General features: G+C 57.0%; 34 protein-coding genes and 4 pseudogenes. 18 read left to right on the top strand and 20 right to left on the bottom strand.

All coding sequences use genetic code 11. The features are described from left to right. Positions 1–178 precede the first annotated feature (178 nt). Entirely contained in the window at positions 179–520 is a 342-nt protein-coding gene (tnpA, locus tag DGA31_RS28205; protein ID WP_109514749.1) for an IS66-like element accessory protein TnpA, read from the top strand. A 142-nt stretch (positions 521–662) separates the two neighbouring features. On the opposite strand, the gene DGA31_RS28200 is transcribed toward tnpA, so the two are convergent. The 6 genes from DGA31_RS28200 to DGA31_RS28175 form a co-directional block, all read right to left on the bottom strand. Beyond that, positions 663–1,988: an alginate export family protein gene (locus DGA31_RS28200; protein ID WP_109514748.1), complete on the bottom strand. Its 1,326-nt coding sequence runs from the start codon at positions 1,986–1,988 to the stop codon at positions 663–665. A gap of 388 nt (positions 1,989–2,376) precedes the next feature. Continuing rightward, entirely contained in the window at positions 2,377–2,853 is a 477-nt protein-coding gene (locus DGA31_RS28195; protein WP_109514747.1) for an aromatic-ring-hydroxylating dioxygenase subunit beta, read from the bottom strand. Continuing rightward, on the bottom strand, positions 2,854–4,137 hold the full coding sequence (locus tag DGA31_RS28190; RefSeq protein WP_109514746.1) for an aromatic ring-hydroxylating oxygenase subunit alpha: 1,284 nt from the start codon (positions 4,135–4,137) through the stop codon (positions 2,854–2,856). A gap of 164 nt (positions 4,138–4,301) precedes the next feature. Next, positions 4,302–5,726, bottom strand: a complete 1,425-nt coding sequence (locus DGA31_RS28185) for an APC family permease (RefSeq protein WP_109514745.1) — start codon at positions 5,724–5,726, stop codon at positions 4,302–4,304. Positions 5,727–6,317: 591 nt separating this feature from the next. Continuing rightward, positions 6,318–7,418, bottom strand: a complete 1,101-nt coding sequence (locus DGA31_RS28180) for an amidase (protein WP_109514744.1) — start codon at positions 7,416–7,418, stop codon at positions 6,318–6,320. Then, a complete protein-coding gene (locus tag DGA31_RS28175) occupies positions 7,415–7,921 on the bottom strand; it encodes a nuclear transport factor 2 family protein (protein WP_109514743.1) in 507 nt (168 codons plus the stop codon). Before DGA31_RS28175 ends, DGA31_RS28180 begins: the two co-directional genes overlap by 4 nt. A 485-nt stretch (positions 7,922–8,406) precedes the next feature. Here DGA31_RS28175 and DGA31_RS28170 point away from each other — a divergent pair, with 485 nt between their 5' ends. The 4 genes from DGA31_RS28170 (at position 8,407) to DGA31_RS28155 (ending at position 12,816) form a co-directional block, all read left to right on the top strand. After that, on the top strand, positions 8,407–9,546 hold the full coding sequence (locus DGA31_RS28170) for an ornithine cyclodeaminase family protein (protein ID WP_109514742.1): 1,140 nt from the start codon (positions 8,407–8,409) through the stop codon (positions 9,544–9,546). Positions 9,547–9,599: 53 nt separating this feature from the next. Then, positions 9,600–10,031 (top strand): Rid family hydrolase, encoded by a 432-nt coding sequence (locus tag DGA31_RS28165; protein WP_109514741.1) that lies wholly within the window; start codon positions 9,600–9,602, stop codon positions 10,029–10,031. Positions 10,032–10,102: 71 nt separating this feature from the next. After that, the gene (locus tag DGA31_RS28160; RefSeq protein ID WP_109514740.1) at positions 10,103–11,407 is read left to right on the top strand and encodes an NAD(P)/FAD-dependent oxidoreductase; all 1,305 of its coding nucleotides are present in this window, start codon (positions 10,103–10,105) and stop codon (positions 11,405–11,407) included. A 431-nt stretch (positions 11,408–11,838) separates the two neighbouring features. Beyond that, positions 11,839–12,816: a LysR family transcriptional regulator gene (locus tag DGA31_RS28155; protein ID WP_193551532.1), complete on the top strand. Its 978-nt coding sequence runs from the start codon at positions 11,839–11,841 to the stop codon at positions 12,814–12,816. On the opposite strand, the gene DGA31_RS28150 is transcribed toward DGA31_RS28155, so the two are convergent. Continuing rightward, positions 12,817–13,449, bottom strand: a complete 633-nt coding sequence (locus DGA31_RS28150) for a TetR/AcrR family transcriptional regulator (protein ID WP_109514739.1) — start codon at positions 13,447–13,449, stop codon at positions 12,817–12,819. Between the two features lie 319 nt (positions 13,450–13,768). Between DGA31_RS28150 and DGA31_RS28145 the strand changes: the two genes are divergently transcribed. From DGA31_RS28145 to DGA31_RS28125, 5 genes are all read left to right on the top strand, one after another. After that, the gene (locus tag DGA31_RS28145) at positions 13,769–15,289 is read left to right on the top strand and encodes an aldehyde dehydrogenase family protein (RefSeq protein WP_109514738.1); all 1,521 of its coding nucleotides are present in this window, start codon (positions 13,769–13,771) and stop codon (positions 15,287–15,289) included. Between the two features lie 65 nt (positions 15,290–15,354). Continuing rightward, positions 15,355–16,308, top strand: coding sequence for a PDR/VanB family oxidoreductase (locus DGA31_RS28140; RefSeq protein WP_109514737.1), 954 nt, complete (start codon positions 15,355–15,357; stop codon positions 16,306–16,308). Between the two features lie 259 nt (positions 16,309–16,567). Further along, entirely contained in the window at positions 16,568–17,644 is a 1,077-nt protein-coding gene (locus DGA31_RS28135; RefSeq protein ID WP_109514736.1) for a catalase family peroxidase, read from the top strand. After that, positions 17,644–18,201, top strand: a complete 558-nt coding sequence (locus tag DGA31_RS28130) for a cytochrome b (RefSeq protein WP_109514735.1) — start codon at positions 17,644–17,646, stop codon at positions 18,199–18,201. The genes DGA31_RS28135 and DGA31_RS28130 overlap by 1 nt, the downstream gene beginning before the upstream one ends. A 244-nt stretch (positions 18,202–18,445) precedes the next feature. Further along, positions 18,446–19,387, top strand: coding sequence for a LysR family transcriptional regulator (locus tag DGA31_RS28125; RefSeq protein ID WP_109514734.1), 942 nt, complete (start codon positions 18,446–18,448; stop codon positions 19,385–19,387). Between the two features lie 159 nt (positions 19,388–19,546). On the opposite strand, the gene DGA31_RS28120 is transcribed toward DGA31_RS28125, so the two are convergent. Then, the gene (locus tag DGA31_RS28120; RefSeq protein WP_109514733.1) at positions 19,547–20,068 is read right to left on the bottom strand and encodes a flavin reductase; all 522 of its coding nucleotides are present in this window, start codon (positions 20,066–20,068) and stop codon (positions 19,547–19,549) included. 256 nt (positions 20,069–20,324) lie between these two features. Between DGA31_RS28120 and DGA31_RS28115 the strand changes: the two genes are divergently transcribed. The 4 genes and pseudogenes from DGA31_RS28115 to DGA31_RS28100 all read left to right on the top strand — a co-directional run bounded on the left by DGA31_RS28115 (position 20,325) and on the right by DGA31_RS28100 (position 25,120). Next, positions 20,325–21,515 carry an acyl-CoA dehydrogenase family protein gene (locus DGA31_RS28115; RefSeq protein ID WP_109514732.1) on the top strand — a complete coding sequence of 397 codons (1,191 nt, stop codon included), beginning with the start codon at positions 20,325–20,327 and terminating at the stop codon, positions 21,513–21,515. A 296-nt stretch (positions 21,516–21,811) separates the two neighbouring features. Beyond that, positions 21,812–22,582: pseudogene (locus tag DGA31_RS31005) on the top strand (MCP four helix bundle domain-containing protein); the annotation flags it as partial. Further along, positions 22,565–23,437, top strand: a complete 873-nt coding sequence (locus DGA31_RS31000; protein WP_421958018.1) for a methyl-accepting chemotaxis protein — start codon at positions 22,565–22,567, stop codon at positions 23,435–23,437. The pseudogene DGA31_RS31005 and the gene DGA31_RS31000, both read left to right, overlap by 18 nt. A 462-nt stretch (positions 23,438–23,899) precedes the next feature. Next, entirely contained in the window at positions 23,900–25,120 is a 1,221-nt protein-coding gene (locus DGA31_RS28100; protein WP_109514729.1) for a multidrug effflux MFS transporter, read from the top strand. Positions 25,121–25,196: 76 nt separating this feature from the next. Here the strand turns inward: DGA31_RS28100 and DGA31_RS28095 are convergent. Beyond that, positions 25,197–25,437, bottom strand: a pseudogene (locus tag DGA31_RS28095) (Arm DNA-binding domain-containing protein); the annotation flags it as partial. Between the two features lie 196 nt (positions 25,438–25,633). Next, on the bottom strand, positions 25,634–26,401 hold the full coding sequence (locus DGA31_RS28090; protein WP_109514728.1) for an SDR family NAD(P)-dependent oxidoreductase: 768 nt from the start codon (positions 26,399–26,401) through the stop codon (positions 25,634–25,636). 136 nt (positions 26,402–26,537) lie between these two features. On the opposite strand from DGA31_RS28090, the gene DGA31_RS28085 reads away from it, so the two are divergent. Beyond that, positions 26,538–27,686 (top strand): aldose epimerase family protein, encoded by a 1,149-nt coding sequence (locus DGA31_RS28085; RefSeq protein WP_109514727.1) that lies wholly within the window; start codon positions 26,538–26,540, stop codon positions 27,684–27,686. 107 nt (positions 27,687–27,793) lie between these two features. On the opposite strand, the gene araH is transcribed toward DGA31_RS28085, so the two are convergent. The 5 genes from araH to DGA31_RS28060 are packed head-to-tail and all read right to left on the bottom strand — an operon-like array spanning position 27,794 to position 33,795. Then, positions 27,794–28,762, bottom strand: a complete 969-nt coding sequence (araH, locus tag DGA31_RS28080; protein WP_056839123.1) for an L-arabinose ABC transporter permease AraH — start codon at positions 28,760–28,762, stop codon at positions 27,794–27,796. A gap of 9 nt (positions 28,763–28,771) precedes the next feature. Further along, positions 28,772–30,274, bottom strand: a complete 1,503-nt coding sequence (araG, locus tag DGA31_RS28075) for an L-arabinose ABC transporter ATP-binding protein AraG (RefSeq protein WP_109514750.1) — start codon at positions 30,272–30,274, stop codon at positions 28,772–28,774. Continuing rightward, a complete protein-coding gene (locus DGA31_RS28070) occupies positions 30,271–31,275 on the bottom strand; it encodes a substrate-binding domain-containing protein (protein ID WP_109514726.1) in 1,005 nt (334 codons plus the stop codon). The genes araG and DGA31_RS28070 overlap by 4 nt, the downstream gene beginning before the upstream one ends. 39 nt (positions 31,276–31,314) lie before the next feature. After that, a complete protein-coding gene (locus DGA31_RS28065; RefSeq protein WP_109514725.1) occupies positions 31,315–32,178 on the bottom strand; it encodes an SMP-30/gluconolactonase/LRE family protein in 864 nt (287 codons plus the stop codon). Between the two features lie 36 nt (positions 32,179–32,214). Continuing rightward, entirely contained in the window at positions 32,215–33,795 is a 1,581-nt protein-coding gene (locus DGA31_RS28060; protein WP_109514724.1) for an aldehyde dehydrogenase (NADP(+)), read from the bottom strand. A gap of 357 nt (positions 33,796–34,152) precedes the next feature. Between DGA31_RS28060 and DGA31_RS28055 the strand changes: the two genes are divergently transcribed. Further along, complete coding sequence (locus DGA31_RS28055; RefSeq protein WP_056839113.1) at positions 34,153–34,875, top strand: FadR/GntR family transcriptional regulator; 723 nt, start codon at positions 34,153–34,155, stop codon at positions 34,873–34,875. Between the two features lie 152 nt (positions 34,876–35,027). On the opposite strand, the gene DGA31_RS28050 is transcribed toward DGA31_RS28055, so the two are convergent. Further along, on the bottom strand, positions 35,028–36,008 hold the full coding sequence (locus DGA31_RS28050) for an AraC family transcriptional regulator (protein WP_109514723.1): 981 nt from the start codon (positions 36,006–36,008) through the stop codon (positions 35,028–35,030). 188 nt (positions 36,009–36,196) lie between these two features. Between DGA31_RS28050 and DGA31_RS28045 the strand changes: the two genes are divergently transcribed. Then, positions 36,197–37,381, top strand: a complete 1,185-nt coding sequence (locus DGA31_RS28045; RefSeq protein ID WP_109514722.1) for an aldo/keto reductase — start codon at positions 36,197–36,199, stop codon at positions 37,379–37,381. Between the two features lie 57 nt (positions 37,382–37,438). Further along, on the top strand, positions 37,439–38,149 hold the full coding sequence (locus DGA31_RS28040) for a hypothetical protein (RefSeq protein WP_193551530.1): 711 nt from the start codon (positions 37,439–37,441) through the stop codon (positions 38,147–38,149). A gap of 331 nt (positions 38,150–38,480) precedes the next feature. Here DGA31_RS28040 and DGA31_RS30995 read toward each other — a convergent pair. From DGA31_RS30995 to DGA31_RS29905, 4 genes and pseudogenes are all read right to left on the bottom strand, one after another. Continuing rightward, positions 38,481–39,065 (bottom strand): annotated as a pseudogene (locus DGA31_RS30995) (methyl-accepting chemotaxis protein); the annotation flags it as partial. Between the two features lie 531 nt (positions 39,066–39,596). Beyond that, positions 39,597–40,265, bottom strand: a pseudogene (locus DGA31_RS30990) (PDC sensor domain-containing protein); the annotation flags it as partial. 729 nt (positions 40,266–40,994) lie between these two features. Then, positions 40,995–42,470 (bottom strand): TolC family protein, encoded by a 1,476-nt coding sequence (locus DGA31_RS28025; protein ID WP_109514719.1) that lies wholly within the window; start codon positions 42,468–42,470, stop codon positions 40,995–40,997. Positions 42,471–42,520: 50 nt separating this feature from the next. Then, positions 42,521–49,528: hypothetical protein (locus DGA31_RS29905; RefSeq protein WP_109514718.1), on the bottom strand; the 7,008-nt coding region annotated here is incomplete at its 5' end.

The raw sequence follows: 49,528 nt of genomic DNA, 5'->3' as shown, positions 1-49,528 counted from the left end.
GGCGCTCCTGGCCGAGCAGCTCGCCACCCTTATCATTGCTGTTAGTCATAAACATACCCGTTTGCCTATCCCTTATCTTAAGGGGGGAACGGTGTCCTGTCTTTCATGGGGCTCGTTCAACACTGAACGAGCCAGGCCGATAAGGACGATTGTGTCCGCGTATTTTTAAGCGGACGCAATTACCCTTAACGTCAGGATCGCCATACGCCACCGTAATTCCTACACGAAATCCTTCAAAACCCAAGTCGTCCAAGCGTGCGAACAGCCCGGTGTTTCCGTGGCGGCTATTGCGATAAGGCATGGTATCAACGCCCATGTTGTTCGCCGGTGGATACCGCTTTACCGGGATCAGCAGACAGTCGCTCGGCCAGCTTTCATTCCTTTGAAAGTCGAACCAAAGCAAAAGACCGAAGCGTTGGCGATCATTGAGTTACCGCTCGGCCAGCAAACGCTCACGGTGACGTGGCCAATTTCCGATCCTGAAGGATGCGCCCGATTTATCCGTAGACTCGTCCACTGATCCGCATCGATTACATCTGGCTCGCCACCGACCCCATGGACATGCGTGCCGGCACCGAGACTGCGTTGGACAAGGTGATCGCGGTGTTCAGTACGGCGAAGCCGCACTGTGCTTATCTGTTCACCACTGCTGCGCCACTAGATCAAAATGTCGTAGCAAACACTAACTGGGTGTAGACATTTGTATCGTTATTCCCCAACTGCGTCCCCCTCTGCTCTGCACTCTTGTCTGGCGTGTAGAGGCCCAACAACGGCAAAACAGTCAAGTGCTGATTAACGCGCCATTCGGCATATAAATCAATTTCATGACCATCAGTGTTAGGCATGTTACGGTCGAGGGTGTCGTAATTGAAGTACATGGCTCCCAGGGTCAGGCTTTCCAAAGGAAAGATTTTGAGCGTGACGTTCTGGATACGAGCATTATTATTGAAGGGGCCGGCATAGTTACTTGCCACTTCACCCTGGAACCACGTACCGTAGCCACGGCCCGTTCCATAAAACAAGGTGTCATAACCCTCTGAAAAGCGGCTGTAGCGATAGCTGGCGCTCGGCTTCCACAGAGCATCCGCAAAAGTCCACCCGGCTTCCAGATACCAAGCGTCCTCATTCGCCGCATTCGGTTTGTTTTGCCTGGCGTACTCACCCGACAAAAAAAGGTTTTCCACGCCTGCATTACCCACTGCGCGCACGCTATAGGTCTTCATGCCGTCACGCTCAAGCTGCAGGGGGGACGCGTACTGTTCCGCGATTTTCGTGGTATTGATGTACGTCAGGCCAACGGTACCCGCTGCAGCCACGTGCTCCAGCGTACCGACGTACATCTCGGTATTGGCCTGAGAGGGGTTATCGGATTTAAGCCACATCAGATCGCCACGCCAGCCCTCTTTACCACCCATGCGCAACACGGCTGTCTGATCGAAGGCTTTACGGGCAGCGACGTAGAAAGCACCTCCACGATTGTACTGTCCGTCGCCGAGGCCGCGCCCCGCACTGAAGGCGTCGCCCTGAATAAGGAAGCCGTCGCCGACTGCAATATTTTGTCGACCAAATGAAAAGTCTATGCCGTCTTTACCAAGGACCTCAAACAGGTTGCCCGAACGCCATCCCAGATAAGCATCTTCAATCTTGGTGGTGCGTTCAGAGCCATCAGTGTAGCCTGCAGCGTCCCCGCTCCCCCAGGTAGCCGAACTGACCAGTGAGAAGGCACCATAGGCCGTCCCAGCGCCTTGCAATCCCTGATCGCCGCTCACGCCATACTTGATGTAGCCCTCTCTCCATGAGGACGATCCCTGTGTTAACCGGCCAGAGGCTGGATAACTTTCACGGCTGTGGAAAACGCCAAAAACCGCATCCAGGTTTGCATTAAGATGGGTGTCATCTCGGGAAAAAAACTCGTAAGCGCCCGCGGGAGTTGTTGCATTGAATAGTGCAGCGAGGGTAAAAAAGTGAAGCAGGGAATATCGACGCATGGTTGCATTTCCATTTTTTTTATTGAATTAAGCGATACATTAAATGCGCCACCATGAGCCTGCATTTAAATTCCGCCAGGATTCTGCAGCTGTAGAACCAGTCAATGCGAGCTAATTATTATCGATCGCGAAACGTGTAGCGTTATTCTTCTTTTTCGTGATGTATGATTTCCACCTCCCAAGGAAAGATTATTGTATTTTCAGCAGTGGCAATGGTGAAATTGGGTTTGCTTTAGCGTGCACGCCCAGCACGAAGAAGTGACCTAATCCCAAAGAGAAGTAATGGCACCCTCTGATCAACGCTTGGGCGTGTGTCAGAAGGTACCGCTTTTATATTCGGCGGACCCTGTGCTGGTACTCCCCGTCTCGGGCATCCGCCAACATCAACTCAAAGGATATACCCTATCCCTGCGAGCGCGTCGTCAGCATTAATCAACCGGATCAACTTTCGCTGGATCATGAACGTGTCACTGACGCGCTCAAGCTCGTAGACGATGTCCGCACTGTAATGTTTGAGCGAGTCCTTGCGGAACTCGCGCAGGTTCTGCGCACAACGTACTGTCACTTTTTCATCGCTTTCGAACAGCACCCGAAAGCGTGACAAGGTGCGCACGGTCCGCGGCTGCGGGCTGGTGGAAATCGATTCACCTCCGGTCAGGCGCTGGATTCGCAACTGACGCATGTGATGGTCGTCATAGGCGTAGTTGAGGGTGTTTTCGAAGTCTTCTTCCTTGGGGTCGATCGGGATAATGTAGGTACCCTGTTCGCTCCACAGGCTCAACCAGATATCGAACTCACCGTGGTCGAGCATGTCGCCTTCAGCCCAGATATAAGCGGTGACTTGATTCAGTAATTGCAGGTTCATTTACTGGTTCTCCACCGACATCATCTTTTTCCACTGCTGATAGGCAGCACGCATTCCGGTTTCGGCGCTTACGTCGCTGACCAGCCCGTCTTCGGTCGGTTTCTCACCCGGCAGGCCACGATTGAGCATGATCCACAGGTCTTGGCCAGCACTGGCGCCTTTCTGCACACGCTCCCAAGCCTCGGAATCGTCCGGAGTGCCAAAGCCCATGGGCCCCTGAAAGTGCTCATGCAGACGCAGGCGGTAGCGGTTGGCTATAGCAGGGCCGCCGTCCATGGTGATTACCGAGTGATGAATTTCTGTCTCTGTCACCGATATCGGTTGAAGCGCGCGGAAAAACGCCATGGAACAGGCAACGTTGGGGAACAGGTTAAGATTGAAACCCGAGCCACCGACAGCACGAACAATACGGCGCACTTGCTGCTCTTCGATACCGTCTTCGCGCAATTGCACAGCAAGCTCCTCGAAGCGCTCCGGAATCGGTTTGTCGAGATCGGCTTCAAGATCCACCAGATCGGGGATCATCACCATTACGCTGTGCCCGTTACCAAGGTCTTCGACGTAACCCGGACCTTCAACGAAGTCGAACAGTTTGAGGGTTTGCTCATCAACCGATGCCAGGAATGACTTGTGCACCAGTGGGAAGTGGTAGGCGTCGGTGGTATTTTCCAACTGGATTTTCCAGTTACCCGGAAAACGGAAACGGTGCTCTCCGGGAACCTTGATCGGGTAACCGGCGCCCTGTTTCATAAACAGGTCGATCCATTTCCTGGCAGGCCCGAGGAAATCGACCAGTGGTTCGATATCGTCCTTGAGCGTGGCAAACAGCATGCCCGCGTATTCTTCAACACGGAGGCTGACCAGAGGCAGCTCGCTCTTGTCCAGGCAATCACCATAGCTTTCAGGGCTTGGCACGCCACGCAGTGAGCCATCCAGCGCGTAACTCCAGCCGTGATAAGGGCAGACAAAACTGTTGGTCTTACCCTTCTTGTGTTCGCACACTGTGGCGCCGCGATGGCGGCAGCGGTTGAGATGCACATGGACCTGTTTCTTGCGGTCGCGCACCACGATCACCGGCTGCTTGCCGATGTAGGTGCTTTTGTAGCTACCCGACTCAGGGATTTCGCTGATATGCGCGACCCAGACCCAGGTACTGTAGAAAATCTTTTCCAGTTCCATGTCAAACAGCTTGGCGTCGGTGTACAACGACGTGTGCACGCGGTCGTGCTTGATCAAGCTGGCGGGCTCCATATCAAGCCGGACAACGTTAATTAAATCGCTCACAGTTAATTACCTTTTTATCGCAATGTGACGAGAGTTATTTGAAATAACCTTAAGCCCGCACCCACAGCTCATCAACCGCCGACCGCGAGAGGTTTATTGTTTTAAAGACAACAAGCGTCAGCCCACCTGAATCAAGCTTAACGGCGGTGTAGGCAAGGCCTACATCATTTGACCCTGGACGAGTCAACGTTCCTGAAGCGCCCCTTGATTATCCCGTAGAGAAACAAGACAACCAGAAGTAATGGAGTGCCATTGACCCAGGCAGATTCACTGCCCGTTAACATGCCGTAATTATCGTAGATCAGATAAACGGCAGTACTAAGACCCGCCAGTGCGATGAGTGGGCAGAGTAACGTTTTAAAATACCGTTTATCGTTGGCTTTTTTGAAGTGAACGACGACCCCCAATGTGACAAATGTCTGAAGCCCTATCAATCCAAGCGTCGACAATGCCACCGTTACGGGAAACAAAAATACAAAGGCGTCATAGCCCAGGGAGGAAGAGACGATAATGGTCAGCGCCACGAGCACGGTTACAAGAAGACTGGCATTGGCTGGAGATTTTTTCGTTTCATGAACATGTGAAAGAACACTCGGCAAGTGCCTGTCTTTGGCCAAAACTTGAACATACCGCGTCGCAGCATTATGCAGTGACAATAAACAGCAAAAGTTGCTGGTGCACAACATGAGGGAAACAATTGTCGCCATCGTGCTACCCAAACGAGTCGTGAACAAATTGATGACCAACCCGCCCTTCGCTATTGCTGCCTCGTCCTTGATGGAGTCAAACCCAACCTCACCGATGATCAGCCAGATAATGATCAAGTAGGCGACGCCTACCAAAATGACCGCCAAACGAGTGGCATGCGGAATGGTTTTTGCTGGCTTCCTGGCTTCCATCGCATAAAGCGCGGCGGACTCGACACCGAGGAATGATGCCAGCGCCACCATGAGCCCAACCCCAAGCCCCGGCAACATGATTGCCTCTACCGAGATGGCTTGAACCGGAAAAGCGTTAAAACCTTTATCCAGGAATATGGAAATACCCAGTAGAAAAAGCACAAAGAACTCTGCAAGCACCAAAGGCACCAGGATCTTTGCGGCAAAATCAATATTCGCCCGCCCCAGGTAACAGATCGCCCCCACGTATAACACGGTCCATGCTGCCCAGCCGATATCAATCCCAAACCCTTGCATGGTCATATTCGTGTAATACCCGGACGCCACAGCAATCGCCGTGGTGATCGCCAGATAAGAGGCTAAGGCAACCCAGGCCGCCCCCGCGCCTACGCCCCGTCCAAAGATCACCGTAAGGTACTTGTAAAATGCGCCAGCCCCCGGGATCGCCCGGATCAATTCGCCATAGCCGATCGAGAAAAAAATCATCAGGATTCCCGCCAGCAGGAATGCTCCGGCAAGCCCAGCGCCATTACCATGCTCAAAAGCAATGGGGGCCGCTGTGAGAACGGCTCCTAATGGTCCTGCGGCTGCAATCACCAATAACGCAATTTTATAAGCACTTAGATTACCTTCTAATTGCTGGTCGCCTGCAGGCACCTCTGCAGACAGGGGCTCGGTTAGCTCTGTCATTCCAATTCTCCACTCTAATTATTTTATGAATAACGGAAATAAATCGATGCAGCAGCATCCTTGCGGACCAACGCGAGCGTTTCTCAAGCGCAAGCGATACCCGCCCGCTGCCCCTGAAAATCGAAGCCTGGTTATTCTTTACATCGGTCTTCACGGGTTGCCAAGTTACTGACACTCTTTATCTGTTTGCTGGCCAAACGGTGACCTTCAGAAAATCAATCAAATCGCCAGTCTTCGAGGGTACGACGCATGACGTCAATTTAACGAGGCGTCCGGACGAAGTGTGTATTCGTGGTTTCGATAATCGGACTGACGCTGGCTCAAGCGTATCGTTGTAATGTTCGACACGATGTAGATTGCGTGTCATCGGTCGTCAGGCTTCCCATGGGTTGAGGTCTAACGATATCCTTGCAGCATTGCCCGCCGAAAACGATGACACCGTAAGCGACATTCGTTGTACAAATTGCAACGCTGCAACCTTTGGATGACATCCCTGATCAGTGACTCCGTGGCCCGAGAAAGAACGGCGTCATTTTTAACGCACCGCCAGACCATGGTGTTTGCTGCGCTCGATGCCGAGCGTTGATGTATTCAAAGAAAGGCCCCAGCAATGGCACACAGCCGTGCATCCTCGCCCTTTGCTCCGATGAGTTGCAGGCTGGTTTTCATGGAGGAACCTGGATATGGAATTGGCACACTCAATGCCGGGTGCCCGCTCAAGTTGAACGGCCTGAGGAAGCGGGTCAGATCGATCACCGATTCACCTTCGCGTACATCCACCAATAGCGGCGGCAGACGAGGCAAACTCGGCAGGACAAGCGTATCGAAGCGTTCCAGCAAACGGTCAACGTGTTCGCTAAATGCCACGCGCATCGCTTGCGCTGCTTGCACAGCCAAGGTATCGGTGTTGGCTGCGCGCAGTAACCTCGCCTCAATATCGGCACCCAGTAAATCCTGGCCGGTGTAATGACCATAAGCAGCCCAGGTTTCAGCATTGATGACGGTCAATGCCGCTTCGAATGCCTGATCAAGAAGCGGCAGCGTGACGACTTCCCAGGTCCAGCCGCGGCGAACCATCTCGTCCCTTATCGCTTCCTCAATAGCTGGATCGCAAGAGACATCGACCAGACCTACCCGGAATTGCCCGAGAGGCTCATGTGCCGAGAACGTTGAGTCCATTGAAGTCATCGCAGCTACGATCGTCTCGAGATCACGAGCCATTGGCCCCACGACATCCAAAGAACTGGAAGCCGGATACACCCCGCGACGGCTCAAGCGTCCGAACGATGGTTTGAGACCGAAAACCCCACAGCAGGCGGCCGGCATGCGCACAGAGCCTCCTGTATCAGTACCCAATGCCACATCCACATTTCCCTGAGCAACGATGACCGCTGAGCCACTGGAAGACCCACCCGGTATCCGATCCGGTGCCTGTGGATTAACGGGAGTTCCAGCCCACTCGTTGATACCGGTTACACCGAAAGCCAGCTCATGCAGCACAGTCTTGCCAATGATTTGCCAACCATCGTCGAGAAGCGCCTTCACAACAGTTGCATGGTCTTGGGCTGGCGGGGCGTGTTCGAAAGCACGACTCCCACACCGTGTTGGCCAACCTGCCACATCCAAAGAATCCTTGATGGCGACAGTCCGGCCCGGCCCCCCGATGCAACCTTCAATGACCAGCGGGCTCACAGTGACGCCCCTTGGACATTATCGAGAGGAAAGGCATCAACACGCTCAGTTGAAAAAGAGGAGATGCGCCAGGCATCTGCCTCCCAGAGAAATTCCACGCTGAGGGCGGCGACAATTGATTGTGATTGGCCAGATTCGTAGCGACTGAGTTGCTGCATGACCCATCGGCCTTTGGCCTGAAAACCATCGACGGATAGTTGCTCCCCGGCAAGAAAGTGCATATTTGACAGAAAGTGGGGAGCCGGCGGCAGGTAACTCATGAGCATCGCCACTATCGCTTTGCGTCCTTCTACACGGCCAAATTTAACGGCATACCGAGATCCGACCCCCTGCCAGACTGCATCTTGGCAGAACAATTGGCCCAGCTCGCTATGACGTGCTTCAGGCCCGGGAACGTCGCACAAAAACATATACCGATTCAGCAAATGGCGAACCGCAGACTCTGCCTCAAGTACACGCAAACGTTTTTCCAGCAGGGAAATGTCAGAAAGGGGGGAAATCATTAAAAGGCTCCTGTCTAATTTGCAAAAAACAAGACAAGGAAATTAGTGACATACAAATTAGGCCACAATCACAGGAACCAGGGATCATGTTGCCTTTTAGGCAATGACGTTGATCCGTGCTTGACTGCAATAGCCTCTGTCGCCTGCTAGAGCCAGCGTTGTCATTACCACAACAAGTGTCGCCTCCCATGTCATCGAGTTCAAAAAATCGAACTGTACGATAAGCGTTGTCTGTAACCCCGTTTAGCCTGATCGCCAGCACTCATGACCCGAATGCTTCAAGGCTGATTGGGAGCAGTTAAGCGCCAAAAAAGCCCAGGACCATCATGGGTCAACCGATTAGTCGAAGGCCCTGCGATTTGGACCGTTCGATTCAGAATGACAACGGCGTCGAAGGTTAGAGAGCAACCGGTCAAATCACGTCCCCGCTGAGAAGGGTTCGCATCAGCGGTAAGAGCAGTACTTAAAAATGAGCATCAACGACTATGCACAACTTACCCACTATTGATTTCATTTACCTCTCCGAACCGGACATGATTCAGGCAGGCGTTACCGATATGGCAGCCTGCGTGGACACGATGGAAGAAATGTTTTCACTGATGTACCACGGCGACTACCGCATGGCGGGTCCCAATAACAATTCCCACGGATCTGTGGTGGTATTTCCTGAAAACTCACCTTTTCCGGGCATGCCCAAACCTACCCCCGACCGACGCTTCATGGCGATGCCTGCCTACCTGGGCGGTCAATTTCGGACGGCCGGGATGAAATGGTACGGATCCAATATCGCAAATAGAGAAAAGGGTCTGCCCCGCTCGATCCTTTTATTCGTACTCAACGATGCCGATACGGGCGCCCCTCTGGCAATCATGTCAGCGAATCTTCTTTCTGCTTATCGAACAGGCGCTGTGCCTGGCGTAGGCGCTCGCCATTTGGCCAGAAAGAATTCGAAGGTGGTTGGCATTCTGGGTCCAGGCGTGATGGCGAAAACCTCACTGTCGGCATTCGTTGCCGAATGCCCTGAAATTGACACCGTTAAAGTAAAAGGACGCGGCCAAAAAAATATCGATGCGTTTACATCGTGGGTCCGCGAGACTTTTCCACAGATTGTCAATATTCATGTGGTTGACACCAACGAAGCTGTGGTACGCGACTGTGACATCGTCACCTTCTGCAATTCCGGAGCGATTGGCGATGCCTCTGCCTATCCGGTGGTGAAGCGTGAATGGGTAAGCCCTGGTACGTTTCTTTCCATGCCTGCCTTGACGAGTATTGATGAAGGCATGGAGTCGCCTGACATACGAAAGGTTCTGGATAATCCTTCTTTGTACCAGGCATGGCATGAAGAAAATCCCAAGCCAGTACACAATATTGTGCCGGTAGTGGGCATCCAATTCCTGGATCTGATCGACGAAGGAAAAATGTCACATGAACAGCTCGAGGATCTGGGCAAGATTGTTGTCGGTGAAGCACCAGGCCGTAAAAATGACGATGAAATAATCATCATGTCAGTCGGCGGCATGCCCGTAGAAGATGTTGCGTGGGGCACTGTGGTTTATCGGAACGCCTGCGAAAAAGGCATTGGCGTCAAACTTAATCTCTGGGAAACCCCAACGCTCAGTTAAGCCCGCACGGCCCACGCGCCTTCTGAAGTTTCATTTGAATATCGGACAACCACATGAAAGAAGTGATCAAAGTCAAAACCGGATCCAAGTTTGAGGAACTGGGTAGCTACTCGCGCCTGATCGCCGTCGGCGATCTGATTTTTGTCTCCAATACCGCCGGTCGCAATCCCGTAACAAAGGAAATGCCCGAAGACCCGGCTGAGCAGACACTTCAGGTGCTCGCCAATATAGAACATGCCCTGTCGGCGGTTGACGCTTCGCTCGGCGATATCGTTGCCGCGCGCGTGTTCATACCGTTTGCGAAGGATATCGATATCGTAATGGCCACCTACGCAGAAAAAATGCGAGGCATTAATCCAACGCTGACGCTGACCAGCCCTCCCCTGGGATCTGAGATCTACAAAGTTGAAATTGAAGTCACCGCTTATCGCGGGGTTTCACAGGCCGATGTCAAAGAACTCACGATCACTCATAACAATACGTGACACTTAGCCGCTTAAGTGCCTAGCCATTCAGTGCATTTTCGATAACGTATACAGTATCAAGGATAAGAAACGTGGCCCCCTCTATCTCTCCCGTTCAGACTTCTGTCGATCTTCCTGCCGCCACGACAGTGGTGGTGATCGGAGGGGGCATTATCGGACTCACTGCAGCTTTGTCGCTGGCAGAACGTGGCATACCCGTTACGGTTCTTGAAAAGGGCAGAATTGCTGGCGAACAATCCTCGCGAAATCTGGGATGGATTCGAAAAATGGGGCGGGACAAACGGGACCTCCCTCTCTCGATCGCCGCAGAAAAACTCTGGGGCGCCATGGCGCAACGGCTCAATGCCGATGTTGGCTATCGACAGACCGGTATCTTGTATACCGCCCGCTCAACCTCGGAAATGGCTTCACATCACGAATGGTTGAAGTCAGTGGCCGATGCCTCGCTCGACTCACGTCTAGTCACAGCGAAAGAAATCGCTGATCTTTCTCCAGGGTGCACCGTCGATTGGGCAGGCGGGATCTATACAGCCTCTGATGGTCGAGCAGAACCTACTCTTGCCAGCAGTGCCATTGCACGGGCAGCTATTGCAAAAGGCGTTATTATCGTGGAGCACTGTGCGGTGCGAACGCTCTCCATGGCGGCAGGCAGAGTAAGCGGTGTTGTCACTGAACGGGGGGAAGTGCGTTGCGATAATGTAATCCTGTCCGGTGGGATGTGGTCGAGGCGCTTTCTGGCCAACGTGGGTGTTGCCCTATTGACGTTGCCGGTCGTCGCATCAGTACTTCGAACTGCCCCCCTGGCGATTGATGGGATGACTGAGGTAGCAGTGGGAACTCCAGATATTTCTTTTCGCAAACATCAAGACGGCGGATACATCATTACAAACCGAGGCGCTTTCATGGTGCCGATCGTGCCTGACAGCTTAATGATCGGCCATCATTATTTGTCCACACTGCGTTCCCAATGGAAAAATATGAATCTCTCCCTAGGACGAGAGTTCATGACGGAACTTGCATTGTCGCGATGCAGTTCTAACCAAGGTAGTTCTGCTTTCGAGCAAAGACGGACCATAAACCCAAACGTCAATCACGGACTGAATCGGGCTGCATTACGCAATCTCACCGAAGCGTGGCCCGCTTTTAAAAAAGCCACCATAGAGCTCGAATGGGCTGGCATGATCGATGTCACACCGGACGGCCTCCCAATAATATCCCCCGTGGATAAAATTCCAGGCTTGACGCTTGCTTCCGGATTCTCAGGTCATGGTTTTGGTACCTCGCCAGCAGCTGGACAACTGGTAGCTGATCTTGTCACTGGCGACACGCCCATAGTTAATCCCGCACCGTATCACCTCAAGCGCCAACACCGTTAATCCAGCCAGGAACGCAGGGATAGCTCAGCCATCAAGAGCCTCGTAGAACGTTAAACTTGCAACATATAAGGGGCTATTTTCCAAGGAAAATAGCTTCTCCCTGTACCGAGGCGACTGAATACTTCTCGCAGGCATTACTCACACCAAACCGACACTCAGCGTCACATCGTTAGTGGATCAATCAGTCTCCCACCCTAATGCCATTTTGCGCACAGTCGACATTTCTCCCATTGCTCCGGTGTTCCAGTGAAGCTCGATTTTTGATCGAAAATTTCGGTGCAGGAAAAAATGCCTGCTTAGATCAAAAAGTTATAAAAAATTTTTAGGTCACTGACCAAAAAAACTAATCCGCGGTATTGCTTCTCGGCATTCACTAGCATAGATTCGTCAGCATAATAAACACCTGATGATGCGAACCGTGCGAGGCACCCATGATAACTTCCCAAACTGAGCTCCAAGATCAACGATTCAAGTATCTGTATTTGAGCTCCAGACTGGGAACCATGCGCGCGGCGGCTGAAGAGTTGGAGCTCGCCGTTTCTTCCATCAGTCGCCAGATTGCAAAACTGGAGTCCGATCTCGGCATTCAACTTATACAAGAAGGTACTCACAGAATCTGCCTGACCGCGGCGGGTCAGGCTGCAGTTGATTATTATGTTGAACGCATGGGTCATCACAATCAACTTTTGAAAAAACTCGGACAGCTCAAAGAAGGCTATTTAAATAGAACAAGCATTGCGGTGGGCGAAGGATTACTGAGTACTCAGGCGATAGGTGAACTTTATCAATTTTTCAAAGCTAACCGACAATCGCACACTGCGCTTTTGATTGCGCCCTCTCACGAAGTTGAGCGAATGGTCGCTGAAGACGAAGCAGACATAGGATTGGTGTTTTCCCCAACCAAAACCGCAAACATCAATAGGCTCCATTCTTTCGATCAACCCATGAGAGCCATTGTCCACCCCGACCACCCGCTGGCGGGCAGATCGATACTCAGTCTTCAAGACTTGACTGACGAAGATATTGTTCTACCTCCCATTGAGTACCGCATCAGAGGGATTATTGATCAATTGCGAAGTGAACGCAGCGCTCATTTCCAGCCTTACATTACGTCAAACTCACTGAAGATAATGTTGGATCTCACGCGCAACGGCATAGCCTCGACAATACTCAGTGACTTTCCTGTCATTGATGAGTTGTGCAACGGTACATTAAAAGCTATTCCTATCGATTATCACGCGTTGAATGAAACACAAGTACAAATTATTTCGCGCCAATCCAGGAAGCTGTCCCCTCTTTCGCGTGACTTGGTGCATCACTTGGCGATGGCGATAAACGCACAGATTAGGCGCATTCGTGATTGCAGCAGAACCCCCAATAAGATTTTCTTGATTCGGGAAAAACAATAGCTAAGGCAGTTGATTAGCTTCTTTTTCCTGAGCGATATTGTCAATGATTCTCCATATGATTGATTTAGCGTCTTGAACTATTCGCTCATAACTCTGTGCAGACGGCCAATCCACCATATAAAGCACCATAACACCATCGACATGTAACAACACCTGAGTTGCAACCCGCTTGATGGTCTCACGCGATGCATGAGGGTAAACCCTGGTCAGGATTGTCGAAAATTTTCGCCGATTGACTCTGTACAATTTACGCTGAAAAAGGCGAGCCTCTATATCCCGGAGCGCCATCCCCCAGAGCTCGACGAAGATAGCTGTAACATCCAGCCGCATGAGATCACTAAATAAATAATCCAAAACAGCAGCCATCTGTTGTTCGGGCCTGTTATATGACGCCATCATAATGAGTTTATAATTTCTCAGGTAGTCATTCACCGTGTACCTGACCATCTCCAAAAAAAGTTGATCTTTGGTCGGGAAAAAATATTGAAGATGACTCAGCGACATATCGACTTTCTTAGCCACGCTTCTCATACTGAAGCCAGCGCTTCCCGAGTCGAGAAATACCATCCTTGCTTCGACCAAAATAGCCGCGCGTCGCTCTTCAGTCTTTTGATTGTTTTTAGCAATCCTCATTGAGAATTTCCTTTTCATCTAAAAAATCCCAGAGATTATACAGCACTCTTAATTCGCCTTAAAGCCCACACACGTTTGTATTCCATACAGAGCAGATATAGGTGGCCGACTGGATGCACCATCGGCAAAAGCCAATCCATCCTTCATGCAAGTGAAGCGTTGGACGCACCACCTGGATGAGTCACCTTTGTTGCAGCAAGGGCAACAATAGGTACCTCCGCTGTCATTGTCCACATCTTGACGGTGCGGGATATTAATTTCCATTCTATTCCGCTCGTACGATAGCGGCCCCTGAAACAATAACAATGGGCATTCGATCATGACACTGGCAAATAACTACGAACACCTCACCGCTGGCGCTAAATCCAGGATCGGCAAACGCACTCAGCTGTTCATTAATGGTGAGTTCAAGGACCCGCATTCAGAAAAATATTTTTCTATCACTGATCCAAGTAACGGTCTTGAATTAGGTCAAATCGCACAGGCAGACCAGTTTGACGTCGACCTGGCAGTGGCCGCTGCACGCAAGGCATTTGAAGACAGCGCCTGGTCCAGAATGCGACCCTATCAACGTGAAGCATTGATGCTGCGGCTCGCTGATTTGATTGCGGAAAATGCTCAAGAGCTTTCTGAACTCGAGACGCTCAGCAGTGGCCGCCTTATTCGAAACACTCGCGCATTCGATGCGGACCTGTCGGTTTATACGCTGCGTTATATGGCGGGGTGGTCCACCAAAATTTCTGGAAAAACCCTGGATTTGTCCGTTCCTTACCTTCCCGATCAAAAATTCTTTGGCTTCACAAAACGATCGCCACTGGGTGTCGTAGCAGCAATCACCCCATGGAACGTGCCGCTTTGCCAAGCGGTCTGGAAATTGGCACCTGTTCTAGCAACGGGGTGTACTGTAATTCTCAAGCCCGCTGAGCAAACCCCGCTCACTACGTTGCGTCTGGCTGAACTCTGTAATGAAGCGGGCATTCCACCTGGCGTTGTCAATGTCATTACCGGCCTAGGTCATGAAGTGGGTGCGGCGCTTGTTGAGCACCCTGGCGTGGACAAGATAAGTTTTACAGGCTCGACTGAGACAGGGAAACGAATCGCCGCCATAGCAGCGCCCCTGATGAAAAAATACACGCTTGAACTCGGCGGAAAGTCACCGGTCGTCATCGCCGAAGATGCCGATCTGAACATCGCTATTCCCGGCGCTGCCTGGGCTATTTTCGGCAATCATGGTCAAAACTGCTGCGCAGGTTCTCGGCTGTACGTCCACGAGCGCCACTACGCCGAAGTGACTGCGGGAGTCGCTGAGATCGCACGGACCATAAAAGTTGGCCCGGGTCTGGATTTAAGTTCGCAGATGGGCCCACTCGTACATCACGCCCACCGCGACAAGGTGATGAGCATGATCCACCAGGGTCTTGAGTCGGGTGCAGAATTACTGTGTGGGGGCGAAACAATCAACAGCCCTGGCGCTTATATTCAGCCGACCATTTTGACCGACCTTACAAACAACAGCATCACCTCCCAAAAGGAGATTTTTGGGCCGGTGCTAACCGCCTTTTCCTTCAAGGACGACCGAGAGGTTATCCAGCGCGCCAATGCGACCTCATTTGGTTTGGGGGCCAGTATCTGGACCAAAAACGTTGATCGGATCACAACCTTCTTCGGCGGTGTGAAGGCAGGCACGATCTGGATCAATAACCACAATGTGCTGGATCTCAGTCTCCCCTTCGGCGGCATGAAGGATTCGGGCGCAGGTCATGAGTTGGGTGAAGAAGGCTTACTCGCCCACACCTCTCTCAAGGCCGGTGTTATGCGTGTTTTTGATCAAGCTGAATGAAGATTGGCGAACTTTTTTAACCATCAATATGAATTGTCTTCCCGCGTGCGTACAGGTATTACCCGATGAATGAACTCCTACACGTAGTCGTGCTTAAACGAGTGCTGCAAGGTGATGATGTAGTCATCATCGAGCTGGCGCGGGCAGACCGCGGCAATTTGCCGGCCTTTGAAGCCGGTGCGCATATTGATGTGCACCTCCCTTCACGTGTGATCCGCCAATATTCGTTGTGCGGCGATCCCGCTGACGCAGGCATTTATCGCCTTGGCGTTTTGAGAGATCCTCAATCCAGGGGTGGGTCCATTGCAGTCCATCAGGAATTGCTTGAAGGCGTAACGGTAGACATCAGCCTGCCTCGTAACCATTTCCCGCTGGACTTGAATGCCGAACATTCAATCCTGCTCGGAGGAGGTATTGGCATCACACCGATGCTGGCGATGGCCTATGCGCTTGAAGCCAAGGGCAAGGCGTTTGAAATGCATTATTGCGCACGCTCACGTAGCCGAAGTGCGTTTCTTGAAGAGCTGGAGCGCTCCGGATTTTCCCATGCCGTCCAGCTGCACTTCGACGATGAACCTGAAAGCAAACTGGACCTCAAAAGCGTATTAGGAGGCAGCCAGGAGACGGCCCACATCTATACATGCGGACCGGGAGGTTTTATGGAGTGGGTTATCAATAATGCTCTCGAACTCGGCTACCCTGATGCACACATTCACCGCGAATACTTTCAGGCCGATGTTGATACCCAGGGGTCGGGTTTTGAGGTTGTGGCGGCGCGCAGCGGTAAAACCGTCAATGTCATGACCGGGCAGACCATTTATCAAGCACTGGCTGAAGTCGGTATTGATATCGAAATATCCTGCGAGCAGGGTGTTTGTGGCACCTGCCTTTGTGACGTATTAGAGGGTGAACCAGACCACCGCGATGTGTATCTCACTGCGGATGAAAAAGCGGCGAACGATACGATATTAGTATGCTGTTCACGATCAAAATCTCCACGATTGGTTCTCGACATATAAACGTGAAAGGCTGTTGCACCCCGGGCACTTTTCGTCCTGGGTGTCTTTAACAAGGAATAACCCTCGCGTGCTATGCCGCAGGCTTAACACGCGTTGCCGCTCAAGCAAATGCCTTGAGCACACCGGTTTTTTCTGCCGTATCGGCGTTTGAAATCCTCTGATTTACACCTACCTACTGCCTTGCGCCGTTTACTTTCGGTTCCATCCCATTCGGCAGTTTCAATCCAGAGCTGCCTGACAACGGGCAGCTGAGAATTTTATGCTTAAAAATAGCCTTCAAGATTTATGGAAATTTCGACTGCCGCTGTTAGGCATATTCAGTATCGCGACTGCTCTTGCGCTGGCCTTTGCCTGGACGGGAGGATTCTTAGGCACTGGCATTACCACAAAGGAATTTCTGGGTGAGTCCCTGGATAATTTTCCGCCAGGCTATCGACGAGCACACGGTAAGGGTATGTGTTTCAGCGGGACTTTTCATGCGAGCGGCGCGGCCGTCCCTCTGTCGACCTCACCTATTTTTCTACCGGCCAACCTTCCCGCTGTCGGGCGTTTTTCAATCGGCACCGTGGACCCGCACGCTGCAGACAATTCGACGGCGACCGTCAGCATGGCACTCATGCTGGTGGCCGACGATAAGTCACAATGGCGAATGAAGCTCAACAACGAGCCCTACTTTGCAACTCGTGATGCAGAGGGTTTCCTGGCGCAGATCGAAGCCTTTGAACCAGTGGCTGCCACCGGACAACCAGCCCCGGACAAGGTGGCCGCGTTTTTCGAAAAATACCCCGAGGCTCGTAAATATGTAGAGCGAGAGGAAAATGCGACCTGGCCGGCCAGTTTTGCAGGAGCCGAGTATAATTCGATCAACGCCTTCGTACTCATTGCAACGGACGGAAAACGTCAACCTGTGCGCTGGTCCATGCGCCCTCGTGCAGTTGTAGAGCCGTTGAGCAAGGAGGCTCATGCGCAAGCCGGTCATGACTTCCTGTTTGATGAAGTCACTCAGCGTGTGGGTAAGGCCCCCTTGTATTGGGATCTGGTGTTTCAGCTGGCCGAGGCAGGAGATCCGGTCAACGATCCTTCTCAGCCATGGCCGAGCAGCCGAAAAGAGGTAATCGCTGGAACACTAGAGGTAAACCAGGTGGTAGAGCAAATTCATGGGGCATGTCGTGACATTAACTTTGACCCTACGCTTGTCCCCCCCGGCATAGCACTTTCAGACGATCCGGTGCTTGCAGCCCGTGCAGGCATTTATTCCCAGTCCTATAACGCCAGATTACGAGAAATAGGTTTTGGTAAAGCCACTGACGCGATTGGCAAGAAGGAAATCAAATAATGCATACCCAGCAGAGGCACAACGGTGTGCACCATTTCAATTTCGCGGCACGGGTTCTCCATTGGCTCATGGCTGTCCTTATCCTGGCCATGCTATTCATAGGCGTAGGCATGATGTCTTCTCTGGGTCTGCGTCCCTGGCTCATTGACCTTCATAGGCCTCTGGGAATCGCCATTCTTGTTTTGGCTATCCTGCGTCTAGGTAATCGGCTTTTAAACGCCACGCCTCCATTGCCTGCCAGCCTACCGTACTGGCAGAGAAAGGCGGCGCACGTTTCGCATCTATTGCTCTACATGCTGATGCTCTGCCTGCCACTGCTCGGTTGGGCGACGCTCTCTGCAGGCAATTGGCCGGTCACCATGTTCACGGGCTGGAACCTTCCACCAATTGTTCCAGTCAGCTCCGTGCTTTACGCCTGGTTTCGGGCTGCACATGGGTTTTTCGCCTGGATTCTGTTTCTGCTTGTATTAGGGCATCTTTGCGCAGCGCTGATCCATGCGTGGATATACCGCGACGGCGTCTTCTCCAGCATCACGCGCAAGACGCCTGTTAAGTAAACCCGCCTCAGGCTATGCATAAACACCAGAGGTTTTACGCCTTTGGATGCTGAGACTGAGCGTTCGCTTATTGTTGCCTGAGCCCCGTCAGGCAGTACGGCGATTCGCTCTCGTCGTCACATGACCGCTGAGTGGCTACTCAGGTGCCAGACCGATTTATTATTAGCCTGTTGCATAGCCATGTCTGGGCTCTAGGCCGCGCAGATATCCTGCCTGCTGCGCTTGCGAAGGTGGAGGAAAGCATATGACACACATCAACATGGCCACTATCGATCTGAATCTTCTCAGGACGTTTGTGGCGATTTGGGAACACCGCAGCCTGACAATCACCGCTGACCGCCTACACCTCAGCCAGCCCGCTGTCAGTCACGCACTGCGCCGGCTACGTGATGTTTTTGACGATCCACTGTTCGTACGAACAGCAACGTCGATGGAGCCGACTGACGCAGCTATTCGCCTTCACAGCCCCATCGAACACGCGCTGATTATTATTCAAAGCGCATTAATGATGTTTTCAAATTTTGAACCGAAAACAGCGGATCGTACCTTTCGCATCTCGATGTCGGACATGTCGCAACTCTACGTGCTGCCGACGCTGATGGACGCGTTATCCCGCGAGGCGCCGAATGTACGCGTGGATGTGCTTCAAATGCCTATCGAGCAACTGGCCATGGCATTGCGCAAAGGTGATGTAGATATCGCCGTGGGCTATCTGGTAGAACCCGATGAAGAGTGCATCTATGAAAAATTGCTAGACGACGAGTTCATTTGCCTGCTGCGCCAGGACCATCCTTTTCAGCAAGCTGAATTGAGCGTTCAGGACATGCTCGCCCTGCGCTATGTAGACGTGTCGAGTAACATTACCGGCCATGGCCTGACCGCCGATGCAGCCTTCGGAAAAGCCGGCATTGCGCGCGACATCGCTCTGAAAGTACCCAACTTCACCATTGCTCCGAATATCGTTGCCAACACTGATCTCGCCTTGATTCTGCCGCGTGCCATTGCCATGCAGCTAAATCGCGACCAGCGCTATCGGCTGCTGAGTCTGCCCCTTGAATTGCCATCCATCTCAGTGGGCCTTTATTGCCATAGCCGGTTCCTACCGGATGCCGGAATAACCTGGCTGCGCGGGTCATTCATTAGTTTGTTTGCCTCCGGCAGCCACACGGGCGCTCACATCAAATGAACCGTGCGGGCGTTACGCATAAACGTCGCCCGCGAAGGGTGTGATTGCAATGGCACCAGACGTTCAGTTCGAAGATCAGCTTGCAAACATTCTCAATCCACTTCGCTCCAATCGTTAAAGGTCTGCAAAGGCATCGGCGGTTTCGGCAACTGTATTGGATCAGGACGTCTGCAGGCCGGCATTTACAACCCGCCCCACACGGTGAAAGTTTCGCCCAAAATAAACCAGGCTCTCCCCCTCTCCACGCACCTCTATTTGATTGATCTCGACAAATAACACGGCGTGCGATCCGACGTCCTTCACCTCTACAATGGTCCCTTCGAGGCTTGCCAGCGCGTCGTTCAATACAGGTACGCCGGAGGATCCAGTACGCCAGTCCTGACCTGTAAAGCGCTCCGCAGGCGGCAGATCCGTCAAACCAGCAAACTGTCGCGCAACCCCCTCCAGATCACCGGTTAGTATATTGACGCACAATGCCCTGTTGCCCAGTAACGCCTCATGAATTGAACTGTTACGGTTGATGCAAACTAATAATGTTGGGGGCGTATCAGTCACCGAGCAGACCGCACTCGCCGTTAACCCGAAGCGACCATGGGGGCCATCGGTAGTAATGACATTCACCGCCGCGGACAACAATGACAGCGCTTGCCGAAAATGTTGCTTTGCTTGATCGCCCACCATAATCCTTCACCTTGTAATTATTGACTTGATGGAACTATGTTGAGACGGATGATTCGGCCGGTCAAATTCGATTTACTCATACGGCCTATTGACAGCGGGAATAGCCAGCGCCCTTAACCCCCCCTTTCGAGGCGCGTGGCACGACCGTTTATTCCCGCCGATTATTAAGATTATTCATATTCCTAATTTGATTTTTTCTTATTCGCCAACGCATGCTGAACCGGTATGCCATCACGCCAACCAGAGAACAATAAATATGAACAGCAAGAACAATTTCGATGATTATGACACTCGTGCAGGCGTTCCAATCAGCCCACAGGCGATTTCCCTGGATGATGTGATTGCGGAGATTGCCGAGCGTCGTAGCGAGTTTAATCAACGCGCTCATGTCCCTTTAGACATGATCGAAAAAATGAAAGCAGTCGGTATCTTCCGCGCCAGTACTCCCAAATGTTTTGGTGGCGATGCGCTGGCGCCAAGCGAGTTCCTACGCATTGTAGAACGGGTTTCCGAGGCCGACGGTTCAGCCGGCTGGGTGGTCGCGTTCGGCTCAGCCAACATCTACCTGGCTGCCCTGCCCCTGGAAACTCAAGCGTTGATTTATGCCAACGGGCCGGACCAGGTCTATGCTGGCGGCCTTTACCCTCTACAACCAGCCAAAGAAGTTGAAAGTGGCTGGGAGGTCAGCGGTCACTGGCGGTTTGCTAGTGGGTGCAAAGGTGCCAACTGGATTGGCGTAGGCATCGGTGGCACACCCGCCAACGGAGGGGGAAAGACAGCAGGTAAACCGCTGACCGCAGTGTTCCCGGCAGGCGAAGTGCAAATCGTCGACAACTGGCATGTTGTCGGAATGCAAGGGACGGGTAGCCATGATCTAAAATTGCATAAAAAGACTGTCAAACGCGAGTGGACCTTCGTTCGTGGTAGCGCTTCCACTGTTGACGAACCCCTCTATCAATACCCATCCGTGTCCTACCAAGCGCAGGTCCACGCCGCCGTTAACCTTGGGCTGGCACGCGCAGCACTGGACCTGGTGATCGCAATGTCGGGCAGTAACAAAACTGTCACCGGTGCACCACGCTTGGGTGACCGGGCTTATTATCGCAGCGAGCTGGGTAAGGCAGAGGCGATGCTGCGCAGTGCACAGGCGTTTTTCTACGAAGCCGCCGACGCTGTTTGGGCCTCGCTTTTGGCCGATAACACGGTCACCCTGCAGCAGACAAACTTATTGCGCCTCAGCGCCACCCATGCCGCTCATACCGGCGCGGACGTAGTCATGAAGGCTTATAGGCTTGCTGGGACTGCAGCCATTTTCAATGACAATCGTTTGCAATGGATCGTACGCGACTCGATGGTGGTGACACAGCATGCTTTCCTTGGCGAAGCAACCTATGACGGCGCGGGTGCAGTGTTTGCCGGCATCGAACCGAACATGCCCTATCCTTGAGCGTCAATCTGCACAGCCGCTTCTGCCAAGCGGCTGCAGCTTCTAGAGTTGATTCTGTAAGCGCCCTATTCAACCTTGTTAGCGTGTCAGGTCGTATGGGTTGAAGATTGTCGCCATCGAGCTGCATCGGGCCTACAGGAGTCCAGAGTGAAAGTCGGTAAGTGGGCAGTATCAGTTTTAATATTCGGCACACCGCTGCTTTCGCTCAAGTGTGTCATCAAGCGACCGATAAATACTTATGCACTGGGACCTCCACTGCTGCTGGCGGGGAGCACATTCCACGCACCAGGAAAACCATGACAATAAGAACAATGAATATTGCTCCGCGCGCATTTCTCGGGTTTTCATTGATTGGCGCGCTCATGCTGATCATTGGCCTCTTCGCACTGTCGCAGATGGGCAAGATCCGTGCAGCAGGCGATGACGTCGCGAAATTAGGCGTCCCAAGCTTTCAGACCCTGAATGCTCTCACGGTGACGGGCGTCCGCATGCGGGTTTTGTCGTACCGGCTGTTGACTGATCGCGAACCGAATGCTCAGAACCGCATTATCGAATTACTGGCGGAACAAAACCAACAACTTAACAAGTCGCAGGTCGCCTACGTCAAATTGATTTCAGCCCCTGAAGAACAAGCCGACTACAACAACTATATGCGGCTGATGGATGAATATCGGAAGATCGAAACGCGCCTTGTCACCCTCAGTCGGGCCGGCAATCTGCAAGAGCTAACGCGCGTGCTGAACGCCGAGTCTGCGGCCAACGCTGAACAGATAAACGCGGCGTTGAGCAAGCTTACTGACTTCAATAACGCCCAACTGGCTATCATCAATCAATCCTCTGCTGACGATTACAGCTCTGCCTTCGACCTGGTTGTCGGCCTCCTCATTATTGCCTCGCTGCTGACCATGCTGTTTGCCTGGCTGCTGACCAAGAGCATCACCCACCCAATAGCTTTGGCACTTGAAGCGGCTGAAACCATCGCCGAAGGTAATCTGACCCGACCGATCAAGGTCAATGGCACTGACGAAGCGGGTCGGTTGCTGCTTGCCATGCAAAAAATGCAGGACAATCTACGTGATACCTTGATGCGTATTTCCGGATCCGCAACACAATTGGCTTCCGCTGCCGAGGAGCTGAACGCAGTGACCGATGAAAGCGCCCGTGGCCTGGCGCAGCAGGACAACGAAATAGAGCAAGCCGCGACTGCAGTCAACGAAATGACCAGCGCCGTCGAAGAAGTGGCGCGTAACGCAGTGAGCACTTCCGAGACGTCAAAAAACGCGACAGCGTCAGCAGGCGATGGCCGGGATCTGGTTCAGGAAACCGTCAACGCTATCGAACGCATGAGCGGCGATGTGCAAAGCACGGCTGATCTTATCGGTAATCTTGCGGAAGAGTCCCGCGACATAGGCAAGGTTTTGGACGTGATTCGTGGCTTGGCGGATCAGACCAACCTGCTGGCGCTGAACGCAGCCATCGAAGCGGCACGGGCCGGTGAAGCCGGTCGCGGGTTCGCGGTGGTTGCCGATGAAGTACGCGCTTTGGCCCATCGCACCCAACAGTCCACCAGCGAAATTGAACGTATGGTTGGCAGTATTCAAGGCGGCACCGAAAAAGCGGTCAGTTCAATGCGTAACAGCACTGACCGTGCTGAATCTACCCTGAACATCGCGAAAGGCGCAGGCTTGGCGCTGGAAACCATCAACACCGCAGTAATCGAGATCAACGAGCGTAACCTGGTCATCGCCGCCGCTGCGGAAGAACAGGCTGCAGTCGCCCGTGAAGTGGACCGCAACTTGGTCAATATCCGCGACCTGTCGACGCAATCTTCCAACGGCGCCGCCCAGACCAGCACCGCCAGCGGCGAGTTGACCCGCTTGGCAGTTGACCTGAACAGCATGGTGTCGAGGTTTAGATTGTAAGAGGTATCGAAGGCCGTCTGTTTATCGTGGCATCGACCCACGCTAGGCTCTGTACGAAAAGTCGGTGAGCGAAGGTCAGGCAAGGCAAAAAGCGGCGAGCAAGCGCAGTTGACACGTGTCAATGAGCATTGCGAGTCGATTTTTAACGCAGCATGGCCGAGCGCAGCCACTTTACGTACAGAGCCTAGCACTGGAAACAATCTCTGGAGCGAGATGACCACCCTCTCCGCTCCCATCGCTAGCGTGCTAGGTGACAGCATCTGCCGATACATCCAGCGCGCTGTTGCCTAAGAAGCACCGTGAACTGAAGCCTAATCACTTTCGTGCCCATGCCATGCCCAGCTCGCTGGCAAGTGCTGTCTGATCAATAAAAAATAACGACTTGACCTTGTCTACGGGGTCTCGTTAACCTCGCCCACCCATCAACCTACCTTCCGGTAGGAAGTTGATCATGAGTTTGTTATGGAAAAGAGTCATCCCGGTAATCCTTCGCTGAAATTTGCCATTGCCTTGGGTGCCATCGCCGCACTGGGACCCGCAGCCGTCGATATGTATTTACCCAGTCTGCCCGAAATGGCGGTCGAATATTCCACGCGTGTTGCCAGTATTCAGCTGACGCTCACGGTCTTTTTGTTGGCGATGGGGCTAGGGCAATTGCTGTTCGGGCCGGTTGTCGACGCGTTGGGCCGCCGACGTCCACTGTTGGCAGGCTTGTTGCTTTTCAGCTTGAGTGCATTGTTTGCAGGCGCAGCACCGAGCCTTGAATGGCTACTCGTGGCACGATTTGCCCAGGGAATAGGCAGTGCTTTGACGTTGGTAGTCATCATGAGCATGGTGCGTGACGTCACTCAGGGCGTTCAGGCAGCAAAGCTTTTTGGCCTGCTGCTGACCATCCAAGGTGTTGCTCCCATCATCGCCCCGGGGTTGGGTGGCTACATTGATGCGCATTTCGGATGGCGGGCCGTCATGCTGGTACTGGCTGTTCTCGGTGCGCTGGTGGCGGTGAACTCGATGGTTGTATTGCCTGAAACACTACCCGTGCAAAAGCGCGAGCCATTGAAGATGAGACGCGCGATGCGCACGTATGTGCGCATCGCAAAAGACAGTCGTTTTCTACGGCCCGCCTTAGCGCTGTCAGCCGTGTTCTTTTTTCTCTTCGCCTATGTCGGCGGCGCCACCTTTGTTTATCAGAATGAATACGGACTGCCTGCTGCCCAGTTTGGTACGCTGTTTGGCGCAACCGGCATAGCGATTCTTATCGGGGCCATCGTGGCTACCAGGCTGGTGGGCAAGTACGGTTTGGCGCGTATGGCAACGGCTGGGGCTTTTTGCATCCTTGCAGGTTCTACCATGGCCTACGGCGCAGCGGTATCGGGTTCTGATCTGTACTGGCTGGCCGCCGGTGTCGCGATAGCACTGTTTGGATTGGGGATTGCAGAAACCTCATTGATGACCCTGGTGATGTCTTCGCAAACCACTGCGCTGGGTTCAACGGCTGCATTGCTGGGCGCTTTTCAGCTTGGCATCTCGGCCTTCGCAACACCGTTGACCGGTTGGGCGAGCAGCCATGGCGCCATTGCCTGGTGCTCATTCCTGATCCTCTGCGCCGTTCTGGTGGGCGCGCTCACCTGGGTCAGTGTGCGCCACGGCAGGGCCGAGCACATCACCGCGTTGAATCATTGATCAAAAGGACATCCTGATGAAAGTGCTGAGCACTTCGGCAGGCAGAATCTGTGACATCGCTCTGTTGTCGCTTCTATTTGCGCTCAACATGGGGATTGATGACCCTTTGCGAGGAGCTCTCGAGCGTCATCACGCAGCCCCATCTCAGGATAGGTGCCCAAGGAGATGCGCTTTTGCCTGCCGAGCCAGTTGTAGCGCAGATGCCATGATTTGCCACCGGTGGGTGTGACCACCAGGCCTGGGCCATCCGTTTCGGGGATGCTGTAGGTTTTCTCGGTGGCCTTGGCTTGCCGCACGGTCAGATCAAAGAGGGCCATCATCAAAAGCAACAAGGGCAACAGCGTCCACGATTTTTCAAGCGAACGCTTTTACCTTTGACGTCAGAATCCCCATGCGCCAACGACACACCGATTCCAAACCCTTCAAAGTCCAGGTCGTCCAGGAATATCAGCCACCTGGCGTCTGCGCTTCCAGTCGAGTGGGTCTGTGTTGCCTGAGCAAAAGTGCTCCGACTCAGACCCACCCGCCATCGACAATAAAGTTCTGCGCCGAACACATCGCCGAGGCATCGGAGGCGAGAAACAGCGCCATATTGGCGATGTGTTCCGGCAGTACGCTGCCCGGCAAACACTGGCTGCGGCTGATCAGTTCCCTGGCCGCATCGTCGACCCACATCGCCAGCTGTTTTTCGGTCATCACCCAACCTGGCACCAGGGTATTGACGCGGATGCCGCTCGGCCCCAGTTCCCGGGCCAGGGCGCGGGTCATACCGTGGGCGGCGGCCTTGCTGGCGGCGTACACCGGGTAGCCGGCGGAGGCCATCATCCAGCCCACCGAACCGAGGTTGATGATCGCCCCGCAACCTGCGTTTTTCATCATCGGCACCACCGCCTTGGCGGCGAAGAAGGCGTGCTTGAGGTTGACCGAAATCAACCTGTCGAACATCTGCGAGTCGACTTCTTCGAGCGTGTGGCGCACGTCATTGGCCGCGTTGTTCACCAGCACGGTGATCGGCCCCAGTGAGTGTTCGAAGCGGTCGATGGCGGCTTTGTAGCCGATCTCGTCAGTGATGTCGCAATTCACGAACGCCACGGTGTGCCCGCGCGAACTCAACAGCGCCGCCAGGCGTTCGCCCTCGCTCTGCGCACGGTCGACAAAACCCACCTTGGCGCCTTGGGCCGCGAAGGCCCGTACCATGGATTCGCCGATGCCTGAGGCACCGCCAGAGATCAGTACGGTCTTGCCTTCGAGGTCGGGATAAATCGCGTGCTGAGTCGTCATGAAGGATTGCCTCGCTCAATTAGTCTTATTTTATTTTGAAAATACGGCATTTAAGGCTATAAATTCGCTGTCAAAACGACAAAATACCCATATTAGTAGAACTATTCCAGCCAAAACAACAAAAGGAAGTTCGACCATGAAGCACCCTCGTTATCTGTTGTCCGGTCTCGCCATGTCCATGTTGATCGCCAGCGGCGGCGCCCAGGCCACAGGACTCACCAGCGAACACAAGCCCTTCGGTAAAACCAACGACGGCACGGCCGTCGAGCAGTACATCCTGCGTAACAGCCACGGCATGCAAGCCACGGTGATCACTTATGGCGGCGTGCTGCAGTCGCTGAAAGTGCCGGACAAAAACGGCAAGGTCGACGACGTGGTGCTGGGCTTTGACGATGTGCAGGGGTATCAGGCCGGCACGGCGTTTTTCGGCGCGACCATCGGCCGCTTCGGCAATCGCCTGGCCGGCGGTGCCTTTGAGCTGGACGGCAAACGCTACCAGGTGCCACTCAACGATGGCCCCAACGCCTTGCATGGCGGCGCGCAAGGCTTTGACAAGCAGTTATGGAAGGCCGCCGAGGTCAAGGGCAAGGACTCGGTGGGTGTCACCCTCACCTACCTGTCCAAGGACGGTGAGATGGGCTTTCCTGGCAATCTGAAGACCGAAGTCACCTACAGCCTCAACGAGAACAACGAACTGCACATCGCCTACAAGGCCACCACCGACAAACCGACGGTGCTCAACCTCACCAACCACAGTTACTTCAACCTGGCCGGCGCGGGTAATGGCGATATTCTCAAGCAAGTCGCCACCTTGCACGCCAGCCATTACACGCCGGTGAACGCCACCTTGATTCCGACCGGCGAAGTGGCGCCAGTGAAAGGCACGCCGATGGACTTCCTGAAACCGACGCCGATCGGCCAGCACATCAAGGACGACCATCCACAGCTAAAGTTTGCCGAGCCCAAACAAGGCGGGTTTGACTTCAACTGGGCGCTGGACTCCCAGGGTGACGTGAAGCAACTGGCGGCCGAAGTGCATGACCCCGAGTCGGGGCGGCGGTTGCAGCTCTACACCACCGAACCGGGTGTGCAGTTCTATACCAGCAACTTCCTCGACGGCTCGGTCAAGGGCAAGGCCGGCAAGACTTACCTGCACTGGAGTGGTTTCACCCTGGAGACCCAGCACTATCCAGATGCACCCAACCAGCCCAGGTTTGCCTCGACCCGCCTGAACCCTGGGCAGACCTACACCCAGAACACCGTCTTCAAATTCTCCGCCGATTAAAACTGTGGTAACGGACCTGCTCGCAACTGCGGTGTGTCAGGAACAGATCGACACTGCGCATTCGCGAGCAAGACCGCCCCCCACATTCAGTCCTCATGGACCATGCCTCAGCGTTGTTTCATGCGGTCGATGACCACGGCCAGCAGCAAAATCGAACCCCTGATCACGTACTGATAAAAGGTGTCGATGTTCTTCAGGTTCATCGCATTCTCGATGATCGCCAGGATCAACACGCCGGCGATCACATGACGAATCATTCCGATACCGCCGCTCAATGACACCCCGCCCAGCACGCAGGCCGAGATCACCGTCAGCTCGAAACCCTGGCCGATCATTGGCTGGCCGGAGGTCATGCGCGAAGCCAGGATCACCCCGGCCAAGGCGCCGATCAAACCGTGCACGGCAAAGATCAGGATCTTGGTGCGGTCCACGTTGACGCCCGCCAGCAGCGCAGCTTCCGGGTTGCCACCGATGGCCATGGTGTTGCGTCCATAGGTGGTGTAGTTGAGCAGCCAGCCGAAAAACACAAAGCAGACGATGGTGATCAGGATCGGCACCGGCACGCCCAGTAATTGGCCGTTGCCGAATACGAAGAACTGCTCCTGGGAAACGCCCACCGCCTTGCCGTCGGCAAAGATATACGCCAGCCCACGCACGATCTGCATGGTCGCCAGCGTGGTGATCAGTGCATTGACCCGCAGTTTGGCGATCACGATGCCGTTGATCAGACCGACGATCAAACCCATTCCCAGTGCGGCGCCGATGCCGAGCATCACGCTGTCGGTGTCGCGCATCACAATCGCCGCCACCACCCCGGCGCAGGCGATCACCGAGCCCACCGACAGGTCGAAGTGCCCCGACGCCAGGCAAAACAGCATGGTGCAGGCGGCAATCCCCACCGTGGAAATCGCCAGGCCCAGGCCACGCATGTTCAGCGGCGAGAGGAAGTTATCGATCAGCAAGGCACAGAGCACAAAGATGCCCACGGCGGCGAGCAGCATGGCCCAGTTGTCGAGCAGTGCGCGCATATCCATAGGCTTGCGTGCCGAGGGCAACGCGTTGTCTTGGGTTGTCATAGTCATCTCTCAGTTCGCCAGGCTGCGTGGCAAGGCCATTTGCAGCAAGTTGGATTCAGTCGCGTGTTCGCGGGCTTGCTCACCCCGCAGTGCGCCTTCGCAGAGCACCAGGATGCGGTCGGAAATGCCCATGACTTCCATCAGATCGCTGGACACCACAATCACCGCAATGCCTTGGGCCGCGAGGTTATGGATGATCTGGTAAATCTCGGCCTTGGCGCCGATATCGATGCCACGGGTCGGTTCGTCCAGCAGCAACACTTTCATAGGCATCGACAGCCAGCGGCCAAGAATGGCTTTTTGCTGATTGCCGCCGGAGAGGTACATGATCTTCTGCCCTGCATTGGGCGTCTTGACCTTCATCGCCTTGATCTGATGGTCAGCGTTGTCCTTCTCCCAGCCATCACGCAGCAGCCAGCCAAAAGTCGTGTGAGCGCCACGCGCACTGATATTGATGTTCTCGGCAACGCTGGCCAGCGGGATGATGCCTTCCTTCTTGCGGTCTTCCGGGCACAGCAGCACGCCAGCAGCGATTGCATCGCGCGGTGAACGCAGTCGCAGTGCCTGACCGCAAAGCTCCAGTTGCCCGGCACTGGAGCGCTCCAGGCCGCTAAGCAGGCGCAACAGCTCGGTACGCCCTGCTCCGACCAGGCCAAACAGGCCGAGAATCTCGCCCTTGCGCACATTGAAACTGATCGGCTCACGCAGGCCCGGCCCCAGCAGGCCGTCGACCTTGAGCGCCACGTCGCCGTGCTCGCGCGGCCGGTAGTCGTAGATATCCTGGATATCCCGGCCAACCATGCAGGTCACCAACTGGTCATGGGTCAGCGCGCTCATGTCCTCGAACGTGCGCACGTAGCGCCCGTCCTTGAACACCGTAACGGCGTTGCAGATGCGGAACACTTCTTCCATGCGGTGCGACACATACAGCACCACTTTGCCTTCATTGCGCAGGCGCGTGATGATTGCCATCAAGCGGTCGATCTCGCGCGCCGAGAGGCTGCTGGTGGGTTCATCGAAGGCGATCACATGGGCCCTGCGGGACAGCGCCTTGGCGATTTCCACCAGTTGGCGCTGGCCCAGGGACAGGCGACCCAGCTTTTCCTGCGGATCAATTTCATCCGCCAGGCCTTTGAGGCACGCCAGCGCCTGCTTGCGCAACTGGCTGCGATTGACCACCCCAAAGCGCGACGGTAAATGCCCGAGGAACAGGTTTTCGGCCACGGTCATTTCCGGCACCAGGTGCAGTTCCTGGTGAATCACCGCCACGCCGCTGGCAATGCTGTCAGCGGCGTTTTTAAAGGCCATGGTCTGCTCGCCGATCTGCAGCGTGCCGCTGTTGGGGATGTACGCGCCACCCAGGATTTTCAGCAGCGTCGACTTGCCCGCGCCGTTCTCGCCCATCAAGGCGTGCACCTGCCCCGGGTGGGCGATGAAACTGATGCCATCCAGCGCCTTGACCCCGGGGAAGGTTTTACCGATGCCGTCGAATCGCAAGGCGGCAGGGGTCATTTCCATAGTCCGATTTTGGTCAGTTCTTCCTGGAAGTTGGCCCGGGTGATCAAGGTCACTTCGTCAATCGCCGTGTTCTTCGGCGGCTCAGTCCCTTTGGTGATCCACTCGTACATCATCAGTGCGGTGTTGTAGCCTTCGAGATGCGGGCTGGGCAGCATCGAACCAAAGAAGCCGCTGTTGGCTTTTTTCAGTTCGCCGATAGCGTCGGTACCATTGATGCCGATACCGATCACGTTGGCTGCCTTGAAGCCTGCGCTTTCGGTGGCACGTACGCCGCCGAGCACGGTGTTGTCGTTCATGCCGCCGATGAGCAGGTTTTTCGCACCGCTGGGCAGCTTGACCAGGGCCGAGTTGGTGGCGTCCATGCTGCCGGGCACGTCGAGGGTTTTAAGCGCGGCAGTGAGGATGTGGTCCTTGGGAATACCGGCTTCTTCCAGGGATTTGATCGAGCCGTCGGTGCGTTTCTTGCCGGTGTCGAGTTCGTTGAAGGTGTTGATCACCGCGTAGGTGTCTTTCCAGTCCCAACCGCGGTTTTTCGCTTCGGCGGCCATGGCGGCGCCCTGCTTCTGGCCCACTTCAAAGGCAGCCATGCCCAGGTACGGCACGTTTTCCATGAAGGCGCCTTTGGCGTCTACAAAACGGTCGTCCACGGCGATCACTTTTAGGCCATTGGCCTTGGCCTTGGCTACGATGGCCGGGCCCAGGGACACGTCCGGCGGGCAGATCACAAAGCCCTTGGCGCCATTGGCGGCCAGGCTGTCGATGGCCGAAAGGGTTTTTTCGCCATCCGGCACGGCGATCTTGATCACGGTGAAACCGTGCTCCTTGCCGGCTTTTTCGGCGAAGGCCCACTCGGTCTGGAACCACGGCTCTTCGGCTTGCTTGACCAAAAAGCCAATCTTCACTTCTTCAGCGGCCAGCAACAGCCCGCTCAAGCTCATGGCCGAGACCGCCACAGCGGCGCAGCACAGGGAACGCAAACCACGACGACGATTCATACGGGTGACTCCTTGTTGTTGTTTTTCAAGTCTTGGGGTTTAACCGGCAAAGCGGTGACAGGGTTTGCCTGGCACGTCGACCTCGATGGCCAGCACCGCACCATCCAAGGGGTGATGCAAAGGGCTGGCGGCACTGGTGATATACAGGGTGGTAAGGTTGGGACCACCAAACACGCAACTGGTGGGACGGCTGACCGGCAGCTCGATGATGCGGTCCACCTGGCCTTCAGGCGTTAACCGCAGCAGGCAACTGCCGTCCCAGCGCGCGTTCCAGATACAACCTTGCACGTCCATGGCCGAGCCGTCCGGGCCACCGCGCGTATGCGGCCCGAACCAGACGTGCGCCGTATGCAGCTGGCCGTCCGGCTGAATGCCGTGCCGGTACAGGGTGCCGTCCAGGCTGTCGCCGAAATGCACCTGTGTGCCGTCATCGCTCCACAGCAAGGTGTTGGGAATGCCCAGGCCGCTCAGCAACGGCGTAACCTGCGCATTGGCATCAATGCGAAACAGGCCGCCGGAGCGTCGGGTGATGGGCAGGTCTTCACCCTGCTCGCCGATGTTGTTCTGCATGGTGCCCAGCCACAGGCGACCCTGGGCGTCGCAACGGGCTTCATTGCCCCGGTTGCCCGCTTGAGGGTCGGCCACGCACAGCAGCGTCAGGGCTTCGGTGGCCAGGTCGAGGCGATAAACACCGCTGCTCAAGGTCACCAGGGCATCGCCGCTTTCACAGGGGATGAACGCCGAGACATGCTCGGGCAACTGCCATACCTGCAAGTGCCCGTCCATCAGGCGCAGCGCCTGTTTGCCGGCGATATTGACCCAGTACAACGACTGAGTGGGCGCGTCCCAGAACGGGCCCTCCCCCAGTTGAGCCCGATGCGCGGTCACAGCGTGAAACGACATGGTGCCTCCTGGATAGTTGTTGGTCTCAGGTACGCGTTACAGCGATTCGCGCGAGGGCGTGCCGTCGACCAGCCGCTGGATACGCAACGGATTGGCGTTTTTCAACGCATCCGGCAGCAGGCTGTCAGGGTAGTTCTGGAAGCACACGGGACGCAGGAACCGGTCAATGGACAAGGTGCCGACCGAGGTGCCACGGGCATCCGATGTCGCGGGGTACGGCCCGCCGTGCACCATCGAATCACAGACTTCCACGCCGGTCGGGTAGCCGTTGAGCAAGATACGCCCGACTTTCTGTTCCAGCAGCGGCGTGAGTTCGGCGAACTGTTGAAAGTCGCCCGGCTCGCCAATGATCGTGGCGGTCAGTTGACCGTGCAGTCCGTGCAAGGCGGCGCTGAGCTGGGCCTGGTCAGCGACTTCGACAAACACCGTGGTGGGGCCGAAGACTTCTTCCTGCAGCACTTCATCGCCGTCTATCAACAGTTGTACATCAGCCTTGAACAGTTGCGGCTGCGCCTGGTTGCCCGCCTGGGCATTGCCTGCCAGGTGCTGGATGCCAGCGTGCACAAGAAGTTTTTCCAGGCCCTTGCTGTAGCTGCCCAGGGTGCCGGCGTTGAGCATGGTTTGTGCCGGTTGATCGCCGATCAGTTGGGCCACGCGTTGAGTGAACGCTGTAAATTCAGGCGATGCGATGCCGATCACCAGGCCAGGGTTGGTGCAGAATTGACCACAACCCTGCACCACCGAAGCGGTCAGGTCGCGGGCCACGCTCTCAGCCCGGGCCTTGAGGGCCTGGGGCAACACAATTACCGGATTGATGCTCGACATCTCGGCGAACACCGGGATCGGCTGCGGGCGTGCCGCGGCCATGTCGCACAAGGCACGACCGCCCTTGAGCGAACCGGTGAAGCCCACGGCCTGGATTGCCGGGTGCTTGACCAGCGCTTCGCCGACGCCGCCACCAAAAATCATGTTGAAAACGCCGGCCGGCATCCCGGTCGCGTCAGCAGCGCGAATGATTGCACTGGCCACCTGCTCAGCCGTGGCCATATGCCCGCTATGGGCCTTGAACACCACCGGGCAACCTGCCGCCAGTGCCGCTGCGGTATCACCGCCTGCTGTAGAGAACGCCAGCGGGAAGTTGCTCGCACCGAACACCGCCACCGGGCCGAGACCGATGCGGTATTGGCGCAAATCCGGGCGTGGCAACGGCTGACGATCAGGCAGTGCCTTGTCGATGCGCGCACCGTAGAAATCACCGCGGCGCAGCACGCTTGCGAACAGGCGCATCTGGCCGCTGGTACGCCCACGCTCGCCTTTGATGCGCGCTGCCGGCAGTGCGGTTTCACGACAAACCAATTCAATGAAGTTATCGCTCAGGGCATCCAGTTCGCCCGCTATCGCATCCAGGAACTGTGCGCGGCGCGCGGCACTCAAGGCGCGGTACGCCGGGTAAGCCTGCGCGGCGGCCTTGGCCGCGGCGTCGACCTCCTCCGGGGTGGCCTGGTAGAACTCCTGGGGCAAGGCTTCGCCAGTGGTCGCGTCAATGCTCTGCAGCTTGACGCCGCCGTTGGCGCTGCGCTGGCCGCCGATGTAGTTGTGGCCGAAATCCTGGGTCATGGCTCGATCTCTGATTGTTGTTCTTATAAAAGCTCGTGGGACGCCTCTCGCTAAAATCCGCCAAGGTCATACCTCCGTTAAGGCCGACTATATAGTAGGACTATTTTCAAAACAACCGCTCAAAAGCATCGATTAATCGCTTTATATCAAGAAAAACCAGACTATATAGTCATACAATAAGGTACCAGTTCTGTCTGACTAAAGCCCGGCCTGCGCGGCGCCCGGTATTTTGGTACAGCCGACCAGGATTGCGACTTCGACTTCCTGGCAGGTTGCCGCAGGGCGGAAGTCCCACGGCATTCCCACTAATCGGGATGCTATGATGCCGCCAATTCAAGCCAGAGCCTCCCTGTCGTCATGGATCACCAACCGCCCAAGCCGCGCAAGAGTATGCATGCCCAGATCGTCCAGGACTTGGGCATGCACATCGTTTCCGGCCGTTTCAAGCCCGAAGAACGGCTGCCCATGGAGGCCACGCTCTGCGAGGAGTACAAGGTCAGCCGCTCGGTGTTGCGTGAGGCGACGCGGGTGCTCAGCGCCAAGGGTCTGGTGTATTCCAAACCACGGGTCGGCGCAGTGGTGCGGCCACGCTTGAAATGGCACCTGCTCGACCCGGACGTATTGTCCTGGTTGATGCAGTCCACGCCTCACAGTGAATTCTTCAATACCCTGGCCGGTGTTCGACGCATCCTCGAACCGGAAATCGCCGCCATGGCCGCGACAACGGCCACCGACGAAGACATCGCCATCATCGAAAAAGCCTACACTGGCATGGAAACCGCCAAGACCCACGAGGACCTGCTGCAAGCCGACCTGGACTTCCACCGCGCCATCGCCGACGCCACGCGCAACGATTTGCTCGCCTATATGTGCAACATGCTGTCGTTGCCGCTGCGCGAGTCGATCAACATCACCAACCGCCGCCCGGACATCCAGGGCCTGAGCCTGCCCCGGCACAAGGCGATCCTCACCGCGATCCAGAACCGCGACGCCCTTGGTGCCCGACATGCTTCGCTGGTGCAGCTGGATGACACGCGGGTGGCGTTGGATACGGTAATGAATGTCCTTACGCCGCTCTGAAGCCAGGTGAAATAAAATGTGGGTGCGGGCTTGCTGTGGTGAGAAGGGATGGTCGACGGGTAGCCCGATGGATCTTGCTGGTATGACCCGCCCGGCTTTTGCCTATGGCCTGATCATTGGCGCCGCATGCTCATCTGGATTGGGTCGCCTGATTAGTCGAGCCGTCCACCATTCTCCCGTGCATGCTTGATGTCTTTCGAGGGTGGAGCTCCGAAACGCCGGGCATATTCGCGACTGAATTGCGCGACACTTTCATAGCCGACCCGCAAGGCGGCCGTGTTCACATCGACCCTGTCGGTCAACATCAGGCTGCGCGCGGCTTGCAGCCGTAACGACTTTTGATACTGAACGGGACTGGTGCCTGTCAGCTTGCGAAAGTTGTGATGCAGCGTAGAACTGGCCATGCCCGATCGCTGGGCGAGATCGGCCACGTGCAGCGGTTTGTCGTAATGATGTTTCAACCATTCAATGGCTCTCACGATGCCCTTGTCTCGGTAACCATCGCGCGTGACGCTGCGCAGCCACTGGCCTGCGCTACTGAGCAACAGCCGAACGCATATCTCCCGCTTGATAAGGTTCGACATCAAGCCTGCCTCAAGAGGTCGTTCGATCAGTGTGGAGAGTCGGGTGAACGCGTCGAGCATCTCACTCGACGCCGTACCCGATGCAAAGCCTCGTGCTTGAGAAGCCATTTCCTGCCTTGTGGGTTCCAGGGTCTGGATCACCTCATTGAGCATGGCAAGATCGAGCTTCAGCACAACGGATAAATAAGGGGTTTGCTCGTTGGCCGCGGTCACACGAGCCAGTGTGGGTATATCGACCGACGTGACGAAGAACGCGCCCTGTCCAAACTCACAGGCTTGCTCGCCGAACGTGATCTCCTTCGCCCCCTGCAGAATGATGGCGACACAAGGCTCATAAATGCAGTACGTGGGCGTACCCAGTTCGGCCATTCGATAAAAGGTCAATCCTGGAATCGATGTTGCGCATACCTCGTTCAAACCAATCTGCGTGGTGACTTTTTCGATAAGCCGTCTGAGTGCCTGGAGGCGCTCGTCGGGCTGAGCGGGTTTGCTCATGGCCAGGGACTGCACATGGCCGAAACCGAATTGCGAGAAGGAACCGCTCGTCATGATATGCCCCCCTGTTTACGGAATGTTCGAGTCTGCTGCGAGTGCGTGACCAGCACAAGTGCATCGGCAGGATTGTGCAAAAGACAGGGCGCATTAGGGTCACCCGGCCAACCCTCGTTGTTCTAGTTTCTCGCATGAAGACGGGCTTCGATGAGCCCGTGAACCCTCAGTCGCGAAAGGAACACTGGATGGACAGACGAGATTTTCTTACTTATTCGGCGGCGGGTGCTGTTGCAGCCGCTTTACTGCCCGCATCGAGTCTTGCCAGTTCGGTGGCTGCAGCCCCGACGCCCTCTTTGCTGACAGAGCGCGGGAGCGTGATGCCTACGCAAGGACGGCTCGTACGCTCAGACCTGCCCCTCAATTTGCCTTCGCATACACTGCGATACATGACGCCTCAACGCTTTGGTATGGGCGGGACGCAGATTGGCAATATCTTTGCGCCGATCAGCGACGAGCAAGCGGCCCTGGTTCTGCAGGCCGCCTGGGGGGCAGGTGTAAGGCTTTATGACACGTCGCCGTTCTACGGGTTTGGCTTGAGTGAATATCGCCTGGGCCGCTTCCTGCACGGCAAAAATCCAGGTGATTATGTGGTCTCTACCAAGGTCGGCCGTGTATTGACGGCCGCTGGAGGCCTGCGCGCGGACCATGCCATCTGGAAGTCACCGGCGCCCTTTAACTACCGATATGACTACACCGCAGCAGGCACGCGTCGCTCCGTGGAAGACAGCCTGCAGCGTCTGGGATTACCCCGTATCGATATCGTCTTTATCCATGATCTCTCGCCAGATAACACCGAGCTGGAAGGTGGATGGGAAGCGGCGTATCAGATTGCACGCACAGGGGCGATGGTTGAGCTTGAAAAAATGCGTGATGAAGGACTCATCAAGGCATGGGGCTTCGGCGTCAATACACCGAACGCCGTGGTTCAGGCGCTAACCAGTAATGACCCGACGCCCGACATCGTGTTGCTTGCCTGCCAGTATTCCCTCCTCGACCACAGCGATGCGTTGCGCAACACCCTTCCGGCCTTGAGCAGCAAGGGCACCAGTGTCGTGGTTGGCACCCCCCTGAATGATGGATTTCTGGGAGGGCGCAGCCGATATAACTTCAGCCTGGATCTACCGGCCGGAGCGGTAGAAAAGCGCGCGCGAATCATGGCAATTGCCAGCCGACATGGCATCGACATTCATACCGCCGCCCTGCAATTCGCCGCGGCACATCCGCAAGTGTCCGCGATCATTCCGGGGGCGCGTTCGCCAGGGCAGATCGTTTCCAACGTACAAGCGATGAAGGTCGGTATTCCGTCAGCCTTTTGGCAGGAGCTCAAGAGCCAGAGCCTGATCGATGCACAAGCACCGGTTCCTTCCTGAATGGGCCCACGCCCATGCTACCTGCCGAATAAGAACACTGGCCTGAGGTCGTAACCAATGAAGATACGAACGTCTTTCATGATTTTCGGCGGCCTGCTTGCGCTCTCAAGTAGCGGTCACTTATTCGCAGACACACTTGCGCTGAGCATTCCCTTGCCTGATCCACTCCCACCGCTGAACGTTCTGACACTCCTTGTCGGCCTACACCTGCTCGGTATGTGCTTCGGTCTCGGCGGGGCAACCCTGCTGGACCTCTGGATTTTCCGCTGGCTGCGCCGGGGGAGCCTCCCGGTTGAAATCGGGCGCACCTTTCACTTCATCAGCGACGCGGTCACTACCGGACTATGCCTCCTATGGCTGTCAGGCCTGGGTTTCCTGGCCCTTTACGCGATGGAGTCGCCGGACAAACTGGAAAACCCCAAACTCTGGGCGAAGATACTTGTGGTGATCGCCCTGACCATCAATGGCATCATCATCCATGCGTTTGTGTTGCCAGAAGCACTACGCGACTTGAGCCGCCCCCTGCTCTTTGGCGTCACCCGCAGCAGAGCGGCCTTGTTTCTCGCATCAGGTGCAGTTTCGGGTGTGTCTTGGTACACCGCTTTTGCCTTCGGCATTTTCCGTGAGTTAAACAATAGTGTCACGTTCAGCGTGCTGGTCATCATGTGGCTTACGCTGATACTGGCCGCCTCTCTCACTGCCATGCTGCTGTGGTTAAACCTTGCAGCAGGCGCAAGAAAACCCTCTACGCTCATTCCTCCGACTTGAAAATAAAGAGTCGAGCGAAAAAACAGGCACTCCCGCACGCGCCTGGGTCGAGAAGCTGCAAGATAAGGCTCAATTGCCAACGAAAAACGCACTTTCGCCTACGTGGCCGAGCATTGGTTGGCATGCAGGTCCACTGAACGGGTGGCCATATTCATCGCGAGGTTTCGTGAAGCGCTAAACAGCCACCTCTTGCCTGCCATAGGCAAACAGTCGGGCAGCACGTTCACGCGTGCCAACGTGGTCGCCGTGCTCGGTGCGGCAAAGCCGCACCGAGCCTACTATTCGCGAATTGCCACGCAAACGCTTCGAACGGCATGCAATCAATGCCTTATCATCCGCCCCGGCTCAATTCGCCCAGGCGGCCCGAAATCGACTGCATGCCCTTGCCCAGTTCGCGCAATGCGCTGGCGTCTCGTGCACCCTGCTCGCTGGAGGCATGAATACGCACCGCCAGTTCGTTGATTTCGTGCGTTACGTGACTCTGCTCCTGCGCTGCCACTGCAATCTGGTGCGCGCGCTGGACGATATCATCGAAGCTTTTGACCGTCGTGCCCAACGTAGAGGCGACACCGACTGCCTGTTGCACTGATGACCGTGTGCGTTCGGCGCCGTTTTGCATCGTTGCGACTGCCGAGCTGGACGCCTGACGAAGTTGGGAAATCATTTCCTGAATCTCGTTCGCCGAGGTCTGGGTGCGGCCGGCCAAGGTCCTGACTTCGTCGGCCACGACAGCAAACCCGCGCCCCTGCTCGCCAGCGCGTGCCGCTTCGATGGCCGCGTTGAGGGCCAGCAGGTTGGTTTGTTGCGAGATGGATTTAATGACCTCCAGCACGCTCCCGACACGCTCGATATCGGCTCCCAATTGCGTAATGGCACTGGCGGCCCCGGAGATCTCCGTGGCCAGACCTTCAATGAATTCGCTGTTGCTGTTGACCTGGTTCTGGCTGTGCTGCGCGTCGTCCAGTGAGCGCCGGGCAGTGTCGGAACAGTCTGCGGTGTTGTGCGCGACTTCGTTGGCGCTGGCCGACATTTCGGTGATGGCCGTCGCCAGTAACGTGTTGTCCTGGCGCTGGGCTTCTGCGCGTTCAGCCAAGCCGTGTGACAACTGCGCCAGGTCGTTAGCCTGCCCCTCCAGGGTGACGGCCTCCCGGGCGATACGATGTAGCATGTCGCGCAGGGAGCCAGCGTAATGATTGACCGATTCACGTAGCGCACCAATTTCATCGGCGCGCAGGACTTCCAGCCGTGCCCCGGCCTGACCACCTTGCCCCAGAGTGACGATTTGCCGGGTCGTTTCTTCAAGTTGTACCAGCAGTCGCTTACCGGCCAGCCAGGCGAGGCCAAGCAGTAGGCCCATCAGCGGTAACAGGAACAGCAGGATCTGCGCGGTTAAATCATTCGCCAAACCTACGACACGGGCTTCAGGCGTTACCAGCCCGATTCGCCAGCCCGTGCTGTCCATGGTTGCCAGCGTGACATAGGCCGGCGCATCCAGCCGCGCATCGTGTTCAAGCCTGAAGGTTGAAATGGCAGGTAATTTATCAGCCAGACGATCGGCAACGGGCTTGAGCCAGGGTTGCTCCTGGCTCAAGGCAGCAACGGTCAGCAGTGCCTTGCCGGCTTTGGTATCGGGAAAGAACAGCAGATTTCCCGAAGCATCGACCGCGAACGCATAGCCGCCAGTGATGCCGCCTTTTTCCTTGAGAAAGGCCGCCAGGCCGTCCAGCTTAAGATCAATGGTCGCGACACCCGCGAAGGCAGCCCCATTGCGATAGGGCACGCTGCATGTGGTCATTGCCACGCCACTCACGGAATCCTGGTAAGCATCTGACCAGACACAACGACCAGGCGAGGTGGATTTGGCTCCGGTGTACCAGGACTCGGCCTGATAGGGCGGCGTCTTCGCATCGTTGTATTCGTCGGAAAAAATCAGGTTGCCGCTGGCGTTACGTGACCAGAAGAAGCTACGCCGTTCGGTACCGGCATTGAAAGCATTGGGCTCCGGCCAAACTCCGCCACCTGCGATGGCAGAATTACCTTGGCTGTCGATGATGCCCGAGAGGTTACTTTCAAAGATCGCCGTATCGCGAGGCAGGGTCTGAGCCAGAAGAGCCATGGCAGCGGCGGTGCCTTCGATGCGGTTCAGCGGCAAGGCCAGCTCGGAGGTAATGGCACTGGCCGACTGCTCGGCCGCCTCCGTTCCGGCCGCCACCAATCGGGGTTTGCCGCCCAGCGTAATCACGGCAAATATCGCCACGGCGGTCAGTATCAGCAGACCCAGAATTCCCAACGTCATGCGCCGCGAGATACGTACAGGAATCAATGACATGAAGCCCCTCCAGAAATCACTATTTGTAAGGTTACGTCGGCTGGGCATAGGGAAAATTGAAAAGGAGCCGGCGTTTGTAGGGTCATTAGCGACGAACGGTGGTGCGCACAGTGGGAACACCCCTACATCACCAGGCCCCCCTCCCCGCAACAGCCCACCACCCGGCACACAGGCACAGCACCATGCTGGTCAGCCCGCCCCATTGTGTAATCGGCCACCAGCAGCGTCAGCCCGGCCGTACCTGCCAGCTGGGTGCCGATGCCCAGCATGCGCTGTGGTCCCAGACGCGTCACACAGCGAGCATTGATGTGCGATCAGGTCCACAAGGACTCGACATGAGATTACGTGTGATAACTGGCGGGCGCCGCCCATTCACTCCAGCCCCGGCTGCGCGGGTACAGCGCATAGATGCAGTAGCCCGCGGCCAATGATTGCAGCCGCGACTCCAAGGTCCGCGCGGGTATCGGAACGGTTATGGCGCGGGCGATTTGCCCGCTACTTGAAGAGCCTCAATGCTCACCGCCCCCAGCCCGCCTCGCTGCTCTGCAAGGCATTGGCAATGGTCTGCAGTTTGTCGTCCGGCAGGTTATCCGGCAGCGGATCCGCCCCTGAGCTGACGTGCAACTGTGCATAGGCATTGCGCAGTTCGGCATAGGACAGGTCACGCTTGAGCTGGGTCTGCAGGTTGTTCAGCTCGCCCTGGATCAGCTCCAGCTCGCCGATGTTCTGCGTCTGGTAACGGTTGCGTAGCTGGACGGCAATCTCCCCGTCGAGTTTCGCCAGTTCTTCGCTGGTCTGGAACTGACGCACCGCTTCCTTGTAGTTGGCATTGGCCACGTAAAGCTGGGCCAGCACCGCCATGGACATGGCCTGCCGGCGCGCCGTGGCGACGTCTTCGCCCGCCTCGGCAACCTTGATCGCTGCCGGCGCGGACAGCACGTTGAACAGGTTCCAGGTCACCTTGACGCCGTAGTCGGCCCAGCTCTGGTTGGTCAGGAACGAGTTGCTGTCGTAATGCCCGCCCAGCGAGAACTCCAGGCCCGGCAGCAGGCGCAGCATGGCCTTGCGGGTTTCGGCGGCACTGATGCGTGCCTGGTAATCCTGTTCGCGCAGTTCCGGACGACTGGCCAGGGCATGCTGCTCCAGCTGAGCGAAGTCACCCTTGAACACCGGCACTGCATACCCCTCTTCCAGTGCCAGACTGAAGTCGGTGTTCAGTGGCAGATTGACCAGCGCAGCCAGCTCGGTCTTGGCCAGCGACAGCGCGCGGCGCTGCTGCTCGAGCTGGCGGGTGGCCTCGATCAGGGCACGCTGGTAGCTCAAGGTCTGCACCGGGTCACCGACCCGCTCCGCGCTCATGCGCTGGCTGTTGTCACGGGCCTGATCGATACGCCCCATCAGGGTGTCAATCTGGTTCAGCAGGCGCTGCGCCGCCACCGCGCGCCAGTACGCCGAACGCACGTCCTGGGTGATGGTGTGAATGACCTTGCGCTTGCGCTCCTGGAGGATCAACCGTTGGTCAGCCTGCTGCTTGGCGCTGACGTAGCTGACCCCGAAATCCAGCACGTTCCATACCATGGTCAGGTCAGCGACGTCACGATTGCGGTCCTGCGAAGTCGAGGGCTCCAGGGACTGGGTATTGGTCAGGATGCTCTGGCTGCTGGACGCCCCGACGTTGCTGCGTCCGGCGTAGCCTGCAGCCAGCGCCATGCGCGGCAACATGTCGAAGCTGGAAAGATCGACCTGACGCTTGGCCAGGGCTTCTTCCATCACTTTCAGTCGCGCCTCGAGGTTGTACTTCACCGCACGGGCCATGGCCTGATGCAGGGTCAGCGGCCCGCTGAGGGCTTCCTGATCCTTGAAAATGGTCGCCAGGTCGGTGCGTGCTCGCGCCTCGCTGGCACTGCGATCGATCGGTTCGCTGGTCACGGCGCATCCGCCAATGGCCAGCGTCAGCAGACTCGCGGCAAACAGTTTGTGAGTTTTATTCATCCTTGGGCCACCCCCTGGTATGGCCTGCGTATCAAGTGTTGTGCTGTTTTTCATGCCCGCTTTCCGATCTGTGCCGATTGAGCCAGGGCCTTGGCCAACTCGCGCACATGGCGCCGGTCGGCTTCATTGATCTGTTGCAGTTGTTGCCCCAGAGTCGGTGCGCCGAAAACACCACGCGCACCCTGGTTGAGGTCGCTCTGCTTCCATTGGTCGCCATCGAACACATTCATCTCGCTGACGCCTGGTACCTCACGGCTGAAAATGCTGGCAAAGGTGCTACTGCTACCTAGCAGGCCGCCCTCCCTACCACCCAAGCCACCTTGGCTGCTACCGATCGCGCTGCTGCCAAATACCTGAGCAATGAAGCTCGGCGCACTGCTGCCATTGCCGAGAAAGATAGTACCCAGGGGCTGCAGGTTGCCGCCCACGGTGCGGATGTCGAACAGGCCGGGAGCAACCAGTGGCGACACAGCGTCAGTGACCACCAAGCCCGGCACTTGTGGCTGCACCACTGCCGCTTGCGGCGTGTTGAGGGTGTCCGGTGGATTGATCCGGTAATTGAGATCACCAATATCCTGCGACTGGATGGTCTGCAGTGCGCTGTCGAAGCCCCGCGCCAGATCGTTGCCGGCCTGGTCGCGGATACCGCTGTTCAGCGCGCTCAGGCTCAAGGCCAGCGCACCTGCTCCGCTCATGTTGCCCACAATGACTCGGTAAGTCGTGGCATCGAGCTGCTGGACCGCTTGCACCGCACCACTGGCACTGCCGGTACTGATCACGCTGAAGTCGCTGAGGTCGACGCCGCTGACGGCCTCGTCAAAGGTCAGGGTGAAGGTGAGCGTACTGGCGCCCGGTTGTACCGGGCCGTCCACCACGATGCTGGAGGGACGTGGTGCCCTGGCATCGACGAGGATACCGCGGGTGTCGCCGACGTTGTTCAGACCGATATTGGCGTCGTTGCCACGGGCATCTCGGATACTGCCGCCATTAAGGTCGATGGACGGCGCCACCGCAAAAGTGGTGTTGCCAGCCATGCCGCTGGTGACGTTGAGACGGAACACCAGAGCTGTGCCGCCCGAGCCGGACAGGTAGTCGGCATAGACCACTGTGCCGTTGTCGAGGCTGATCGCCAGGCGCGGATTACCGTCGCCGCTGTCCACCAGCACCGCTTCATTGGTACGCACGGTGAAGTTCAGGCTCTGGCCGGCCACATAGGTACCGCTGGCCGGAACGTCCACCCCGGTGATACTTGGCGCCACGCGATCAATGCTGTAGCTGCTGCCTTGCAGGCCGCCGGTGAGCAGGTTGCCCGCCGCGTCGACAATGCCGGTTGCACTGCTGTTCAGGTCCAGGCGCACATTGCCGACGCCGCTCAGGTTGTCAACGACAATGAGGTAGGTGCGGCCGTTGACCTGCTCCACCGAGGCAATCCGGCCACTGGCCGAGCCGCTGAAGACCAGCGCGAAGTCCGCGTTGTCGACACCGGAAACGCTCTCGTCGAAGGTCACGGTGTAGCGCACCGAGCCGCTACTGGTCGGGCTCAGGTCGACGCGCACGATATCGCTGACCTGAGGGGCCACGGTATCGATCACCACACCGCCCACCACGCCAGGCGTATTCAGGGCCAGGTTCAGCGCATTGCCCGCCGCGTCACGCACGGCGCCGCCGTTGAGGTCGAGCGTACCTGGCAAGCCAATGCCGCCAGCGGCGTTGTTGCCAGCCTGCACGGTGTACTCGAATACCAGCGCATTGCTGCCGGAGCCGGACACATAGGTGGCATAACGGGTCACGCCGCCAAGGGTCAGCGCGACACGCGGGGTGCCGGTGCTGGTATCGACGTTGACTGTCTCGCTGACGTTGACGGTAAAGCGCAACACATCGCCGGTGTTATAGGCCCCTGCTGTCGGCAGCCCCACGGTGGTGACAGTCGGCACCATGGCATCGATGCGTACCTGTGACGTGTCCGGCAGCCCGTTCAGGACGGTGGCGACGTTGTTGCCGATCGCATCACGCAGGGTCGAGCCATTGAGCTGGAGGCTGTTGCCGACGCTGATGCCATTGGTGTCAAGCTGACCACTGGCAACGGTCAGGCGAAATACCAAGGCATTGGTGCCGCTACCGGACAGGTAGGTCGCGTAAGCTGTGCCACCGGTGTCGAGGGTCACTTCGAGGCGTGGAATGCCACCGGTGGTATTCACCTGCACCGTTTCACTGAAGTTGACCATGAAGTCCAGATTCTGCCCGGCCACATAGGTGCCACCGGCCGGAACGGCCACGCTGGTGATCGCGGGTGCGACACGATCAACACTGTAGCTGGCGCCCGTCAGGCCGCCCGTGAGCGCGTTGCCTGCTGCGTCATTGATGCCGGTGCCACTGGCATTGAGGTCCAGACGCAGACTGCCGCTGCCGCCGATGCCATTGACCGCTACGGTGTAGGTACGACCATCCACCTGGGTGACGCTGGCAATGCTACCGGCCGCAGTGCCGGTGAAGAACAGGCCGAGATCAGAGACATCGACGCCGCTGACGTTCTCGCTGAAGGTCACGGTAAAGCTGACCGTGCTGCTGTTGGCCGGTGTCGGATCGACCAGAACGATGCCGCTGGCCGTCGGCGCCGTGGTGTCCACCCGCACGCCAGCGGTACTGTCCAGGCCATTGAGGGCCAGCGCCAGGTTATTGCCGGCCGCATCACGCACGCTGCCGCCATTGAGGTCCAGGGTAGTGCCGACCACCAAGCCGCTGGCGGCGGTGTCGCCGGCCTGCACGGTGTACTGGAACACCAGTGCGCCACTGGCGGCGCCGGAAACATAGCTGGCATAGTGGGTGACCCCGCCCACGCTCAGCACCAGGCGCGGCGTACCGGTGCCGGTATCGACCACCACGCCTTCGCCGGTGTTGACGGTAAAGCTCAAGACATCACCGGCCTTGTAGCTGCCATCAGCCGGCACATCGACATCAACCACGCCGGGCGCGACCTGATCGATGCTGTAGCTGGCGCCGGTCAGGCCGCCGACGATGGCATTGCCCGCAGTATCCATGATGCCGGTACCGCTGCCATTCAGGTCCAGGCGCAGGCTGCCGCTGCCGGCGATGCCGTTGACTACCACAGTGTAGGTTCGACCATCAATCCGGGTGACGCTGGCAATGCTGGCGGACGCGGTGCCGGTGAAAAACAGGCTGAGGTCCGAGGCATCCACGCCGCTGACGTTCTCGCTGAACGTCAATGTGTAACTGATCGAACCGCTGCTGCCTGGTGAGCCGTCGACCCGCACCAGGCTGCTGGCCGTCGGCGCCGAAGTATCGATCAGCACGCCGGCGGCACTGCCCAAACCATTGAGGTTCAGCGTCAGGTCATTGCCGGCTGCATCGCGCACGCTGCCACCATTGAGGTCCAGGGTAGTGCCTATCACGAGGCCGCTGGCGGCGGTGTCGCCGGCCTGCACGGTGTACTGGAACACCAGCACACCACTGGCGGTGCCGGAAACATAGCTGGCATAGCGGGTCACACCGCCTGCGCTGAGCACCAGGCGCGGCGTACCGGTGGCAGTGTCGACCACCACGGCTTCGCTGGTATTGACGGTAAAGCTGAGGACATCGCCGGCCTTGTAGCTGCCGTCAGCCGGCAGGCCGACCGAGTCCACCCCCGGTACTGCGGCGTCAACCCGTACACCCGAGGTATCGCCCAGCCCGTTGAGGGCGGTAGCGACATTGTTGCCGACGCTGTCACGGACTGCCCCGCCATTGAGCTGGAAGCTGTTGCCGACACTGATGCCGGTGGTATCCAGCTGGCCGCTGGCGACAGTCAGGCGGAACACCAGGGTATCGGTGCCGGCGCCGGACAAGTAGGTCGCATACGCGGTACCGCCGGTGTCGAGGGTCACCTCGATGCGTGGAGTGCCGCCTGTGGTATCCACCTGCACCGCTTCACTGAAGTTGACCGTGAAGTCGAGGTTCTGCCCGGCTACATAGGTGCCGTTGGCCGGAACGGCCACACCGGTGACCGCTGGCGCCACGCGATCAATGGTATAGCTGGCGCCTGTCAGGCCGCCGGTGATGGTGTTGCCGGCGGCATCGACGATGCCAGTGCCGCTGCTATTGAGGTCCAGGCGCACGCTGCCGTTGCCGGTCAGGCTGTCAACCTGCACACGGTAAGTCCGTGCATCGACCTGGGTGACCGAGGCGATACGGCCGCTGACACCGCCGGTAAAAGCCAGCGCGAAGTCGCCGCTGTCCACGCCGCTGACGGCCTCGCTGAAGGTCACGGTGTAGTTGACCGTGCTGCTGGTGGTCGGATTGGTATCGACCAGAGCGATACTATTGGCGGTCGGTGCCGTGGTGTCCACCAATACGCCGGTCAGGTCGCCGATGTTGTTCAGGGTCAGGTTCAGGTTGTTGCCGGCCACGTCGGCCAGCGCGCCACCGCGCAGGTCCAGGCGGCCCATCGCGATGCCGTTGCTGTCGGTATCACCGGCCTGCACCACGTACTGGAACACCAGCGTGTCGCTGCCGCTGCCGGAGACATACGTGGCGTAACGGCTCACACCGCCCACATCGAGTGCCAGCCGTGGTGCCGGTGTGCCGGTTTGCAGGGCTTCACTGGCCTTGACGGTAAAGGTCAGCACATCGCCGGCGTTATACAGATCGGCTACTGGGGTGCCGACACTGAGCACAGTCGGAACCACGCCATCGATATTCACACCGGCCGTGCTGGCCACGCCGTTGAGTCCGGCGGCGCTGCTGTTGCCGGCCAGGTCGGTGATGCGGCTGCCATTAAGGTCGAGGCTGCTCCCCAAAGTGATGCCGTTGCTGTCCAACTGTCCGCTGGCGGCAGTCAAACGGAACACCAAGGCGTTAGTGCCAGAGCCCGACACATAGTCGGCGTACACGGTGCCGCCGGTGTCCAGGGTGACGGCAATACGCGGCGCCCCACTTGTCGTATCCACCGTCACGGTCTCGCTGAAGTTGACCGTGAAGTCGAGGTTCTGCCCGGCCACGTAGGTGCCGTTAGCGGGTACATCAACACTGACAACGCCAGGCGCCACGCGATCAATGGTATAGCTGGCGCCTGTCAGGCCGCCGGTGATGGTGTTGCCGGCGGCATCGACGATGCCAGTGCCGCTGCTATTGAGGTCCAGGCGCACGCTGCCGTTGCCGGTCAGGCTGTCAACCTGCACACGGTAAGTCCGTGCATCGACCTGGGTGACCGAGGCGATACGACCGCTGACACCGCCGGTAAAAGCCAGCGCGAAGTCTCCGCTGTCCACGCCGCTGACGGCCTCGCTGAAGGTCACGGTGTAGTTGACCGTACTGCTGGTGGTCGGATTGGTATCGACCAGAGCGATGCTATTGGCGGTTGGTGCCGTGGTGTCGACCTGCACACCGGTCAGGTCGCCGATGTTGTTCAGGGTCAGGTTCAGGTTGTTGCCGGCCACGTCGGCCAGCGCGCCACCGCGCAGGTCCAGGCTGCCCAACACGATGCCGTTGCTGTCGGTATCACCGGCCTGCACCACGTACTGGAACACCAGCGTGTCGCTGCCGCTGCCGGAGACATACGTGGCGTAACGGGTCACACCGCCCACATCGAGTGCCAGCCGTGGTGCCGGTGTGCCGGTTTGCAGGGCTTCACTGGCCTTGACGGTAAAGGTCAGCACATCGCCGGCGTTATACAGATCGGCTACTGGGGTGCCGACACTGAGCACAGTCGGAACCACGCCATCGATATTCACACCGGCCGTGCTGGCCACGCCGTTGAGTCCGGCGGCGCTGCTGTTGCCGGCCAGGTCGGTGATGCGGCTGCCATTAAGGTCGAGGCTGCTCCCCAAAGTGATGCCGTTGCTGTCCAACTGTCCGCTGGCGGCAGTCAAACGGAACACCAAGGCGTTAGTGCCAGAGCCCGACACATAGTCGGCGTACACGGTGCCGCCGGTGTCCAGGGTGACGGCAATACGCGGCGCCCCACTTGTCGTATCCACCGTCACGGTCTCGCTGAAGTTGACCGTGAAGTCGAGGTTCTGCCCGGCCACGTAGGTACCGTTAGCGGGTACATCAACACTGACAACGCCAGGCGCCACGCGATCAATGGTATAGCTGGCGCCTGTCAGGCCGCCGGTGATGGTGTTGCCGGCGGCATCGACGATGCCAGTGCCGCTGCTATTGAGGTCCAGGCGCACGCTGCCGTTGCCGGTCAGGCTGTCAACCTGCACACGGTAAGTCCGTGCATCGACCTGGGTGACCGAGGCGATACGGCCGCTGACACCGCCGGTAAAAGCCAGCGCGAAGTCGCCGCTGTCCACGCCGCTGACGGCCTCGCTGAAGGTCACGGTGTAGTTGACCGTGCTGCTGGTGGTCGGATTGGTATCGACCAGAGCGATACTATTGGCGGTCGGTGCCGTGGTGTCCACCAATACGCCGGTCAGGTCGCCGATGTTGTTCAGGGTCAGGTTCAGGTTGTTGCCGGCCACGTCGGTCAGCGCGCCACCGCGCAGGTCCAGGCGGCCCATCGCGATGCCGTTGCTGTCGGTATCACCGGCCTGCACCACGTACTGGAACACCAGCGTGTCGCTGCCGCTGCCGGAGACATACGTGGCGTAACGGCTCACACCGCCCACATCGAGTGCCAGCCGTGGTGCCGGTGTGCCGGTTTGCAGGGCTTCACTGGCCTTGACGGTAAAGGTCAGCACATCGCCGGCGTTATACAGATCGGCTACTGGGGTGCCGACACTGAGCACAGTCGGAACCACGCCATCGATATTCACACCGGCCGTGCTGGCCACGCCGTTGAGTCCGGCGGCGCTGCTGTTGCCGGCCAGGTCGGTGATGCGGCTGCCATTAAGGTCGAGGCTGCTCCCCAAAGTGATGCCGTTGCTGTCCAACTGTCCGCTGGCGGCAGTCAAACGGAACACCAAGGCGTTACTGCCAGAGCCCGACACATAGTCGGCGTACACGGTGCCACCGGTGTCCAGGGTGACGGCAATACGCGGCACACCACTTGTCGTATCCACCGTCACGGTCTCGCTGAAGTTGACCGTGAAGTCGAGGTTCTGCCCGGCCACGTAGGT

The organism is Pseudomonas ovata (assembly GCF_003131185.1).
Taxonomy (GTDB): domain Bacteria; phylum Pseudomonadota; class Gammaproteobacteria; order Pseudomonadales; family Pseudomonadaceae; genus Aquipseudomonas; species Aquipseudomonas ovata.
This window is presented reverse-complemented; position numbering and strand designations above follow the sequence as displayed.

Coding starts and splice junctions, on each gene's coding strand:
- DGA31_RS28200 (WP_109514748.1), bottom strand. CDS start 1,988: ATGCGTCGATATTCCCTGCTTCACTTTTTTACCCTCGCTGCACTATTC.
- DGA31_RS28195 (WP_109514747.1), bottom strand. CDS start 2,853: ATGAACCTGCAATTACTGAATCAAGTCACCGCTTATATCTGGGCTGAA.
- DGA31_RS28185 (WP_109514745.1), bottom strand. CDS start 5,726: ATGACAGAGCTAACCGAGCCCCTGTCTGCAGAGGTGCCTGCAGGCGAC.
- DGA31_RS28175 (WP_109514743.1), bottom strand. CDS start 7,921: ATGATTTCCCCCCTTTCTGACATTTCCCTGCTGGAAAAACGTTTGCGT.
- DGA31_RS28170 (WP_109514742.1), top strand. CDS start 8,407: ATGCACAACTTACCCACTATTGATTTCATTTACCTCTCCGAACCGGAC.
- DGA31_RS28165 (WP_109514741.1), top strand. CDS start 9,600: ATGAAAGAAGTGATCAAAGTCAAAACCGGATCCAAGTTTGAGGAACTG.
- DGA31_RS28155 (WP_193551532.1), top strand. CDS start 11,839: ATGATAACTTCCCAAACTGAGCTCCAAGATCAACGATTCAAGTATCTG.
- DGA31_RS28150 (WP_109514739.1), bottom strand. CDS start 13,449: ATGAGGATTGCTAAAAACAATCAAAAGACTGAAGAGCGACGCGCGGCT.
- DGA31_RS28145 (WP_109514738.1), top strand. CDS start 13,769: ATGACACTGGCAAATAACTACGAACACCTCACCGCTGGCGCTAAATCC.
- DGA31_RS28140 (WP_109514737.1), top strand. CDS start 15,355: ATGAATGAACTCCTACACGTAGTCGTGCTTAAACGAGTGCTGCAAGGT.
- DGA31_RS28135 (WP_109514736.1), top strand. CDS start 16,568: ATGCTTAAAAATAGCCTTCAAGATTTATGGAAATTTCGACTGCCGCTG.
- DGA31_RS28130 (WP_109514735.1), top strand. CDS start 17,644: ATGCATACCCAGCAGAGGCACAACGGTGTGCACCATTTCAATTTCGCG.
- DGA31_RS28125 (WP_109514734.1), top strand. CDS start 18,446: ATGACACACATCAACATGGCCACTATCGATCTGAATCTTCTCAGGACG.
- DGA31_RS28120 (WP_109514733.1), bottom strand. CDS start 20,068: ATGGTGGGCGATCAAGCAAAGCAACATTTTCGGCAAGCGCTGTCATTG.
- DGA31_RS28115 (WP_109514732.1), top strand. CDS start 20,325: ATGAACAGCAAGAACAATTTCGATGATTATGACACTCGTGCAGGCGTT.
- DGA31_RS31000 (WP_421958018.1), top strand. CDS start 22,565: ATGCAAAAAATGCAGGACAATCTACGTGATACCTTGATGCGTATTTCC.
- DGA31_RS28100 (WP_109514729.1), top strand. CDS start 23,900: ATGGAAAAGAGTCATCCCGGTAATCCTTCGCTGAAATTTGCCATTGCC.
- DGA31_RS28090 (WP_109514728.1), bottom strand. CDS start 26,401: ATGACGACTCAGCACGCGATTTATCCCGACCTCGAAGGCAAGACCGTA.
- DGA31_RS28085 (WP_109514727.1), top strand. CDS start 26,538: ATGAAGCACCCTCGTTATCTGTTGTCCGGTCTCGCCATGTCCATGTTG.
- araH (WP_056839123.1), bottom strand. CDS start 28,762: ATGACAACCCAAGACAACGCGTTGCCCTCGGCACGCAAGCCTATGGAT.
- araG (WP_109514750.1), bottom strand. CDS start 30,274: ATGACCCCTGCCGCCTTGCGATTCGACGGCATCGGTAAAACCTTCCCC.
- DGA31_RS28070 (WP_109514726.1), bottom strand. CDS start 31,275: ATGAATCGTCGTCGTGGTTTGCGTTCCCTGTGCTGCGCCGCTGTGGCG.
- DGA31_RS28065 (WP_109514725.1), bottom strand. CDS start 32,178: ATGTCGTTTCACGCTGTGACCGCGCATCGGGCTCAACTGGGGGAGGGC.
- DGA31_RS28060 (WP_109514724.1), bottom strand. CDS start 33,795: ATGACCCAGGATTTCGGCCACAACTACATCGGCGGCCAGCGCAGCGCC.
- DGA31_RS28055 (WP_056839113.1), top strand. CDS start 34,153: ATGGATCACCAACCGCCCAAGCCGCGCAAGAGTATGCATGCCCAGATC.
- DGA31_RS28050 (WP_109514723.1), bottom strand. CDS start 36,008: ATGACGAGCGGTTCCTTCTCGCAATTCGGTTTCGGCCATGTGCAGTCC.
- DGA31_RS28045 (WP_109514722.1), top strand. CDS start 36,197: ATGGACAGACGAGATTTTCTTACTTATTCGGCGGCGGGTGCTGTTGCA.
- DGA31_RS28040 (WP_193551530.1), top strand. CDS start 37,439: ATGAAGATACGAACGTCTTTCATGATTTTCGGCGGCCTGCTTGCGCTC.
- DGA31_RS28025 (WP_109514719.1), bottom strand. CDS start 42,470: ATGAATAAAACTCACAAACTGTTTGCCGCGAGTCTGCTGACGCTGGCC.